This window comes from Bacteroidales bacterium (genome assembly GCA_035299085.1).
Classification (GTDB): Bacteria; Bacteroidota; Bacteroidia; order Bacteroidales; family UBA10428; genus UBA5072.
This window is the reverse complement of record DATGXG010000036.1, coordinates 57,672-115,342: the sequence shown is the minus strand read 5'-3', so window position 1 is coordinate 115,342 and position 57,671 is coordinate 57,672. Positions and strand designations below refer to the sequence as shown.

Here is a 57,671-nt window from a genome sequence, read left to right as displayed (position 1 = left end):
GGCATAGTGGCTATCAGTTTTTGGCTCGGCATCAGTTATTTCATACTGGTTTCACTGTTTCACAATAACATCCCTTATATCGAATTTCTCAGAAACTCCGTTCCGTGGCGTGCAGGTATAGGTCTTCTTTATTATGAAGTAATGATTCTTGTGTATTTCCTGATGATCTATTACAGGAATAACAAGGAAAACCAATTGAAAGAAGCTGAACTTAAAGCACTTGTCAAGGAATCAGAGCTGAAATCGCTTAAATCACAGATAAATCCTCATTTCCTCTTTAACAGTCTCAATTCGATCAGCTCCCTTACAATGATTGAACCATCCAAAGCCCAGGAAATGATTATCAAACTTTCAGAATTCCTCAGGTACACCACCTCTCATAAAGAGGAAAAACTGACAACACTCGATGAGGAAATCGGAAATATAAACCGCTACCTGGATATTGAAAAAATCCGTTTTGGCAAACGCCTCTCCGTTAAGCAGCACGTTGAATCGGCATGCAGGAGTATGAAATTGCCAGGACTTATCCTGCAGCCTCTTCTTGAAAACGCTGTGAAGTATGGTGTTCATGAAAGCACCGATGAATCGGTTATTGAAATGAACTGCAGCTGCAATTCTTCGGCATTGAGCGTTATAATCCGGAATCAATGGGATCCGGACTTCATGTCGAACAGGGGTGAAGGAATCGGTCTTAAAAATATCCGGAGCCGCCTGAGGCTCCTGTATAACCGTGATGACCTTTTTGTAGTGAGAAAGGACAATAACAGTTTTGAAGTAAGTATTGTATTTCCTCAAATCTAATATATATGGAACCCATTAAGGCTCTTATAATTGATGATGAACAACTGGCCAGGGAACTGATCAAGAATTACCTGAAAAATAACCAGGACATAGAAATTATCGGAGAATGTGAAAACGGTTTTGAAGGCGCACTTCAGATTTCAGATTGCAAGCCCGACCTTGTCTTTCTCGATATCCAGATGCCAAAGTTAAATGGTTTTGAGATGCTTGAACTTATTGAGGATCCTCCTGAAATCATATTTATTACAGCTCACAATGACTTTGCCATCCGCGCCTTTGAGATGAATGCGGTGGATTACCTGTTGAAGCCTTATTCGCAGGAAAGGCTGCTTACAGCCATTCAGAAAGCAACCGAAAGGATCCGGTCAGGTAAAACCTCCGAGGAGAAAATAACACAACTCGTCCATCAGCCTCTTACTGAAAAGCTTGAGAGAATTGTGGTTAAGTCAGGTACAAAAATCAAGGTGATCCCTGTCGACAAGATAATTTACCTTGAAGCACAGGATGATTATATCATGATCTATACCGATGAGGGGAAACACCTGAAACAAGGCACAATGAAATACTATGAAGACCACCTGGATGAATCGAAATTTATCCGCGTCCACCGGTCATACATTGTCCGTATGGACCAGGTAGTTCAGCTCGAACCTTATGCAAAGGATAACTACATAATCAAACTGAAAAACGGAAGTTCTCTGAAAATCAGCCGGAACGGACTGAAGAACCTTAAGGAAAAATTTGATTTCTGATTATCGCTTGATTAATCCGGCCAATTTCAGGCCGAGATCCAGGAAAATAATCTTTCCGTTGCCGTTCCTTTCAATGTCATGAACAGCCCGGCTTAATTCCTTATTGAAACCCGAAATGTTTAACCCGGTTATGAATGGAGCGAATCGGGGAGTGAATTCCATTTCACGGTTCTGGATATGGACAATTTCAGGTTCATTGAAATGAAGGGCAAGGCTTTCCCGCACTGTTCCCAGGCCGTATTCAAGAAATGATTTTTGTTTTTCCCTGTTCAGTGCGGATAACTCTTCAGCATGACCAATGATCTCGGGAATACTGTTTTTCAGGCAGCTTCGCATCAGATCGCGGAATTTTAAAAAATTGAAGTTGATTTCATCCGGATCTCCGGCCATTTCAATAGCCTTAAGATAATTGCCCTCAGCCAGCCGTGCCACTTCAACTGCACTGCCCTGTTCAATTCCAAATCGCTCACGGAGAGCGGCAATCATATCAGAATCGGTGATACGGGGTATTTTAACCGGAATGCAGCGTGACCGGATGGTTGTCAGCAACATATCCGGATTCTCGGCAACTAGCATAAATATTGTTTGTGCAGGAGGCTCTTCAAGGAGTTTCAGGATCTTATTCGATGCCTGGTCATTCATTTTTTCGGGATGCCAGATGATCACAATCTTGTAATCGGACTCAAAGGATTTCAACATCAGTTTGGAAGTCAGCCGTTTGCTCTCATCCGTACTGATGATCCCCTGCTTGTTATCAAGGTCAATATGATTGTACCATTGTGTAAGCCTGCCATAAGGATTTTCGGAAATAAACGATCTCCAGTACGATATGAAATCATCACTGCCAACTGAATCCGAATCCACTTCTCGCGTTTTGTTTACAGGGAAAACAAAATGCATATCAGGATGGATATATTTCTGGGTCTTCCTGCAACTGGCGCAGGTGCCACATGCATCATCCTCAAGGCGGTTTGTACATAATATATACGAAGCAAAAGCAAGAGCAATAGGCAATGAGCCGGTCCCCTCCTCCCCGAACATAAGCCATGCATGACTTACGCGATTTTCCTTAACCGTGTTTATGAACCGGCTTAACAGGTTTTTCTGGCCGATTATATCTTTGAAAAACATATATATAAATCGTGGTAATGCTTTTAAAAATAAGCGTTTGCCAAAGGTAAATAAAAAACTTTTTTATCTTTGTTCAATTATTAACTCAACACAATCAAACATGCAAACAATAGATAAATTTAACTTTAAAGACAAAAAAGCTATTGTTAGGGTTGATTTTAATGTTCCCCTTGATAAAAAAACATTTGAAGTAACTGACGACACCCGTATCCGCGGTGCTCTGCCTACGATCAATAAAATTCTGAACGACGGCGGCTCGGCTATTTTAATGTCACATCTCGGACGACCCGATGGCTTACCTCAGGACAAGTACTCCCTGAAGCATGTAATTCCTGCCTTGCAGAAATTGCTTGGAAAAAATGTAAAGTTTGCCGATGACTGTGTTGGCGCATCGGCTGTTGCACTTTCTTCGGAACTGAAACCCGGTGAAGTGCTTCTTCTTGAAAACCTCCGCTTCTACCTTGAGGAAGAAGGCAAACCCAAACTTCCTGAAACAGTCTCTGACGAAGAAAAAAAAGCTGCAAAGGACGCGCTCAAAAAGAAACAGAAGGAATTTACAGCTAAACTGGCTTCATACGCTGACTGCTATGTAAACGATGCTTTCGGAACTGCCCACAGGGCACACGCTTCCACAGCTCTGATCGCTGATTTGTTCCCCGATGATAAAAAGATGTTCGGATACCTGATCGTTGCCGAACTAGATGCAATGGACAAGGTGCTGAAATCCTCACAGAAACCATTCACCGCCATTATGGGAGGGGCCAAGGTTTCCGATAAAATTCTCGTTATTGAAAACCTGCTTCCCAGGATCGATAACTTGATCATTGGCGGGGGAATGACCTATACTTTCATAAAAGCCAAAGGCGGTAAAATTGGAAATTCATTATGCGAGGAAGATAAGCTCGAACTGGCTTTAAGTATACTGGAAAAGGCAAAAGCAAATAATGTAAAGGTTTACCTTCCTGTAGACGCCGTAAACGCTGATAAATTTGATGCCGAAGCAACAACTTCACTTTCAAAAATTGATCAGACTCCTGACGGCTGGATGGGACTTGATATTGGTGAGGAAACAATTAAAATTTTCAGCGAAGTCATTAAGCAGTCAAAAACCATTCTGTGGAACGGACCCATGGGCGTTTTTGAAATGCCTAAATTTGCCGCCGGAACATCCTCCATCGCAAAGGCAATTGCCGATGCCACAGCCAAGGGTGCTTTCAGCCTCATCGGTGGTGGTGACTCTGTAGCCGCTATCAATAAAAACAAACTGGCCGACAAGGTAAGTTATGTTTCGACAGGCGGTGGTGCAATGCTCGAATATATCGAAGGAAAAGAACTTCCCGGCATCAAGGCCATCAGGAAGTAATATTTTCGATTGTAACATATTTTATGCCCGATATGACCGTGGGTCATTTCGGGCATTTGTTTATAGTCAAATAACATCTGTTTTATGAAAAACATGAAAATCGCCATACTGGGTGGTGGTAACCTGGGTACATCCCTGGCCAAAGGCCTTATCCATTCGAAATATGTGACATACGATGATCTGATCATCACAGAAAAAAGGGAATCGCGCCTTGCATACCTGCGCGAAATGGGATTTCATGTTTCATCCGATAACATTGAGGCTGTAAAAAAATCGACAGTTGTTGTCACGTCCGTAAAACCCCAGCAATTCTCTTCTCTTGCCGGAGAAATAAAAGAGTACCTGACACCGCAGCATATCCTGGTATCAACGGTTACAGGGGTTACTTTTAAGGAAATCGAAGAAGCTGCCGGCAAATTACCAATGCTCCGGATCATGCCCAACACAGCCCTCGAAATTTGCGAATCGATGACCTGCATAGCCTTTAAAAATACAATTCCTGAACAGGAAGAACTGATGAACGGTATGTTTGCCCGGATGGGAAAAACGCTGGTTATTCCCGAGGATATGATGGATGCTGCAACGGTTGTGGGGGCCTGCGGAATTGCTTTCGCACTGCGCTTTATGAGAGCCATGTCGCAGGGAGGCATCGAGATCGGTTTCAACTCCGAAATGTCACAGCTGATAACGGCGCAGACAGTCAAAGGAGCCGCTCAGCTTATTGTTGAAACAAGCAATCATCCCGAAAGAGAAATCGACAAGGTGACCACACCGCAGGGAATTACAATTTCCGGTCTCAATGAAATGGAGCACCAGGGGCTTAGTTCGGCTGTGATCAGGGGCCTCATCACTTCATATAACAAACTGGCGAACTTCAATCCGAAATCGCCTAAGATCAGCAAGGATTAAAAATGATTTTGGTGTAATTTTACAGATTGATATTCACACATTATGAGCAATCTTGAAAATTTTCCCACCTATCTTTTCAAACAATACAATAACTTCAGGAAAGAGGTGCCTTCAATGACAAAGGCACATCAGTTCACCGACAACCTGATCTATTTTCTCTTCCCTTTCAAGATTGATAAACGATGCACTCTTCCTCTTATTGAGCTGAACCTGGCCCAGCTTCAACTTGATTTTAAAGATCTTCTCGATCCGATCGAAAATTTGCTCAATCGGAAGATCAGTGAATTGTGTGATGATTTTTTCAATGCAATTCCCCATATTTATGAAAGCCTGATTAAGGATGCACAACTGTTTGTCGATTTCGATCCTGCAGCCAGGTCACGTGAAAGTGTGATCCTATACTATCCCGGCTTTTATGCGATTTCAGTATACCGCTTGTCTCATAAACTCTACCAGCTTGAGATACCCTTCCTTCCCCGTATGATTTCAGAATATGCCCATAGTAAAACTGGCATTGATATTCACCCGGGCGCACAAATCGCCGAACATTTCTTTATTGATCACGGAACGGGAGTGGTAATCGGGCAAACCACAGTAATTGGTAAAAATGTAAAACTTTACCAGGGTGTGACCCTTGGAGCCGCAATTGTTGATAAAAGCATGAAAGATAAAAAGCGCCACCCCACCCTTGAGGATAATGTCATTGTGTATTCGGGTAGCACCATCCTGGGAGGTGAAACGATAATTGGACATGATACCGTGATTGGTGGTAATGTGTGGCTTACAAAAAGCGTCCCTCCCTATTCAATGGTATACCACGAAAGTAAAGTAATTATAAGAGATAAGAAAACATATGTGCCGCCGGATAATTTTGTGATCTGATGATTGACTGAACCCATAAAAGAGAATAAAATGAAAGCAAACTCAATACTCGAAACGATAGGAAATACGCCACATGTTAGAATAAACCGGTTATTCGGTGATCAGTATGAAGTGTGGTATAAGCTTGAAAAGTCAAATCCCGGCGGAAGCATAAAGGACCGTATAGCCCTTGCCATGATTGAGGATGCTGAGAAAAGGGGAATCCTTAAACCCGGTTCTGTAATTGTTGAGCCTACCTCGGGGAATACGGGTATTGGTCTTGCCATGGTTGCAGCAGTTAAAAAATACCGGCTCATTCTTGTAATGCCTGAGTCTTTTTCTATTGAGCGAAGGAAAATTATGGCCTCCTACGGAGCCGAATTTGAACTTACCGCCCGTGAAAAAGGAATGCAGGGTGCAATTGATAAAGCAAATGAAATAGTAGCCTCCAATCCGGATGCGTGGATGCCCATGCAATTTGAAAATGAAGCCAACATTAAAATACATCGTGAAACCACAACTCAGGAAATAATCCGTGATTTCCCCGGTGGGCTTGATGTCGTTATCGGCGGTGTTGGCACCGGCGGCCATATTACCGCTGCCGGTTATGAGCTTAAAAAGAAATTTCCGGGTATTAAGATCTTTGCTTTCGAACCCGAATTATCTCCCATAATAAGCGGAGGAAAACCCGGTCCCCATCCCTTGCAGGGCATCGGTGCCAACTTTATCCCGAAAAACCTGCACAGAGATGTCCTTGACGGAGTTTTGACCATATCCAAAGATGAAGCTTTTGAATATGCCCGAAAAGCAGCTAAGGAAGAAGGAATCTTCGTGGGTATTTCATCAGGCGCTGCACTGGCAGCCGTGGCTAAAAAGATTCCGGACCTGCCCGCCGGAAGCCGCATTCTTACCTTTAACTACGATACCGGGGAACGATATCTCTCCGTTGAGGGGCTGTTTTAATTAACTCTGATTTAACAACATCCGGGTTAACCTGTTTCTAAGTAAGCTGTTTTAATGCTATACATTAATCGTATGATTTCAGGAATAGCATTAATTATTGGCTTATTTGCAGGTTTTCATTCACCCATTTCAGCACAGCATAAGGCTGTGCCTGAAGTAAATTTTGCCTCTTTCCAAAACCAGCTGAAGCATAACACTGATACGGTATATGTCATTAACTTCTGGGCCACCTGGTGTGCACCGTGCCGTAAAGAATTGCCCTTGTTTGAAAAAATACACAATGATTATTCAGGTAAAAAAGTAAGCGTTCTGCTAGTAAGCCTTGATTTTCCAAAACAGGCACAAAAGTCACTGAGCAATTTTATTGAAGACAATAAAATCACCGCACCGGTTATTTTGCTAAATGAACCTGATGCCAACACTTGGATTGACAAAGTGGATGTGTCATGGTCCGGTGCAATTCCTGCCACACTGATTTATAAGAAAACGAACAGGAAATTTTTTGAAAAGGAACTTACCTATGATGAGATAAGCAATTCCATTTCATTTCTGAATAAACTTTAAACCGATAATTTATGAAAACAATTCTGTCATTTGTTCTGGTCCTTGTATCAATGGCTTCAATGGCCGGCGAAGGATATAAAGTAGGAGATAAGGCTATTGATTTTAAATTGAAAAATACAGACGGTAAATATGTAAGCCTGGCTGATTATCGCGATGCAAAGGGTTTTATCATCGTTTTTACCTGCAATAACTGTCCTTATGCGAAAGCATACCAGGACAGGATTATGGCACTCGACAAAAAGTACAAGTCCAAAGGATATCCTGTAATCGCAATCAATCCCAACGATCCGGAAGTTGAGCCTGCCGATTCATATGAAAACATGGTAAAACGTGCCCGGGAAAAGAATTATTCATTCCCGTACCTGTATGATGAAAAACATGAAATATACAAAGAGTACGGCGCTACCAACACACCTCATGTATATGTGCTTCAAAAGGACAATTCTGGCAACCTGCTTGTAAAGTATATAGGAACAGTTGATGACAACTACCAGGATGCTACTGAAGTGCAAAAACCGTACATCGAAAATGCAGTGGATGCGCTGCTTAATAACAAACAACCGAATCCCGACTTTACTAAAGCAATAGGATGCCGGGTAAAGACAAAATCTACCTGAAATACCTGTTGAAATCTTCAACCGAAACCAGCATGATAGATACAACCTGCTTCGAAGTCAGGGTTCCGAAGAAACCTTTGGTAAGCATATCATCCTGCATTTTGGGCAGTGTTGTATTTATAAGCATTAAAGCTTTTAATTCGTTCATCTTTACAGAATCTGTAAGGTAGGTTACCCTGCAGGAATCGCCTTTTAATTCATATTTTACCTTGCGTTCCTGAACTTTCCTGCTTAATTTTTCACCATGGCCTTTTGCACCAATAACGTAAATAAGACTGTCTCCTTCCAGCAACGTGTAAGTGTCACCTTTGTGATACTTACCGCATGAGGCTAGTAAAATAAAAAATACAGTTAAGACCGATATCCCTTTTCGCATATCCGTTTATTGAATTCTGCTTTCTGTTTCCTTCATTATTCGGACAGCCGTTTCTTCATTATTCGTATTAAGAACACCGATCAGATAATCGGCTTTCTGTTTCAGGAAGACGGTGCCGTTAAACATATCGTTAACAATAATATAACTGTCCTTTTTCTGAACTTTATCTTCTTTCATGATCTGTACATACTGGTCAACCATCTGTTGTATTGCTTCCGGTGTAAGTTTGATGATGAAGACCTGGAAATCGGATGGCTGATTATACTTAACTGAGAAAGCATGATGAAAACAGGAATATCCCAAAAAGTTCTGGGCAATGTAGGTGTCGCTTAGGGGAACCTGCCCTTCAGGGGGAAAATACTTCAATGCTGAAGGTAGTCCGACTGGCTGAGCCAGTGTGGCATTTACTTTTTCAGCTACCATGGCTATAGTCTGCTCATCCACGGCATCCACCCCTGCTGACATGACTTTCACATAGTAATTTCCTGCAAGAAAATTAAGGATACCCTCACTTTTATACCCCTGCGATCCAATAGGCAACTGGGTGTAATCAGGCATTCTTTCTGAAGTGTATATTCCATAAGTATCATCAGCGGTTTTATGCCTGTAAAGTTCAACCCTGATCATCTGGTTTTTCTTTGAATATTCTGCGATATGAAGATCCTCAAAATAATAGCTCAGAAAAATATCGGCTGCTCCGTCTATCAGTTCCCATAAATCGCCTGAATTATAAACATGGTCATTTATTTTCATCTTCCATCCCTGTATTTCAGGAAACAGTTTAGTGCCGGCAGCCCGGCCATGAATTGTGAACAAAGCAACCACTAAGAGTAACAAGAGTTTTTTCATGTATTCAATATTGATATTTTAAACTAGTTTCAGGAGAAAACAATAATAAGAAATTTAGGCAATTATTAAATGCTGTCAGTAAGCTATCTCTGTTTTAACATTTTTAACAATTTTTTTCATTTAATTTTGTATACTAAGCAAAAAGTAATGTCGTTTCTTTGTTGCTTTGTGTTTTCATAACTTTTTTGGGTGTGACAACGTAAATATGTAAAAGTTCTGCATAAAAATGGAACGATTTGTAAGAATGTTAATAACTTTTGTTGTTGGTGTATGATTGGGAAAAACGTTGTTTGGGGATTTATTATCGTTGCCGTTTTCAGCCTTTCGGTTCTTGACCTTGGTTCGGTGAGTGATGGTTCATATGAAATTAAAAGTTCTTCTGTTGTCAGAAGTCCCAAACCAGCTGCTTTAGACAGTCTTGTTGCTTCATATGATGAATATCTTGAAAATGCTGTGGACAGTTTTAAAAGTCCCGGCGCTGCAATTGCTCTTGTATATAAAGGAGAAATCATTCTTCTCAAAGGATATGGTGTGAAAAAAATAGGAACCACTGATTCCGTTGATAACCATACCGCCTTCCGGCTTGGCTCCGTTTCCAAAGGATTTGCTTCCGTACTTACAGGAATAATGGTCACTGAAGGTTATCTTAACTGGGATGATAAAGTCTGCTCCTACGTGAAAGATTTCAGAATGCTGGATACGGTTTGCGGAAATAACCTTACAGTCAGACATATTCTTAGCCAGACAACAGGCCTTCCCGAGCATACATTTACTGATATGCTCGATAATGGGGTTGATTATGCCACCATCCGGCCTACACTGGCCAATGTGCATTCAATCGCCAAACCAGGCCAGATATATACATACCAGAATGTGATATACAGCGTCATAGGAGATGTTCTGCAAAGTGTTTCAGGAGAAGACTATAACAATCTGCTCCAGGATAAAATTTTCAGACCGCTCAATATGCGCGATGCATCTACTGATTATACCTCGTTTTACTATAATCCGAATACCGCAATGCCGCATTTGAGAGCCGGATCATCATGGAAGGCCAAACCGAAAAACAGCAGGTATTATTCGGTGTCTCCGGCATCCGGAGTTAATGCAAGCGCCTCGGATATGGCAAAATGGCTTCTGGCACTTACCGGATATTATCCTGAAGTACTTACTGATCAGACTGTTCATGCCATTGCTCAGCATACGATTGAAACTCCAAGAAAATCAGCCTATCGCAGAAACTGGAAATCACTTGAAAAAACATACTACGGTATGGGCTGGCGTATTTTCGATGTTAAAGGACATGATGTCATCTATCACGGTGGATATGTGGAAGGATTCCGGACTGAAATTGCTTTTGATCCTGAAACCAAGCTTGGGATAGCTGTTATGTTTAACAGCAATACACCCGTAGCCTCAGAGTGTGTTCCCCGCTTTATCAATTCCTTTCTTGAAACCTGTTGTTCTGTCGATCAAAATACATTATTTGCACACCGACAATAATGGACAAAACACCATATCGCTTCTTTGATATCCTGGTTGCCCTCTTTGTAGCAGTTCTTCTGATATCAAACATTGCTTCCACAAAAATTCTTACACTTTGGAAATTCACATTTGACGGTGGTACAATCCTCTTCCCATTAAGTTACATCTTTGGTGACGTATTAACAGAGGTTTACGGATTCAGACGTTCCAGGAGGGCGATTTGGCTGGGTTTCTTTTCTGCCCTGCTGATGTCACTCGTTTTTTACATTGTTCAGCTTCTGCCTGCGGCACCTGACTGGCCCAATCAGCAGGCATTCGAGGCCATTCTCGGATTTGTACCACGGATTGTTATGGCTAGCCTTATTGCATATTTCGCCGGAGAATTCTCAAATTCCATTACGCTTTCGGTAATGAAGATCAAAACAAAAGGCCGGTTTTTATGGATGCGGACAATCTTCTCAACCATTATAGGCGAAGGAATCGATACAATCATATTCTGTATGATTGCCTTTTATGGAACCATGCCGGGAAATGTACTTTGGGCTGTCATCATCTCAAACTACATATTTAAATGCTCGGTTGAAATCTTATTTACACCTCTTACTTACAAAATCGTAAATTACCTCAAAAAAGAAGAAAAAACGGATGTATATGACTACGGTGTCAGATACAATCCCTTTGAGATATAACACAATTGCCGCTTAACATGCGCGTCCTGTTAATCATAGCATTTCTTTCTGCTGTTAAAATTTGTACCGGACAGGAAATTTCCGAAAAAGTGGTTACGCTTAACGATCTGTTGAATACGGCGTACAGGAATCTGTCGGTTACAAGCACAGACAGTATAATACGAAATAATCAGCAGCAAATCAAGTCAACCTGGCATTCGTTACTTTACCTGATCATCAGGCATAATGAACTGGAGAATTATTGTAATGAATTTTCAGACATCGGACGGGTTGCCGAACTACGGTATAAGGCAGGAGAATCCGATTTTCAGGAAAGCATGGACCAGTTGGCTATGGTAGCCGGATACAACACCGAGAAAGATATTACGGCAAATGAAATATCAATTTGCCGTAACCTGCTCAGACAACAGGCCGGAACGGATTATACCATGATTCCTGCCGACACGGCATTGAATCTTTATGAAATAGACAAATCACATGGTTCTGCAAAGATCCTTCCGGACAGCAATGATGTCTTTTCCGCCCTTACACTCGAAAACATGAGCCTTCAGCTCGATAACCTGTTCATTAAGCTGAATTATTACACAGGATTCGGGCTTGATTATGCAGAATCCATTTCACGAACCGCCCATGCACGGTTTCATCAGGAAGATATCGATTTATACGCCTTTTTAAAGGCAATTACGGAAAGCCTTAAGATTAAACTGCAGTATCTTGAATGTCTGAATAATTATAACCAGTCTGCCATTCAACTTGAATATTATGCTTACTGAAAAACTCATCCTGGTATTGATGGCTGTCCTGACCCTGTTTTCAGCGTGCAGGAATAATAACCATGCTTCAGACAGTAAAGTCATGAATTCTTTAAAATGCCGGGGCTTTGTAGTATCCGAATTCAAAAACAAAAGATATATCCATTCTCCTGTCAGCGGAAAACTTATATGGCTGACCGGTCAAAAATCACTGAACAAAGGCTCTGGCCTATGTGTAATTAAAAGCAGTGAAATCCTGTCAATCCAGCAAAATTTCCTTGAAGCTAAAAATTTGTATGAATTCACCCGTAAGGAATATTTGCGACAGGGTGACCTTGCCGTTGAAAATGCCACTTCGGTTAAAAAAATGGAAAATGCAGGGAAAGAATACCTGGCAGCTGAAATTACAATGAAAGCAATGGCAAAACAATTAACCATGCTGGGTTTCAACCCTGACAGTGTCAGGTCAGATAACCTGTCAGACCGTGTGGTATTGTATTCCCCGGATAAATGTTACATAAACAGTATTCTTGCAAATACCGGTGATTTTTTGAGTGCGGGTACCAATATCGTGTTGTTATCAGATAAAGAAATCCGCCTGATTAAATTTGAAGTACCTGAAGAGTACTATTATAAAACCACCACCGGAATTAAAGTAATTTATAAGGCTGCATTCGACAGTACAATCCGGGGAAAGACAATTCTTCGCAATGTGGTGCCCCGGGTTGATACACTCACCGGTACCTTTACAGGGTATGCCACGATTGAGGAAGATACCTTACTGGTACCCGGAATGACGGTTCAGGCTGAATTATTCCTTAATCCCTGAACACATTTTGAATTATGAAACTTTTGCTTTCAACAACATAGCTAATGCACACTTTATAGAGTTGCTGAGAAAAATTAACGGTTCGCAATATTTATTCGATACAGTTGTTTTATATTTGTTAAAATTTTTATTGTAACAAATTATTATGGAAACTACAACCAACACGTATCAAAAGCAGCCGGAAAATAAACCATCAACATTTTTGGTAGTTCTGGTAGTAATACTTTCATTGGCCGTTATATTTTTCGGATATAAATTCTTTACTAAAACCACACAGCTTACTCAAACCACTGAGGAAAAAGCTATCCTTGAAGATGTGAAAAGTGATCTTGAAAAACAGCTCCGGGATATGATCGTCGAATACGATTCTTTGAAAACGAATAATGACAGTGTGAATGGGCTGCTGGATAAAGAACAGGATAAAATTAAAAACCTGTTAAGAATGCAGGCTACAGATGCGGAAAAAATCAGAAAATACCAGGGTGAACTCGAAACACTGCGTAAAGTTATGCGCAGCTATATCGTTCAGATCGATTCACTGAATACAAGAAACCGTCAGCTGACTGATGAAAATATTCAGGTTAAAGAAAAACTTACATCTACTGAAAACCAGTACACTGAGCTTTCAAAGAAAAATGAAATAAACGAAACTCAACTCCAGCTGGCCAAGGTGCTTTCAGCTAAAAATATTACGGTAAGCCCGCAGAATAAATCAGATCGTGAGAATTTCAAAGTAAGCAAAGTAGCTAAAGTGAAAGTTTGCTTTACAGTGCGTGAAAATGCCGTAGCAGAAGCCGGAACAAAAGACGTATATGTTAGAATAATCAGGCCGGATGAAGTTGTGCTCCCTTCAGGAAGCGGAGAAACATTTACTTTCAATGGCGAACAGGTTATCTATTCGGCAAAACGCCAGTTGGAATACGAGAATAAAGACATTGACATGTGTATTTACTGGGATAAAAACGCTGATCTGATCGCCGGTAATTATACAGTTGTATTGTATGCCGAAAATTATGAAATTGGCTCAACTACTTTCACCTTGAAATAACCGGCTACTTTTAAAAGAATAAAGAACCCTCCCCGACACGGGAGGGTTTTTTTATGCGTGCATCAGTGATGACATGATATAATCTGAAATCAACCATCCTGATGGTGTCATTCTGAAAAAATTTTCTTCCTGGAAAATATGTCCGGTATGCAACCATCTTTTTATCCGGTTCAGGAAATGATCTTTTTTTTCAACTCCAAAGTCCCTTTCAATCTTAACTGCATCGGCACCCCACAATGTACGCAACGAAAGCATAACATACTCATTAAATTTTTCCTCTTCTCCCAGAATTTCCTTTTCAGAATAGTTTTCGCCATTATTCAACGCCTGGATATATTGCTGCAGATTACTTATATTCCATTGCCGTGAATCCAGGTCAAAGGAATGTGCAGATGGTCCCAACCCCAGGTACTCCTTTTGTTTCCAGTAATTTGTATTATGTCTTGAAAAGTATCCGGGCTTTGCCAGGTTTGAAATTTCATAATGAATCAGGCCTCTTTTATCAGCCTCCTCACGAAGCATATTAAACTGATCCGTACTTTCATTTTCATCAATGACGGATATCAGCCCTTTCGATTGCTGTCTTGAAAGCAATGTTCCGGGTTCAATGGTGAGATGATAAGCTGATATGTGCTCAACTTCAGGAAGTATTTCCAGGTTGCGTTTCCATGAATTTGTTTGAGGAATACCATAAATCAGGTCAATACTGATATTTCTGAAACCAGCCATCCTTGCATTCTTCACTGATTCAAGAGCCTGCTTTGAATTATGCCGACGGTTCAGTCTTTTAAGATCATCATCATTAAATGATTGTATACCAATGCTTAACCTGTTCACAGAAGTATCATTATAAAGTGCCTGAAGGTATTCCGGCTTAAGATCATCGGGATTCGCCTCAAGGGTAATCTCATAAACCTCTGCCAGTTTGTAATCTGAATTTATTTTTTCAATCAGGTCCTGAATCTCTGATGGTTTTAACAATGTTGGTGTACCTCCGCCAAAATAAACGGTTTCGGCCACCGGGTCATGCAGGTAGTTTTTTCTTTGCTCCAGCTCTTTATTTATCGCGGTTAAGTAATCCGGAATGAGAGTTACAAGTGTGGATTTGTAAAAATCACAATAACTGCAGATTTTTCTGCAAAACGGAATATGAACATAAATTCCTGCCATCAGATTCTGTTGAAAGGCAAAGATAGACAAGAAAGAATGGCCGATCCTACAGGGTAATCATATTAATACATATCTTTATCATTCCTCATTAACTTATTGCACTGTAATGGCACTGAAGAAAAGCCTGAAACATGAGAATGATCTGCTGGCGGAAAATACCAGGAGAATCGAGGAAATCAAATCGTTAAATGAAAAACTTACACTGATCAATGAAGAACTTATTATAACAAACGAAGAACTTAAATCCTACAAGAATAAGCTGGAGGATTTAGTTTCCATACGCACATCGGAACTACAGAAAAAAGAGGAATATCTTAAATATAAAAATGACATTGAGCGTTTTTTATCTGGTATTTCAACCCAGTTTTTCAACCTTTCCCCTGACAGTGTCGATACCTATATAAATCATTCCCTGGGAGAGATTTGCAGGTTTTTTCATGCCGAAGCAGCTTTTCTGGGTGAAATCCTTTATTCCGAAAACGCTTATGCAGTAACCCATGTATGGAATACTACCGAAATAAAATATAACTCACAGTATTTCAAAAAAGCCCCTTTATCGGATATTATCTGGTGGCTGGATAAAATAAACAGCCAGGATGTTTTTACAGTCGATTATAAAAACAATACCGGCAATTCGTATTCTCTTCAAAACACTCAGCATTTATCAGGAACCGGAATTATCAATTTCATCCCGATCATATTCCAGGGAAATATTGTGGGCTTCATTGGATTAAGCTCTTATTCCGTGTACAGGTGGACCGAGGATGAAACCATACTGCTTCACCAGCTTGGAGAAGTTTTTTTTAACGCCCTGAAACGAAAGGAGTCTGAAAAATACCTCATAGTCAACGAACGAAATTACCGCGAAATTTTTAATGCCACCAATGAAGCCATTATTATTTATGATTACCATAATAGTCAAATCATTGATATTAACCAGGCTGCAGTTAAGCTGTTCGACCTCACCTATGAAGAAGCCTTTGAGGGAAAAATTGACAATCTGAGTAATACCGATCTGGGTTTTAATCGCGAAAAGTTGATGATCCAGATCGAAAAAACTATACGTGATGGACCGGTTGTTTTTGAATGGCAAATTAAAAGAAAAAACGGTCATCTGATCTGGACTGAAGTTTCGCTTAAAAACACTGAAATTGCAGGCGACTTGCGAATTATAGCTGTTGTTCGTGATATTTCTGACAGGAAGCAATCGCAGGAAATGATCATGCAAAGCGAAGAACGTTTCCGATCAATCATTCAATTTCTTACAGATATTATTTTTATTATAAAGGAAGATCTTACAATCTCCTATGAATCCCCTTCGTGCGCAAAGGTTTTGGGCTTTCCTGCTCAATCACTTATTGGTATGCGAAGTTTGGATTTGATTCATCCTGAAGATAAAAATCTTGTTTTGCACGATCTTCAGGAAGTTTTTGAGAACAGAAATGATTTCAAACCCACCGAATTCAGGGTTAAAAGTTTTGACAGGGATTGGATATCGCTTGAGGTTATAGCAAATAACATGCTTCACCATCCGGCAATTCAGGGGATTATTGTTACCGGTCGCGACGTAACCGAAAGAAGGAAGGTTGAAAAGGCACTTAATATCAGCGAAACCAAATTCCGCAATATTTTCAACAACACCAGTGACCCTATTGTAATTATAAGCAACAAATATGATTTTCTGGAGGTAAATGAAGTTTTTCTGAATGCCACAAACTACACCCAGGCAGAAATGAAAAACATGAAATTCACTGAGATCATTACAGATCCCTATCTGCCTCAAATGGTTGATAACCTTGTACATATTTTCAGGAATGATCATCAGCCGGCACTCGAATGTGAAATTAAATGCAGGGGAAAACGGACATTTCCTGCTGAAATCAATAGCAAGCTCATTGAATTTGAAGGAGAACACGCCCTGATATCAGTAATCCGCAACATAACCGAAAGAAAGCAGATGGAAAGCAGGATACTCGATACAATAATCTCAACAGAGGAAAGGGAAAGGGAAAAATTTGCCAGAAACCTGCATGATGATTTAGGTCCATTGCTTTCAAGCATTAAAATGTATGTGAACTCGTTGTCTTCATCTATTGATAAAACAAAGCACGACTTCGTTACCTCACAGCTTAAAATAATACTTAAGGAAGTAATTCAGAGTACCAAAGAACTTTCAAATGACCTGAGTCCGCACGTACTTACAAATTATGGACTTATAGCAGCACTTGAATGGTACATAAACCAGCTTAAACCGTATATCTCAATCAGTTTTGAAACCAATCTCAGGGAAGAAAGATTTCCCACTTCACTTGAATTATCAGTTTACCGAATTATAAAAGAACTGATGAACAATACGATAAAACATGCGAAGGCAAACAAAATCACTATACGTCTTCACCTCATCCTTAAATCGCTCCATCTGCACTACCATGATAACGGAATAGGATTCAATAACTGGCAGGATGGCTATGAATTTATGGGCATGGGTATGTCCAATATTATCAGCAGATGCCGGTCAATTAACGCGACAAACAAGTTTTTTAACAATGCCCCTAATGGAATGGCCTTCGAAATGGTAGTCCCCGTTGAGGAACAAAAAGCTACCGTATGAAACAAAACGGTATTATATTGCTTGATGATCACCGGTTGTTCCGAAGTGGCCTGAAATACCTGCTTCAGGCCACAGGAAAATATGAGATTGTGGCCGAAGCATCTGATGTCGGAGAACTTTTGGGCTTTCTTCCGTCAATGAAACCCCACCTGATCATTATGACTGTTAATAATCCACAGTTTAATGAAATAGAGGGAATCAGAATTATTCTCAAAAAACATCCCGACCTCAAAATTCTGGTGATTTCTGCAAGTGGTGAAAAAGGCTTTTACAACGCCCTGCTTGATTTTGGAATTAAAGGTTTTATACTGAAAGAAACAGACAGCGATGAACTGCTAATGGCTATTAACCGGATTCTGGCAGGTGAAACGTATTTTGCACAGGATTTACTAATGACCCTCATAAAAGGAGATTCCGAGGATCCTGTACTCAAAATAACCGAACGTGAAAAGGAAATACTTCGACTGATTTGCGGGGGTCTTTCCAATCAGGAAATCGCTTCTCATTTCAATATCAGTCAAAGAACAGTAGAAAGACACAGAACAAACCTGCTTGAAAAAACCGGATCCAAAAACTCTATCCGGTTGGTCTTGTTTGCCTTGAAAAACAATTTGGTAACCATTTAGTAAAAAACACTTTTTTATAATGGCGGCAAATACCTATATTTGAATGAGTATAATTGCAGGAATTTTAAGTAATTTTTCCCTTATTCTCAATTGCCTGAGATTATATATTTGTAATGTGATAATCGAAATGACTTTGCGACAACAGCAAAATAAAAATATTTAAGATAGGGTTTGGTTGGATTTAGGTAGGAAAGCGGGGAGTTGGTTTTACTGACTTCCCGCTGGATTTTTATACCGGTACATACTTCTTTTAAAATCTGGTATTATTAAAGAATTTGTTATTATATTTCGAATCGAAGTGTGTGAGATTTTAAAAGGAGATTTTCAACTAAAATGAAAAAACTAAAAGTATTGATTGTTGATGATAATCCTCATTTTGTCAATGCTCTTAAATTCATGTTACTGGATTATTTTGAGGATCGGATTGAATCCATTTCCACCGCTGTTGACGGGCAAGATTGCCTGACGCAACTCAAAAGCAAAGTTTGTGATTTCGTTTTCATGGATATTAATATGCCTAACATGAATGGCATTGAGGCCACACGCCAGGCAACCATTCTATACAGAAATCTCATTGTGATCGCGGTTTCATTTCATTCAGAAATGAAGTATGTGGTTCAGATGATTGAAGCCGGAGCCCGAAGCTATATTATTAAGGATGAAATCAGCCGGGAATCACTTGAAAAAGCCCTGGCTATAGAATATACTTTCTGAAATACTTTTGACGGTCTCTTAACGTTATCCATAAAAAGTTAATCTTATGCTACGCAAACTGTTCGTTTTTTTTGCAATTGTTTCAACTGCCTTAACAACTTTAGCGCAGAATCCCGTAATCCGTAATCTTTCTCCTTTCACTAAAATTGAGGCAGGCGACAGAATCATTGTCCGCCTTGTTAAATCCGATAAAGAATCAGCCGCCATCCAGGTTCAGGGAATTGATGCTTCTGCTGTTAAAACGGATGTGAAAGACGGCGTGCTTCAGTTAAGCGTTTATGGCGAACCTTTTACTAAGAAAAAAGTAATGGTAACCGTAAATTTTAAAACTCTTACTTCGATTACATCTACAGGCGGTGCCGATATTTCAACAACTGGCCTATTCAAAGCCCCTGAATTGAATGTTGATCTTAAAAGCGGTGGCATGCTTTACATTGATGCCGATCTTGGCAAGCTCACCGGAAAACTGGTTGAAGGCTCACTGCTTACTGCAGAAGGGTATGCCGATAATATGGATATCTCCGTTTCAACAACTGCAACCTTATCTGCATTTGAACTCGAATGTGAAAAAGTTACAGTAAGAGCAGGTACAGGCGGAAAAGCAAAGATTAATGTCGAATCGGAACTGAATGCCGAGGCAACTTCAAAAGGCTATATTTCATATAAGGGAAATCCGCAGAAAATAAATAAAAATGCCCAGTCGGGCGGAACAATTACATCTGCTCAGCCCTGACGCATTGACCTGAGAAATGCTTCAGCCACTACAAGATCCTTGGCAAAAGTTATTTTTATGTTCTCAGGATTACCTTCAACCAATTGAATAGTGTGACCGATTTTTTCAATTACACCGGCATCATCCGTGAATTGTTTATTATAAGTCTGCCTGTAACCTTCCATCAGAATATTTCCGGCAAATACCTGCGGAGTTTGAATTAACCGGTAAAGGCCCCGGTCCACCTGCCGGGTTCCGGTATTCTCAGTTTTCCTCATTGTTTCCGGTATTTCAATGCAGGGTACTGCATTTCCGTGAATTGAGGCAGTGGCAAAACACCGCTCAATCGTTGCAAGGCTTACAAGCGGCCTCACTCCATCATGTATAGCTACTAAAGAGTTCTCAGTCACATCCGAAAGGTTACGCTGAACCGAGTGAAACCTGGTTTCGCCCCCAGAACCGATATCATGCCTGATGGTGAAATGATATTCACTACATAGCTCTTTCCACAATTGAATATGTTCTCCGGGTAATACTACCCTTATCCGGATGCCTGGCAGATATTCGTTAAACCGTTCTATGGTATGCATCAGTACCGGTTTCCCTGCAAGTTTCATAAATTGCTTGGGAATTTCTGAATTCATCCGTGATCCTGAACCACCTGCCACTATAATGACTGATTTCTCCACGCAGTAAAAATTTGTTTTTTATGTTTTAAATTTACAAAATCCTTCTCCTGATAATTAAATAAACTTTATTATGATTTCACCAGCAACATTTCAATTTTTAAAAGAACTTAAAACCAATAACAACAAAGAATGGTTTGATGCCAACAGGTCAAGTTACGCTGGTATTAAGAAAGAATTGGAATCGTTTATCGAAACAATAATTGCCGAAATCGCGCTGTTCGATAAACAGTCTGCACAAACAGATGCGAAGTCGTGTATTTTCAGAATTAACAGGGATATCCGGTTTTCAAACGACAAAATGCCCTATAAAACAAATCTTGGGGCTTTTATCGCCCGGGGTGGCAGAAAAAGCGCTTTTGCCGGGTATTATATTCATATTGAACCCGGTTCCTGTTTTCTATCGGGCGGCATTTATATGCCATCAGCACCGGTATTAAAAGCAATCCGAACAGAAATAGCCGAAAACTTTGACGAATTTAAACGAATAATTAAAAATCCCTCTTTTGTAAAGCATTTTGGCAACGATCTGTGGGGTGAAAAACTTAAATCGGCTCCAAGAGGATTCTCTGCTGATTTCGAAGGTATTGACTACCTGAAATATAAGCATTACACTGTTTTAAAGGATGAACCGGATTCCATGTATACAAAAGCAGCGTTTATTAATGAAGCAAGGGATGTATTCCGGTCCCTGTCCGACTTTAATCGTTTTTTGAATGCGGCTGTCGAAAATGCGGAATGAAAAATCAGACTAATTTTCTGATCTCTGCCACTTTAAGTATAATGTGTACGATTTCTTCAATTGAAAATGCCATGCAATTGATGCTCAGATCGAACCGGGTATAATCTGTGTCTTTACCCTGGAAATATTCCCTGAATTCTTTTCTTTTTTTATCCACCTCGAGTGCTGATTTCTTAGCTTCCTCAAAGGTTAATTTATAGTTTTCCGCAACCCTCAGGGCCCGCCAGTCGAGCGGGGCTTCAAGCAAAATATGAAGTGACCGGGGTATATCGTGAGTAATGGCGACGCCACCTCTTCCGACAATAATTACATTTCCTTCGCCGGCCATATTCCGGATGACTTTGGCCACCGTGTTCAGGATTTTTCGTTCGCTTTTATAGTATTTATTAAACTGGGCAGAAATAATTTCATCAACCATTCCTTTCTGCTCGTATTGAAATACATGCCTTATTTTTTCAGGTTCAATCTCAAGGGCTTTGGCAGATTCGGCCATAATTTCCTTTGTAATAAATCGCCATTTGCCTTCCCTTCCTTTCACAAAGAGTTTGCGGGTAAGCTCTTCCGCTAAACGTCCGGCGATTATTTTTGCAGGACATCCGTATTCCCTTGAAATTGTAATGACAGGTCCCGGTTCTTTTCCTTTTCCGCCTTCATCATGTAGGCGGTCAGAAACATACTTCAATAAATCAATATTCATTGCGTTTCGGGCTTTTCAATATAAATATAGTCAATTTTTTGCATAAAGTAAAGTCATTTGACAGTTATTGTATTTTGCGAAGTATCCCAACAAAACTTCTATTTTTGTATAAAACTTTCAACATATGGACAGCTCAGTTCTTGCCGGTATTCGCGAATCCATTCGCAATGTTCCTGATTTTCCGATTAAAGGCATACAATTCAAAGATATAACAACAGCCATTAAACATCCGGTAATCTTCAATCATATTACCGATATCCTTGCAGAACATTACTCGGGAAAAGGAATTACCAAGGTGGTGGCCATAGAATCAAGAGGTTTCATCATTGGCGGTGCTCTCGCGTATAAACTGAATGCAGGTTTTGTACCTGTGAGAAAACCCGGAAAGCTTCCTGCTGTTACTTATTCTGTAACTTATGATCTCGAATATGGAAAAGATTCTTTGCAGATGCACCAGGATGCTTTACACCCGGATGACATCGTCCTGCTTCATGATGATTTACTCGCCACCGGTGGAACGGCTTTGGCAACTCTCAATCTTATCCGGAAATTCAATGTAAAAAAGGCTTATGTTTGCTTTATAGCTGAACTGGATTTCCTGAAAGGAAGAAACCGCCTTTCACCTCCCTATGAGGTTTTTTCATTGGCACATTTCAACGAGTAAACTTAATCGAAACGATATGCAGATTCAGGCTAATATGAAAATGGCAGAAATCGTTCATTTGAACTACCATCTGCTTCAAATCATTTCCCGGTTTGGCATTAAGCTTGGATTTGGAGACAAAACAATCAGGCAGGTTTGCCAGGATTACAACATAAATGTCGATTTTTTTCTTGAACTGATAAGAACCTACCATTTCCCGAATTATTTTCCTGAAAAACATTTACAACAGTTTCCGGCAGGAATGATTGTCGATTACCTCAGGAAATCGCATCAATATTATATGAAGGTTAAAGTGCCTGAAATAGCGTTCCTGCTTAACAAACTAGTAGCCGCACAAAATGCGGTACCATCAGAATCATTGAAACTGATCGACCGCTTTTTCGACGGATACAAAACCGAATTGGAACACCATATTTTACGCGAAGAGGAAAAAGTTTATCCTTATGTTTTTGATATTGAAAAAGCATTCCTAAGCAAAAAGCCGGGTAAAGAAATCGTGGAGCAAATAAGAAAGTACAGCATCGGCCAATATGAGATTGAGCATGAAAATGTGGAAGACAAGTTGCTCGATCTTAAGAATCTTTTAATCAAATACATATCCATTCCTGCTGAATCCGATCTGTGCCAGATTATTCTTTTTGAATTATTCAGGCTCGAAAGAGATCTCAGGGATCATGCCCGCCTTGAGGATAAAATCCTGGTTCCGAAAATCAGTGGTATGGAAAAGTGGATCCTTGATCATTATAAGTCCTGAATGCATGGAAGCCATTCCGGTTATAATAGCTGATCGATCACAGCTGGTCAGAATGGGTCTTACCGGTATACTCTATCAAACAGGGTTTACAATAAACATACGTGAAGTTTACGATCCGCTCAAACTGAATGCGCTTTTACTGAAAGAAAAGGATTTTCTTCTTATTGGGGGAAAGGGATTTCTCGCCGGCTGCCCTGACGAACTGAAAAGCACATTAAACAACCGGTCAAAACGGTTCCTGTTTATATATATCAATGATATTCCGCAATCCATTAATGATGTGGTGTTTGATGAAATAATTGAATACGCCGATAATGAAAAAATTCTTTATCATAAATTGGAAAGGACGCTGCAGAAGCTTGTGAAGCCGCATTTTTCATTAAGGACAAATGAGGATATCAGCCAACGGGAAAAGGAAGTGCTTCGACTGGTGGCATTGGGAATGACGAACAGGGAAATTGCTGACAGGCTCTATATAAGCGCACACACTGTAATTACACACAGGAAAAATATTACTGCAAAGCTTGGCATTAAAACCATTGCGGGTCTCACTGTTTATGCGGTCATTAACAAACTGATAAGTGCTGAAGAATTATGATCGATAAAGCTACAATCGACAGGATATTTAATGCCGCCGATATTGTCGAGGTTATCGGTGAATTTGTCAGCCTTAAAAAAGCAGGTCAAAATTTCAGGGGACTGAGCCCGTTTAAGAATGAAAAAACACCCTCGTTTTTTGTTAGCCCTTCAAAAGGTATATTTAAGTGCTTCAGTACAGGTAAAGGAGGTAACGTAGTTACTTTTCTGATGGAAAATGACAAGCTTACCTACCCCGAAGCGCTGAAATACCTGGCAAAAAAGTACAACATTGAAATTGTTGAAAAAGAAGAGAGCATTGAGGAAATTCAATTAAAAAATGAAAGGGAAAGCCTTCTTGCCATTAATGAATTTGCATGTAAGTACTTTGCTGAAACTTTACATACGGCTGAAGGGAAAGCTATCGGACTAAGTTATTTTACTGAAAGGGGTTTTCGTGAAGATACCATTCGCAAGTTTCAGCTCGGCTATTCAAGAGACGAAAGAAATGCATTCACACGAAAGGCGATCGAAGCGTCTTTTAAATTGGAATTCCTTGTAAAAACGGGGCTCAGTATTGAAAAAGATAATCGAAGCTATGACCGGTTTCACGGAAGGGTAATGTTTCCCATTCATGGGCTGACCGGACAGGTGCTTGGCTTTGGCGGCCGCGTAATGAAAACCGATGAAAAGACGGCCAAGTATATCAACTCACCGGAATCAGAAATCTATCATAAAAGTGATATTCTATATGGCCTTTATTTTGCCAGGCAGGCCATCCTGAAAAGCGATAAGTGCTATCTTGTTGAAGGATATACCGATGTAATCTCCATGCACCAGGCTGGTATTGAAAATGTGGTAGCTTCATCCGGAACCTCTTTGACACAGAACCAGATCAGGCTGGTAAAAAGATTCACACATAATATTACCGTTTTATATGATGGAGATGAAGCCGGAATAAAAGCATCGCTCAGAGGAATTGACCTTTTGCTTGAAGAAGGCCTGAATGTGAGGGTGGTTTTGCTTCCCTTCGGAGAAGACCCTGACTCCTTTGCCCGAAAAAACAATGCTGCCGGCTTTACGGATTTTATTACAACCAATGAGACGGATTTTATTTCATTTAAGACCAACCTGCTCAGGAAAGATGCCGAAAAGGATCCGCTTAAAAAGGCAAGCCTTATTACCGAAATTGTCCGCACTATCTCTGTCATACCTGAAAGTATTGTGCGTTCGGTTTATATCAGGGAATGCAGTAAACTTTTAGATGTCGAAGAAAAAATTCTGTATACTGAAACCGCCCGCCTAAGAAAAAATCGGTTTGATCAAAAAACAAAACAGACTGATTTCAGGGAATTGCCAGCTACAATTGATACTACTGTTCTAAAAAGTCAGCCGGAGGCTTTGAAATACCCGGCTGAAAAAGAAGTTCTGCGTTTGATGCTACTTTATGCCGGTGAAGAAATTGAACTTACACCCGACAAGCCTGTTAGAGTGGCTGATTACCTGATAACTGAGATTCAACAGGATGAACTTGAATTTCATCATCCTGTATACAATGTGATTTATACTGAAATGCTTTCGATGAAAGAAAAAAATGAAAACATTAGCGACCAGCATTTCATAAAACATCCTGATGAAGTTGTGTCAAAATCAGTCATCGATATGATAACTTCTGCGTATGATCTGAGTAAAATCTGGAAACGCTATGAAAATTTCTTTGAAACCGAAGAAATGCGCTTAAAAGAGATCGTACCCGAAGCACTGATGGCTTTTAAAAATGAAAAGGTCATGAAAATGATTCATGAAACCGAAGAAGAATTAAATCATGCTCAGAATCAGCATAATGATGAGAGAATTCAATCGCTGATGGTTAAATTTATGGTTTTAAATAATCTGAAAATCAATTTGTCGCGTGACCTGGGCGACCGCATAATTGTTAACTGAGATTCACACCATGTACACTTTTCCATTCGTTCCTTTCCGCTATAGTAAAACAGCAACCGTAGGCATGCTTATTATCATTCTGTGCCTTATTCCCTCATCAGAATTCGCTAAACTGGGAGTCAGGATAACATTCGGTGATGTTATCGTTCATTTCTTTATGTTCCTTGGATTCTCCTCTGCATTGTTTTTTGATATGTCTTCCAGGAGGAAAAATGTTAAAAAGCTTCGGATTATCAGCCTGACTTTTTTGTTAAGTATAGGACTGGGTATCACAACCGAACTTCTTCAGCATTTTATAACATCACTTCACCGTACAGGCAGTATTGTTGATTTAATGTTTGATGTTCTCGGAACTCTGGCGGGTATTGGCTTTATGTCAACTATAGGGCGTAGATTTGTTCCTGCGCCTTGATGTCATTTGACAGGTCACCTAAATTTTGATTCTGAAACAGTTCCTTAAATTCATTCCGGATCCCCTCATATTTTTTATGAATAGGACAGGGAACATTTTCTTCATTGCAAGTACGAAGGGAAATCAGGCATTTATTGAACATATCACTGCCATCCATGACAGTGACAATCTCATAGAGTGAAATTTTATGAGGATCCTTTGCCAGGGTAAAGCCACCATTCGGACCTTTGGCAGATAATAACAACTTATGTTTTGCAAGCGTCTGTAAAATTTTGGCCAAAAAGGGTCCCGGAATATCGAGTTCATCAGCGATTTTCCTTAATCCGGTTTTTGAGTCCTCTTTGCCGATGGCAAGATAAATCATCGCCCTGATAGCATATTTGCTTGTATTGGATAACATTACACAGGTATTTTCTCAATCCTCCGCAAATGCCTTCCTCCGTCAAAATCGGTTGTCAGAAATACGTCCACCATCTTTTTTGCCTCCTCGGTTGTAATAAACCTGGCAGGAATTGCGCATATATTGGCATCATTGTGCTTTCTGGCCAGCTCGGCAATTTCGGAATCCCAGCAAAGCGCCGACCTGATCATAGGGTGCTTATTGGCAGTCATATTTATTCCATTACCTGTACCGCATAATGAAATTCCCAATTCAGACTTGTTTTCGGTAATATGATTGGCCAGAATATGGCCATACTCAGGATAATCAGTGGATTCTTCCGAATAACATCCAAGGTCCGTTATTTCATACCCTTTGTTTGTGAGGTACGATATAAGGATCAGTTTCAGATTGTAACCTGCATGGTCGCAGGCAAACGCAACTTTCATAACTTTAAATTATTATTCTTTACAAAGATATCAATTTTAAAAGGCAATTAAAGTACCTTGAAGCTAATCTAAAACAAGATGAACAGTGTTGAAAAAACTGTCAGAAATTGTTTGAAAAATATTTATGACTGATGAAAACGGCAGACTTTTTGAGAATCGTCATTAAAGAATGAATGTAAACGCTTTTTTTCAAAGAGAATTTAACAATTATCAAACATGTTGCGGTGTCTTAAATTCTCAGTAATTTTGTACAGCTGGTTTTATTAACTATTGTTAATAAATGCACAACATGCTAAGAAACAAGTGCAAATTATGAGCAAAGGTTGTTATTTACTGTTAATAAAAAGGTATTCCTGAAAAAATCAATCAAAACAGGGTCTTTTTTTTAACACAATTAACAGCCAATTATCATCATTAAAAATTGATTTTATAAATGAATACTATTATTAAGAATAATATATTGTTAATAAAAGGTTATGTCGAATCTGAAATTAACCCTGGCATCAATTTAAGGGAAGAAATTGACAGAATGCGGAAGGAAAAAAATGCTGTTATTCTGGCCCATTATTACCAGGATGGCAGGATTCAGGATATAGCCGATTTTATTGGAGACAGTCTGTATCTTTCACAACAGGCTGCCAAAACGGAAGCGGATATAATTGTTTTTTGCGGGGTTCATTTTATGGCTGAAACCGCAAAGATTTTGTCACCTTCAAAAAAGGTATTGTTACCGGATCTAAATGCTGGTTGTTCACTTGCTGATTCATGTAAAGCTGAAGATTTCAGTGAATTTTTGAAGAGATATCCGGGCCATACTGTTATTAGTTATGTTAACACAACAGCTGAAATAAAAGCACTGTCTGATATAATCTGTACTTCATCCAATGCTGTTCAGATTGTTCAAAGTGTTCCTGAGAATGAACCTATTGTTTTTGCACCGGATAAGAACCTCGGAAACTATATTGAAAGTCTTACTGGCAGGAAAATGGTAATATGGGATGGTGCCTGTCATGTTCATGAACAGTTTTCACTTGAAAGAATACTTGAATTGAAAAGGCAGCATCCTGAAGCTAAAATTATTGCACATCCGGAATGCGAAAAGCCTTTATTGATAGTAGCTGATTTTATCGGATCTACATCCGCTTTACTTAAATATACTCAGAAAGACAAGAACAATAAATATATTGTCGCTACGGAATCTGGAATATTGCATCAAATGATTAGGGCAAATCCATCAAAAATTTTTATTCCTGCTCCACCCAAAGATGTCACTTGCGGATGTAACGATTGCATGTATATGAAATTAAATACAATGCAGAAACTTTATAATTGTATTAAATTTGAGATGCCCGAAATTGAGGTTGAAGAGACTTTAAGAGTAAAAGCAGAATCATCAATAAAAAGAATGTTGGAAATTTCTGAAAAACTAGGCCTGTAAAATGGAAACTATCAGGTGGATATGTCTGACTTTTGTTTTCCTTATTCCGGTTGTTAGAGGCTTTTCTCAGCAGGAAATACAGGAAAACGGATACAATAAGATCTATTATCCGAACGGTAAAATTTCAAGTGAAGGTTATATGCGTAACGGAAAACCAGATGGATACTGGAAAACATATTATCCTTCAGGAGTAATGAAGAGCGAAGGCAACCGCACTAATTTTCTGCTTGATAGTGTTTGGGTTTTCTATAATGAATCAGGAGACACAACGGAAAAAGTAAGTTATGTTCTTGGAAAACGGAATGGTTACACCATTACATTTAATACTTCGGAAGGGAAGGACCCGATGCAGAGAGGGCGTATTGTATCCAGAGAATTGTATGTTAATGATAACAAAGAAGGAAAGTCATATACGTATTATCCCGATGGTAGAATAAAGGAAGAATCTTTATACACCAATAATAAGAGAAACGGTATAACAAATGAATACGATCAAAATGGAATACTTATTACCGTAATGACTTATAAAAATGGTTTTCTTACCGATAGGGAAAAGCTTAACAGGAAAGATGATAAAGGACTGAAGCAGGGCATCTGGCGAACCTATTATGAAAATGGAAAAGTTAAATCAGAGGGATATTACGTGAATGATCTGTTATCCGGACAATATAAGGAATTTGATGAGAGCGGAAACATAAAGGTCAAACTGGATTACGCAAAAGGTATAATACTTGAAGAAAAGGATACTAGTGCCCTTGAAGTTCAGATCAAAAATAAGTACGATCAGAAGGGAAATATTATATATTCAGGTTCATATCGGGATTCCATTCCTGTTGGAATTCATCGTATGTATGATTCCACCGGTAAGGTAATAAATGGATATCTCTTCGATAATAATGGCATAAAGCTTGGCGAAGGAATTATAACAAACGAAGGCAGGAAAGAAGGAAAATGGAAATATTATTTTACAGACGGTTCTGTGCAATCTGCAGGATTATATTCAAATAACCAGCAAAGCGGTAAATGGGATTACTTTTATAGGGATGGAAAAAAGGAACAAACTGGCGTATTTAAACAGGGAAAGACGGATGGTTTGTGGCAATGGTATTATCCCGACGGTACAATTAAGAGAGAAGAAGAGTATTATGAGGGTAAGGCCGAAGGAATATATACTGAATACGATTCCATAGGTCAGATTATAGTTAGCGGTAAATATTTCGACGGTCAAAAAGAAGATGAATGGTTTTACAAGGTGGGTGATTATAGTGAAAAAGGTAAATACGTTGCTGATTTAAAGGACGGAAAATGGCAGGCATTTTATGCTGACGGTACATTAATGTATGAAGGCACTTACGTACAGGGAAATCCTGACGGAGAGCATGATTTTTACTATCCGAACGGCAAACTGAAAGAAACCAATTATTATGTAATGGGTATTTCTGAGAAAAATTGGCGCAAATATGATGAAAATGGTAACCTGGTACTTACGATAACCTATAAGGATAACAGGGAATACAGAATAAATGGTGAGAAAGTTGAATTCGCGGATAATGATATCAAACTAATTCAGTGATCTGCCGATGGACAATGATTTCAACCTGCGAAACACTTTCGTTTCAGAAGAAGATCGTGAACTTGAAAAAAGTATCAGGCCGAAACTTTTCGATGATTTCAATGGGCAGGATAAACTTGTAGAAAACCTAAAAGTTTTTGTTACTGCGGCAAAAATAAGAAATGAAGCTCTTGACCATGTTATTCTCGCCGGTCCCCCGGGTTTAGGAAAGACAACCCTGGCTAATATTATTTCGAATGAGTTAAAGAGTAATATCCGGGTAACTTCCGGACCAGTTCTTGAGAAAGCTGGTGACCTGGCAGGAATTCTTACAAACCTTGAGAAACACGATGTTCTGTTTATTGATGAAATTCACCGTTTAAACGCTACCGTCGAGGAATTCCTTTATTCAGCGATGGAAGATTATAAAATTGATCTAATCATAGATAAAGGACCTGGTGCAAGATCAATACAGTTAAATTTAAACCCTTTTACTCTGATTGGTGCAACAACCAGGGCCGGATTACTTTCTTCTCCGCTCAGGGCCAGGTTTGGAATTAATCTCCATCTGGAATACTATGATTCTGTTATCCTTGAGAGAATACTTAAACGGTCTGCAAAACTTTTGAATGTGCTGATTTCTGATAAAGCTGCCAAAGAAATAGCCTTCAGGTCGCGCGGCACTCCTCGCATCGCAAATGCTCTGCTCCGAAGGGTAAGGGATTTTTCACAGGTTAAGCAATTGGATGAAATCAATCTTGAAATTACTGAGTACGCTCTCGATGCCCTGAATATTGACAAAAGTGGTCTTGATGAAATGGATAATCGCATTCTGAACATTATTGTGGAGAAGTTCAATGGTGGTCCCGTGGGTTTGGGAACCATTGCAACGGCGGTTGGTGAAGATGCGGGGACAATAGAAGAAGTATATGAACCCTTTTTAATTAAGGAAGGATTTATAAAGAGAACCCCCCGGGGACGAGAAGCAACCCCAAAAACATACAAACATATGGGGAAGAACCACCCGGGATCTATGCCACTTTTATTCGAATAAATCAGTACGAACTCCGGAATTGGTTTATAAAACGGACATCATTTTCAAAATACAGGCGAAGATCGTTAACCTGGTATTTCAACATAGCTATTCGTTCAAGTCCCATTCCAAAGGCGAAACCCGTATACTTATTGCTGTCAATATTTGAAGATTCAAGTACATTGGGGTCTACCATTCCGCAACCCAGAATTTCCAGCCAGCCGGTATGTTTACAAACATTGCAGCCTGAACCTCCACAAATGGTGCACGAAACATCCATTTCGGCAGAAGGTTCTGTAAAAGGGAAAAATGAAGGCCTTAAGCGTATCTGGGTTTTTTCTCCGAACATCTCACGTGCAAAGAACATAAGTGTCTGTTTAAGATCGGCAAAAGAAACATGTGTGTCTATATACAAACCTTCTATCTGGTGAAAAATGCAATGAGCACGAGCAGAAATAGCTTCGTTCCTGAAAACCCTGCCAGGAAATATTTTACGGATCGGGGGCTGTGATACCTCCATTACTCTTATCTGGACCGAAGAAGTATGAGTTCTGAGAACGATATCAGGATTTTTTTCTATAAAAAAGGTATCCTGCATATCACGGGCTGGGTGATCCGGCGGAAAATTCAAACCTGAAAAGACATGCCAGTCATCTTCAACTTCCGGACCTTCCGATACAGTAAAACCTATCTTTGAAAATACGGAAACTATTTCATTACGGATAAGAGAAACAGGATGCCTTGAACCTAGAGAAACGGCATCAGAAGGAAGTGTAAGATCACCTAAAAAGGAAGTTTCTGTATGTTCTATGGAATCTCTGGATACATCGAACTTCTCAGTGGCTAGATTTTTAAGAATATTAAGTTTCTCACCGGTTTGCTTCTTTAATTCAACAGGTACAGATTTAAATGAGGCAAACAGATCTGAAATAAGACCCTTCTTACTTAGATAAGTTAGCCTGAATTTCTCGAGATCTTCAGCATTTTTTATTTCAAATGCCTCAATCTCTGTTTTATATTTTTCAATTAGTTTGATCATGTTATTGTTCAAGATATACTTTGATAATTCGGATGTCATTCAAAGGTCTGTTTCTCTGATCGGTTTCAGCTGCAGCAATTTTATCGAGAACATCAAGACCTTCAATGACTTCACCAAATACCGTATAATTCTGATCCAGATGAGGAGTGCCTCCTATTGTAGTATAAGCCGATTTCTCCGCATCAGTGAAAGGAAGATGTTTATTTGCTTTGACAAATGCATCCAGTTGAGTCTCAGTTAATATCTGACCCTGAACGATATAAAATTGTGAACCCGAAGATTCTTTTCTTGGATTAACCTGGTCACCCTGGCGTGCAGCAGCAAGAGCACCTTTTTTATGAAAAAGAGTTGGAACAAATTCAGCCGGAATGGTATAACCGGGTCCACCATCGCCCAGAGACTGGCCTGCTTTTGCATTTTTAGAATTGGGATCACCGGTTTGGACCATGAAATTTTCAATTACCCGGTGAAAGAGTACTCCGTCATAATATCCCTCATTTACAAGTTTAATGAAATTATCCCTGTGCAAAGGCGTTTCATTATAGAGTTTGATACGAATTTCTCCTTCAGTGGTGTTTATAACCACAATGGGTTGAGTCTGGCTCATTACTTTACAATAAGTTAATAAAATGAATAATAAAACAAGTAAAACTGGTCTGGCTGTATTCATACTTGCCGCTTTTTTCGGGTATCTTTACACTTTTTATGTGGTGAAATTATAAATATCTAGATTATTATCCAATATTAATTTTACAGTGTCCAATCCATACAAAAGTTTAGGTAGTCAATCTTTGATATATGGCCTTGGAAACATTATACCAAGGTTTCTGAATTACGCAGTTCTTACTGTGTATTACACACGGAGGTTTGCTCCGGGTACCTACGGAGTTATAACAGAGCTTTACGCCTATGTTGCCATATTAATGGTCATTCTCACTTATGGTATGGAAACCGGACTCTTCAAGTTTTCAATTAACAACAATAATCGGGGTATCGCCTATAGTTCAATACTTATTTCAGTCATTTCTACTTCGGTTCTTTTTATGGTTATCGTGGTACTTCTGAAATTTCCGATAGCTCATTTGATCGGATATCAAAATAATCCCGAATATATTGTGTTTTTAGCCTTGATTCTGGCTATTGATGCCGTTTCGGCCATAATCTTTGCAAAATTAAGAATTGAAAACAAAGCCCGGCGCTTTGCCATTATAAAAATAGTCAATGTACTGAGCACTATTTTCTTTGTCTTTCTATTCCTTGAAATACTACCCCGTTTTTTTTCGGAAAATTTATTTTATAAAGAACATTTGCAGCATATTGAAGTGGGTTATGTATTTATAGCTAATTTATTATCAAGCATTTTAGTTCTTATCATGTTAACAAAAGATATTTATGGTATAAGATTTAGGCTTGATTTTCGTTTGTTAACCCAAATTTTAAGTTATTCAGTTCCCTTACTGGTTGCAGGTTTAGCCGGGATATTCAATGAAACAATCGACAGAATTCTTCTGAAAAATTTAACCCCTGATAAAGAAAATGCCCTTTATGAATTAGGAATTTATGGTGCAAATTACAGAATTGCTGTTTTATTGACGATTTTTGTTCAAATGTTCAGATACGCTGCTGAGCCATTCTTCTTTAATTACTACGGCCATCAGGATTCCAAGAAAATTTATGCTAACGTGCTGAAGTACTTCACCATATTTTTAATGATCTTGTTTCTGGGTGTGGGATTATGCCTCGATCTGTTTAAATTGTTCATTCATAGTTCCTATCATGAGGGCCTTGCGATTGTTCCGGTTGTTCTATTTGCCAATGTTCTTGTTGGACTTCTTTTCAATGTAAACATGTGGTACAAGCTTTCAGGTAATACTATTTACGGGGTATATATTACCGGTTTAGGTGCTGTTCTTACGATTGTATTGAATTTTATTTTTATACCGCTCTTTGGTTATTATGCGTGTGCCTGGATTCATGTTTTAGCAAACGGTGTAATGTTAATAATTACATACTATACTGGACAAAAGCATTATAAAATTCAATATGATGTGAAATCTATTGGTATATATTTGTTATTCGGAATTGTGTTATATATCATTGGAAGATTATTACAGACAAGCCATGGTTGGCTAAATGTGTTGACAGGTCTTGCAATGGTTTCAATTTTTGTATTATATGTAAATAAGAGAGACGATTTATTCAAAATATTTCTTACAAGTAATGAAGGTTAAAATTGTAAATAAATCCAAACATAAATTACCGGCATACAGTACGTTATTGTCTGCCGGAATGGATATTTGTGCTAACCTTGAAAGTCCTGTTGAGATTAAACCATTAAAGCGTGCCTTAATTAAAACGGGTTTATTTCTAGAATTACCAGGAGGCTTTGAAGCCCAAATAAGACCAAGAAGCGGTTTAGCTATAAAAAGCGGAATTTCTGTTCTAAATACTCCGGGTACGATCGATGCAGATTACAGGGGAGAGGTGGGCATTATTCTTGTGAATCTATCAGATGAAACATTCATTGTAAATGATGGTGACAGGATTTGTCAGATGATTATTTCAAAATATGAAGCCATCGAATGGGATGAAGTAGATGAATTGGGCGCAACAGACAGAGGATCAGGAGGTTTTGGTCATACAGGGAAATAAGGAATTGATTTATGATGAAATATATTTTAAAGGCTGGTTTATTTTTGTTACTATTTTCGTTACCGGAAATTAGCACATTAGGACAAAAATCAGATTATAGTAATATTACTGATCAGGAGTATCTTTACGCTTTTACGGAAGCTACACGTTTCTATCTGTTTGGAAATTATGTTCAGGCTGTTACATTATATAAGGAATGTTTAAAGATCAGACCCCAAAGCAGTGCAGCAAGATATCAGTTATCAAAAGTTTATCTGAGTGCTGGTAATATTTCCCTGGCAAGGGAAAATGCAAAAATAGCATGCCGTCTTTCCGTTGATAATAAATGGTATTACCAGCAACTTGGTGATATCTTTCAAATGGAACAAAAGTATGATAGCGCATTGATTGTGTATACTCATATTTTGACTATTAATCCGGGTGATCCTAACATAATGTTCATGCTGGCTAATCTGGATGAAAAGTTAAAAAAATTTGATGATGCGTTAACATATCTCGACCTCATTGAAAAACAGGAAGGCATTAGTAAGGAAGTTACATTGCTTAAATATCGAATATACGAGAATAATAACCAACCGGATTTAGCTATTCGTACACTTAAATTGGCTTCTGGTATATCCGGGGATGATTTTTCAGTTAGCGGTATGATAGCTGAATATTACAGGAGGCATAATCAAATAGATTCAGCTTCTTTTTATTATAGTAAGATTTACCCGGAATATAAAAGTGAACCTGTTGTGGTTTTTTCTTATGCCGATTTTTTACTGGATCGCGGTTTAAAGGACAGTGCGAGAAACGTACTTGTTCATATAATCAGTGATTCATCAGTTAATTTAATGACTAAAGCAAGCTTTTTCTATTCGGTTTTACGGGATCAGGATCAGTTAATTAAGAATATGCCCATTCTGGATTCAGTTACTGAGACTTTATATTCCCTGTATAAAAGCGATGTACGGGTTCTTTCAATATATTCGGATGTCCAGATAAGATTAAGAAATTTTGAAAAGGCATCAAAGGCTTTAAGCATTGTAACCAGGCAGGATCCGTCAAACTATGCGGCCATTGAACAATTGGTATACGCTTTTAATGCTATGGGCAAAACTGACAGTGTATTGCTATATACAGGTAAAGCTCTTCAGCAGTTTAAAGAGAGACCTCTGTTATACCTTTTTAACGGGTCGGCTCAATACCAAAAGGGTGCATGGGAAAATGCCGTAAATTCTTTAAAAAATGGTTTGGCGTATGCACAGGATAGTACTCTTAAAATTGAGTTTTTCAGTCTTCTTGCTGAATGTTATCAGAATCTTGGGAGGTTTTCAGAATCTGAAGAAGCATTTAACAATGCTTTAAAATTGGACCCGGATAATTCAGGAATACTTAATAACTATGCTTATTATTTATCATTAAGGGAGAAAGATCTTAAAGAAGCGGAAAAGATGAGCCGGCGTACAATTTCTGAAGAACCGGATAACTCTACTTATCTTGATACCTATGCATGGATTCTGTTCAAAATGGGAAAAAACAGGAAAGCTCTTAAGTATATAAATAATGCTGTTGTAAAAAGTAACGGTAAGAATGAGGAGATTCTAAAACACAGTGCTGAAATTCATATAAAGCTTCATATGTATGCCGAGGCAGTTCAATATCTAAAAGAGATACTTAAAAGCTCGGATCCTGAGGAGAGTATTAAAATACAAGCACAAATTTCTCAGATTGAAAACAGAAAGTAAACAAAAATGAGATTTGGATTTGCAATATTTTTATTCTCACTTTCATTTACACTTTTCGCTCAACAGGGAAAGGATAAAATAAAAAGTTCGCAAGAAAAGACTCAGCGTGAAATTGAATATGCCAATAAGTTACTTGAGGAAACAAGGGGAAAGGCAAAAGCCTCGATTAATGAGATCAATATAATAAACCACAGACTGAATAAGCGTAAAGAGTTGTTGACTGGTCTTGAAGTTGAAGTAAGCACACTTTCGCAGTCTATTGAAAAGAACCAACTAGAAGTAGCAAAAGTCGAAAAAGAAATAGATAAAGTTAAGCAGGCCTATGCCCTGATGATTACGAACCTTTATAAAAACCGTATTACTGAATATGCAGCCATGTATATACTTGCTTCAGAAAATCTGAATCAGTTATATAAGCGTATACATACAGTGAAGTTATATAATACTTTTTTGAAAACAGAAAAGTACCGTCTCGATACACTGAAACAAAGTTTGGTTAAGAAGAACACTGAACTGGCTTCAATGAGGCAGGAAAAGGATAATATCGTAAATAAGACAAAAAAGGAAACAGTAACTATCCAGCAGGAAGCGAACGAAAAGCAGAAATTAGTTCAGCAACTTTCCAGGAAACAGAAAGAAATAGAAGAAGATATAAGGGAGAAACAGAAAACTGCAAAAAGATTGGAAGCGGAATTACGTCGGATGATTGAGGAGGAGAGAGCAAAAAGTAAAGCCAAACCGACCAAAGAAATGGTAACTCCTGAAGAAAAACTCATGTCCACAGATTTTGAGAAAAACACAGGTAAATTACCCTGGCCAACTCAAAAAGGTATTGTCAGCGGAAAATACGGAGAACATCAACATCCCGATTACAAAAATGTTACTATAAGAAATGATGGAATCTATATTTCCACCACGTCAGGGGAAAATGCAAGGGCAATTTTTAAAGGAATGGTAGCAAGAGTATTCCAATTGGCTGGACAAAATTATACTGTTATGATAAAGCACGGAAGATATTTTACATTGTATCATAATCTGATAAATGTAAAAGTTAAACCTGGCCAGAATGTAGATACAAAGCAAATTATTGGTACTGTCGCAACCGACAGTGCTTCAGGCGAAAGTATATTGTATTTTCAGGTTTGGAAAGACACGGAGAGGAGCGATCCCGAAATTTGGCTGACACCTTTATAAATGAAAATCTTTTTGATAATTTAGCATAAAACTTGATTAAAAGGGAAACAAAAGCAGATTATTTGAGTATATTAAGCAGAACAGAAATTCAATCTATAATGGAAAAGACACTTAAAATTAACTCAAAGATCGAGAATTTAAGAAAAGTCGAGAAACTGGTCGATGAATTATCATCTGAATACAATATAAGTGCAGATATTTATGGAAATATTTTAATTGCTGCACTGGAAGCCGCCAATAACGCTATTTTACATGGAAATAAGCTTGACGAAAATAAACTGGTTAATATTAATGTCAGGATAGATTCGGAGAAGCTTAAGATAAAAATCGATGACGAAGGAAATGGCTTTGACTATAAGAACGTTCCTGACCCCACAGCACCTGAGAATATAGAAAACGTAAATGGAAGGGGAATATTCTTAATGGAAAAACTCTCTGATCACATTGAATTTACACGAAATGGTGCTACAGTTGAGCTTGAGTTTAATATTCGTTAAATGATAAGCTTTGAATATCTGAATATTTTAGAGAATTTAACGATCCACAACCCTGCCAAAGAGTACCTTTCTAAAATTATATTAAAAGAGCACAAATCACCGGGTACCATTTGTATTATATTCACTGATAATAACTCCTTGTTGGATATAAATACCCGGTTTCTTCAACATGAGTATTTTACAGATGTAATTACGTTTTCTGAAAGGAAGAAGAAACTTATCTCAGGCGATATTTTTATTAGTATAGACCAGGTTAGGCTTAATGCAATTGAAAATAGGATCGATTTCCAAAGTGAGATTTGCAGGGTAATTATTCATGGTGTCCTTCATATGATTGGCTATAATGACTCTACTCCTTCTGAAAAAAAGATTATGAGAGAAAAAGAAGATGAGTATCTTTGCCAGTTCAACTGGAAAGATGTTATTATAGATTGTGAAACTCGAATATGATATTATAGTTGTAGGAGCCGGACACGCCGGATGCGAGGCTGCTCTTTCTGCTGCCCGGATGGGTAGCAGAGTACTTTTGATTACGATGGACATGACAAAGATCGCTCAAATGTCATGTAATCCGGCTATGGGGGGCATTGCAAAAGGTCAGATCGTCAGGGAAATTGATGCCCTTGGAGGAGGTTCAGGCATTGTGACGGATAAAAGTATGATCCAGTTCAGGATGTTGAACCGGTCAAAAGGCCCTGCTGTATGGAGTCCCAGAGCACAGTGTGACCGTATGATTTTTGGACTGGAGTGGAGAAAGCTGATAGAAAGTACGGAAAATATTGATTTATGGCAGGATAGTGTTAGTGAGTTGTTGATCAGCGGTAGTGTGGTTAAAGGAGTAAAAACAAGAATGAATGTCGATTTTCTGTCAAAATGTGTCGTGCTTACAATTGGTACTTTTGAGAACGGAATTATTTATGTAGGTAATGTGCGCCTTGGAGGAGGAAGAATATCAGAAGCATCTTCACATGGAATTACAGCCCAATTAAACAATTATGGTATTTCATCAGGGCGGCTTAAAACTGGTACACCTGCCCGTATAGATGGACGAAGTATCGATTTCGAAGTTCTTGAGGAACAAAAGGGTGATTCTGATCTGAGAGGGTTCTCATTTATACCACAAGAACTACCGTCGAAGCAATTAAGTTGCTATATAACCTATACAAATCCAAGAGTTCATGAAATTCTGAAAACTGGATTTAATGATTCACCTCTTTATAACGGGACTATACAGGGAGTCGGACCAAGATACTGTCCCAGCATTGAGTCGAAGATAGTAACATTTGAAAAGAAAGAAAGCCACCAGCTTTTCCTTGAACCGGAAGGGTGGGAGACCAATGAGTTTTATTTGAATGGTTTTTCTTCATCACTTCCTTTAGATATACAATATGAAGCTATCCGGAATGTAAAAGGACTCGAAAATGCCAGGCTTTATAGACCCGGTTATGCAATTGAATATGATTTTTTCCAGCCAACACAGCTAAAATTTAGCCTGGAAACAAAGGCACTTGATGGTTTGTTTTTTGCCGGACAAATTAATGGCACAACAGGCTATGAGGAAGCTGCTGCTCAGGGCATAATTGCCGGCATTAATGCTGTAAAAAAGTTAAGAAATGAAGAACCGCTTGTATTAAAGAGAGACGAAGCTTATATTGGTGTTTTGATAGATGACCTCGTCACTAAAGGCGTAGATGAACCCTATAGAATGTTTACTTCCAGAGCAGAATACAGGGTGCTTTTAAGGCAGGACAATGCTGATGAAAGGCTTACAGATAAAGCTATTGAATTGGGTCTCGCCTCAAATGAAAGGATCGAAGTATTTAACAAACGCAAACAGAAAAAGGTTAAGATCAAAGATTTTCTTAGATCGGAGACTCTTATCCCGGAAAGCATTAATCCTTTCTTAATAGCTCGTGGAACACGGGAAATCAATCAAAAAGTTAAAGCGGTTGACCTATTACTCAGACCTGAGATTGATATTTTTGATTTATTGAAACAAATAGAGTATCCGTTTACAATAGAAGAAGCATTTGAACGTACCATTCTGGAGAGTACAGAGATTGAATTAAAATACGATGGATACATACAAAGGGAACGATTATTAGCTGATAAGATAAAGCGTCTTGACCATATTAAGATTGATAAAAATATTGATATTGATTCGCTTTTATCCATCTCTACAGAAGGACGTTTCAAATTAAAAAAATATGAACCTGAAACAATTGGTCAGGCAGCTCGGATTTCCGGCATTTCACCGAGTGATATTAACGTATTATTACTATATATGGGTAGATAAGATTCATTTTTAGTGCCTTAAAAATGTTCCACGTGGAACATTTTGTTTTTTAGGGAATTTTTATGAAGGAACAAGATACCATTATTTCAGAAATAACTAAAAAATTGCCTCAAAAACCTGGAGTATACCAGTTTTTTGATGCCCAGGGTATCATAATTTATGTAGGCAAGGCAAAAAATTTGCGTAAAAGAGTTGTATCTTACTTTACACGCTCAGATGCTCATAGCTATAAACATTCGGCTCTTGTTTCAAAAATTTGTGATATTAAATATGTTCTTGTAGAGAATGAATCGGATGCTCTTTTGCTCGAGAATAACCTGATCAAGGAGTATCAACCCAGATACAATATTTTGCTTAAAGATGATAAAACGTTTCCCTGGATATGTATTAAGAAAGAGCGATTTCCGCGTGTAATGGCCACAAGAAACAGGGTAGAGGATGGTTCGGAATACTATGGACCGTATACATCAGCCCTAATGGTAAAAACATTATTGGAACTTATACGACAATTATATAAGCTTAGAACTTGTAATCTGTTGCTTTGCGAGGAGTATATTACAAAACAAAAGTATCACCGATGCCTTGAATTTCAACTTGGAAATTGTCTTGCTCCATGTGAAGGTTTGCAAAATGAAGAAGACTATAATGAGAATGTGCAACAGATTCGTGAGATTCTTAAAGGCAACTTGCATACTGTAATTCGACATCTATACGAGATAATGGGTGATTTTTCTAAGAAGATGCATTTTGAGCAGGCCGAAATAATTAAAAATAAAATCACCATATTGGAGAAGTTTAGAGGAAAATCAACGATTGTTAATCCAAAAATAACCCAGGTCGATGTTTTCGGAATAGTTGATAACACTGATTTTGCCTACGTGAATTTTCTAAAAGTTGTGCAGGGCGCTATTGTGCAATCGCATAATATAGAAGTTGTAAAAAGAACCGATGAGGTTGTTGGTGAAATTCTACTGTCAGTCATATATGATTTAAGGAGCCGTTTTGATAACAATGCCTGTGAAATCATTGTCCAATTCAAACCAGAAATAGCCCTTGAAGGTGTAAAATTCTCCGTACCACAGCGAGGGGATAAATTGAAGTTACTAGAGCTTTCGTTACGAAATGCAAACTCTTACAAGATTGACCGCGAAGCCTCTCGAACTACAGAAAAAAAAGTTGATTATGAAGACAAGGTTTTAAATCAAATGAAAATCGATTTACGACTTAAATCTTTACCGGTTATTATTGAATGTTTTGATAATTCAAATATTCAGGGTTCTGATCCTGTTGCTTCATGTGTTGTATTTAAATCCGGGAAACCATTTAAATCCGGATACCGTCATTTTAATGTTAAAACTGTGACTGGTCCGAACGATTTCGCGTCCATGGAAGAAATAGTTTACCGGAGGTATAAAAGGATAATGGAAGAACAGGGAGAAATTCCGGATCTTATTATTATTGATGGAGGTAAAGGACAGTTAAGTGCTGCGACGAAAAGCCTTAAAGAAATTGGCTTATACGGTAAGGTATCTGTAATAGGCATAGCAAAAAAGCTTGAAGAAATTTATGTTCCTGAAGATCCGATACCGTTGTATATTAACAAAAACTCATCTACATTACGCCTCATTCAAAGAATCAGGGATGAAGCACACCGTTTCGGTATTACATTTCACAGGCTTAAGAGGAGCAATTCACAACTCGAATCAGTATTTGACACAATCCCGGGGATCGGCGAAAAGATGAGGAATAAAATACTAAAATTAGAAAGCGATATAAGTAAACTGAAATTATTAAGTGAGCCGGAACTTATAAAACTTATCGGTAAAAGGGAGGCAGCTGCTTTAATAAAATTCTTCAACCAGGCAAACTAGCTTTTACTTATTTCTAAGAATTGCATAATCGATGAATTCATTTAAGTCCTGCCTGCTTGACTCAGTTCCATATACAGAGAGTTTTTCTTTGGCGAGTGCGGCAAATTCTTTCATTTTATTTTCAGCATAAGAGATGCCCTGGTGATTATTTATAAAAGTAAGAACCTCATTAAACTTAGATTTACTTTTTGATGAACTATTCATAATATGCAAAATATGGTCCCGTTCTGAATGAGAAGCTTGATTCAGGGCATGAATCAAAGGAAGGGTGAGTTTTTTCTCCTGAATATCATTGCCTGCAGGCTTTCCGGTTAGGTTATTGACCTGATAATCAAGCAAGTCATCCTTTATTTGAAAAGCAATACCTAACATTTCGCCGAAATCATTCATGTTTTTAACAGTTTCAGCATCAGCACCTACTGATTTCGCCCCACAGGAGCTACAAACAGATATGAGAGTGGCAGTCTTTTTCCTGATAATTTCAAAATAGCTGCTTTCCGATATTTTCAACTTACGGGTATTCCGTATCTGCATTAATTCGCCTTCACTCATTTCTTTCACGGCATTAGAAACAAGATCAAGAATTTCGTATTGCTTGTTGCCAACAGCCAGAAGCAATCCTTTGGCAAGAAGATAGTCACCGACAAGCACTGCTATTTTGGATCTCCATAGAGCATTTATCGAAAAGAAACCTCTTCTCTCATTGGATTCATCCACCACATCATCATGAATCAGGGTCGCGGTGTGGAGGATTTCGATTAAGGCTGCAGCAGTATAGGTTGCATCCCCGGGAGTTCCATGAAGTTTTGCCGACAAGAAAACCAATACCGGACGCATCTGCTTACCTTTTTTTCTTAATATGTATCTCATGACCAGGTTAAGCAGGGGAATGTCAGTTTTCATAACGTTATTAAAATAACTGTCAAACGTTTTTAATTCTGTTGATATATGCTGCTTAATTTGATCAAATGAAGAAGGCATGCTCAATAATTTTTGTCTCAAAGTTAACAATTATATTGTAGTGTTTTAGAATATGCTGTTTACAAGGCGGTGCTGACCCTACGTTGTTGATTTTTATACGGCTCAACTAATACGGCAGATATTTGTATATATTTGCATGTTTTACTATTTACATAACAAATTACAAGAAAATGAAATTCGAAGGCCTTACTGTAGAGCAACTTGAAAAGGCTGCCAATTTTCTTAAAGCTATCGCGCATCCAATGCGAATTGCCATTCTACAATATCTTGACGGGGGTAAACAAGTAAATGTTACTGAAATACATGAATATCTTAAAATCGAACAATCTACTACTTCCCATCATTTAGGTATACTCAAAGACAAAGGTGTTCTTGGATCAAAGCGCGAAGGAAAAAATACCTATTACTACATCAAGAACGATCATTTGAGCAATATTCTTGAGTGTATCAATAAATGTGCTTGTTAATCTTTACGGTAATAAAAAGCCGGTGGCGAAATAGTCGACCGGTTTTTAAATATAAGCTATGGAAACTAAACCCCGTTTATTCCTGTTTGACGCCTATGCGTTAATATTCCGATCATATTATGCCTTCGTTAATCGACCGATGATTAATTCAAAAGGACTTAATACCTCTGCAATTTACGGATTCACAACCACCATATTAGATATTTTTAACCGCGAAAAGCCTGATTACGCTGCTGTTGTATTTGATCCTCCTGATCCTACATTCAGAAATGAGCTATATGACCAGTATAAGGCTAACCGCATGTCGACACCCGAGGAGATCAAAAAATCGGTGCCTTTTATCAAGCAGGTTCTTGAAGGGTTCAACATACCTGTAATTGAAATACCCGGATACGAGGCTGATGATGTAATCGGAACTCTTGCTAAAACAGCTGAACTTGAAGGTTTTATGACTTATATGGTTACCCCTGATAAAGATTTTATGCAACTTGTCACTGACCGTATAAAAATGCTTAAGCCGGGAAGATCGGGTGGGGAATATGAAACACTTGGAATAGAACAGGTTAATGAATTTTTTGGAGTCGATGATCCCTGCAAGGTCATTGATATTCTCGCATTATGGGGAGATTCTTCGGATAATGTGCCGGGAGCTCCAGGAATAGGAGAAAAAACAGCAAGAGACCTGATCCGGCAATATAATTCGCTGGAGAACCTTCTTGATCATGTTTCTGAACTTAAACCCAAGCAGCGTCAAAGCCTTGAAGAGAACAGGGAACTAGTTCTTTTGTCGCATAAGCTGGTAACGATTCATACACACGTGCCAGTGAACGTTGAACTCCAAAGTCTCAGACTAAAAGCAAAAAACGAGCATAAACTCAGAGAATTGTTTCAATTCTTAGAATTCAGAACCTTAACAACAAGGGTTTTTAAAAATGAGCAGGCCCCGGCGCAGGGAACTCTTTTTGAACTTGCCACACAGGAAGTAACCGCTCCGCCTCAGCATAATCTTAAGTCAATACTTACAGTTGCACATCAATATCATGTTTTGCAAACTGAAACAGATATCGATAATTTTATTGTCCGGTTATCAGGCCTTACTGAGTTTTGTTTTGATACTGAAACAACCGGAATCAATTGCAGGGAAGCAGAATTAGTCGGCATGTCTTTTTGTTTCAGAAATTTTGAGGCCTATTATATCCCTGTGCCTGCTGATACCCATGAGGCGAACCGGCTTGTATGGAAATTCAAAGATGTTTTTGAAAACAAGGGCATCAGAAAAATCGGCCAAAATATCAAATATGATATTCAGATTCTTTTGAACTACCAGGTTAATGTAGAGGGTGAGGTATTTGATACCATGATAGCACATTACCTTATTCAGCCTGATTTGCGTCATAGCCTGGAGTACCTGGCCGAAATTCATTTAGGGTATAAAATGGTACCTATCGAAGATCTTATCGGCAAAAAGGGCCCTTCACAAAAAAACATGCGTGATGTAGCCATTGAAACCATTAAGGAATATGCATGTGAGGATGCTGATATCACCTGGCAGCTTTACCCGATTCTTAAGAATGAAATAGAGAGGCAAAAACTATCTGACCTGGCATATAAAATTGAAATGCCTCTGATCAGGGTTTTAGCAGAAATGGAAAATGCCGGTTTTAAAATAAGCCAGGAAAATCTTAGCGCCTATTCTGCCATATTGAAAACAGATATTGATGAAATTGAAAATGCCATCTATTCCCTGGCGGGTGGAAAATTCAATCTTAATTCTCCACGGCAATTAGGGGAAATCTTGTTTGAAAAACTTCAGATCGCAGAGGGCACTCAAAAAACAAAAACAAAACAATATTCAACGGGCGAAGAAGTTTTGGCCAAACTGGCCGATAAACATCCCATAGTTACCAAGATATTGGATTACAGAGCGCTACAAAAGCTGCTCAGTACATATGTTGATGCGCTTCCGAAACTTATTGATAAAAAGACAGTTAAGATCCATACCTCCTTTGATCAGGCCTGGGTAAGCACAGGAAGATTAAGCTCAAGGAATCCGAATCTACAGAATATTCCCATCCGTGATGAAAGAGGGAAAGAGATCCGCAAAGCCTTTATTCCCTGCAGCAGCAATAACGTTCTTCTATCTGCTGACTATTCACAGATTGAACTGCGTCTTATGGCCCATCTGAGCCAGGATGAAAATATGATTGATGCATTTGCCCATAATGCGGATATACATGTTTCAACTGCTGCAAAAATCTTCAGAGTACCGGAAGAGGAAGTGACGTCTTCAATGCGGAGCAAGGCTAAAACAGCGAATTTTGGAATTATTTACGGCATTTCAGCTTTCGGCTTGTCTCAGCGACTCAATATCAGCCGTTCTGAAGCAAGCGCTTTAATCCAGGGCTATTTCAGCTCGTTTCCCAAAGTTAAGTTGTATATGGAAAACGCAATCAGGAAAGCCCAGGAAAAAGGATATGTTGAAACCATTATGGGCAGGCGGAGATTCCTTCCTGATATCCACTCTGCAAACGCTGTTGTAAGAGGTTTTGCTGAACGAAATGCTATTAATGCGCCAATCCAGGGTTCTGCAGCTGATATTATAAAACTTGCCATGGTTAACCTTCAGAAACGGTTAAGGCATGACTGCAGATCCTATCTTGTATTACAGGTACATGACGAATTAATACTTGATGTGGATACAACCGAAATCGATAAGATTAAGGATATTGTGACCTTTGAGATGGAAAACGTGATGAGTCTGAGCGTTCCGCTGGTTGTCGACATCGGTATCGGAAACAACTGGCTGGAAGCCCATTGATCAGCAGTCAAATATCAGATGTTTGATTTAAAAAATACAATTCCTGTTTAAGCAAACCATTTTATCAGAAGGTTCCGGATAACCTCGGTTCTGACCGGTTTAACTATATAATCGTTCATCCCGGATGAAATGGCTTTCGACTTACTTTTCGAATTCGCCGTAGCAGTCATGGCCACAATAGGCATCTGGTAACCAAGGCCCCTTATTTCAACAGTGGCCTGGATTCCATCTTTTTCAGGCATAACCAGATCCATGAAAATAATATCGTAGTTTTGTGTTTTCACCTTTTCTGCTGCCTCTGACCCGTTTTTTGCCACGTCAATCGTGTATCCTAAATTGCTGAATATCGTTTGTGCAACCCGGATGTTGATTTCGTTGTCTTCAGCCACCAGTATATTTAAAACTGACTTTACTTTCCTCACGGAATCACGCTGTAAGCTTTTTGCATACGGAAATGATTCCGTCAGGCTCTTAAGGAAATCATTCTGTTCTAAAGGTTCAAAAAAGTAGTAATCAACACCAAAACGGCGCGATTGAATGAAATTATCCACTTTGTGATTCTTACTGAAAAGAATAATAACAAACTGATCCGCCAGCTTCGAATCCTTAAGATATTTGGCAACGGATAAACCGCTCATTCCGGGTTCATCCAGAATGATAAGCATATGATAACCGGGGGCATTTATTCGCAGCGTCTCCTCAAGCGATGAAGCCGTTTCAGGTCTGTATTCAATTACATCATAACCTATCTTTTCAAAATCGAGCATCTTAAGGAATTGTTGATTGCCCTGAGCTCCAATGATAAGTGCATGTATTTCTGAAAATGAAAGAATTTTCTCATGATGCAAGGGCTTTAACAACTTCTCATTGGAGTAAACTTCAATTGTAAAACTGAAGCGTGAACCGGGATACACCTGATTTGTCGAAATCGGCGAAGGACTCTGAACCCAGATTTCACCATGCATAAGAGTGACAAGCTGCTTGGCAATTGTAGTTCCCAATCCTGATCCTCCGTATTTACGGGAGGTGGATTCTTCAGCCTGTGTAAATGAATTGAAAATGGTTTCAATTTTATTCCTTGCTATTCCAACTCCTGTATCATCCACATAAAACAGGAGAGTGATATTGTTATTATATTCTTCTTCAAGTTCAATACCTACAGCTATTTCACCTTCATGGGTAAACTTTACCGCATTGCTTATGAGGTTCGATAAAACCTGGCGTAACCGGAAGGGATCCCCGATAATATTTTCGGGTACTTCGGGATTGATTTTAAGCGAAAATCCGAGCTTTTTTTCCTCGATAATAGGTTTGAACAGGTCAACGGACAATTTGACTTCCTCGCGAAGTTTAAAGGGTATTTCCTCAAGCTGCATTTTGCCTGCTTCTATCTTTGAAAAATCGAGGATATCATCAATAAGAGTTAGCAATACATCTGCAGACCGCTTAACAATCTGTACATATTCCTTTTGATTCTGAGTAAGATTTTCCTGGTCAAGCGCTTCAGTCATGCCAATTATTCCGTTCATGGGAGTTCTTATCTCATGGCTCATTTTCGCCAGGAATTCAGATTTAGCCGTATTTGAAGCAGCTTCATATTTTCTGGCCTTTTCAATCGGAGTCACATCAACGAAAGCACTTAATATATGCTCTTCATTATTCACAACAAAAGGAAGATCTTTTTTATAAACAGCTACTTCTTCACCTTCGTGCCTGTATAAAACAAACTGGCTGCTGTCAAATGATGTGTCTTCAGATGCATCGTAATAATCTCTTGAAAGCATAAACCGGTCTGTCAGGTTTTTTCCCTGAATTGAATCTTCCTTGTTCAGAAGCAACATTTCACGGGCTGTCTGATTGATTATTTTTACCTGGTGATCCTGGTCGAGAACCATAATTCCTACAGGCAGATTGTCAAATATCGACTGCAAACCGGCCAGCTCGTTATCCGATTTTTGCTTTAATGAAAGATTTCTTCCCAGTTTCCCCATTAAAATGAGAAGAAAAAGAATCATGATAAGGGTACTGAAAACACCGGCAATGATTACTTTGTTTAAAACAAGGTCAAAAACAAACGATTTCCGCATTGAATAAACAACACAGAATTTATCATTAAGCAGGGTTACCGGACTGTAAGCGGAGTAAAATGATTCCTTTTTACCACGAAAGATCATCTTGTGCTTCAGAAATCCTGATTCCTGTCGCAGGGCCTGATCTTTTAACAAAAGACTGTCTGTCAGGCTAAAGCTGCTGTCGGTATTGCTGAAAATTATTTTGCCATCACTGTTGACAACCCATTGTGAAAAGGCATTATCATGGAAATTCTTATTCAGTTCCGATGCAAAAAAGCTGGAAAGATCCAATTCAAAAACAATGTTCGAAACCAGTTCATTGCCTTTGAAAACGGGAAATTTTCTTTCGTAATAATTACCGGCACGCTTAATGGATTCCTTTTCAGCCAGATCGAAGGTATGCTGAGTAACATAGGGGTCGATCAGTAACTTATTCCGCTTGTTGTATGTAAGATTCAATACATTGTTGTTCCTGTCGTATATATGGATTTCCCTTATCAGTCCGTTATTATTTGAAAACAACATTTCAAGGCTTCTGATCCCGTCCTGGTTAATGTCATCACTTGTCATATTGACACTTAAAATGACATTGGAAAATAATAAAGCGTTGACTTCATTGTCGAATTTCATCAGGGCTTTGTCAATTTCCGCCGTACTGGCTGCAGATTGTCCTAATAAGATACTCCGCTGGAATGAAATCTGGTTAAAATATATCGTAAGACTGAAGTATATATTTAACAAGATGATTACCAGCGTTGTAATAATGAAATAGAGGGTGTACTTTTTCATCATCCGGGTGTGAAAATAAGTCAATCAAAGTATGAAATATTCCTGATGTTACATCAGCCAAATAGAAAATTCTTTAAACACCATTACCCTAACCTGTATTTTTCATCCGTGTCGTTGAAAATATTAAAATAGCTTCTGTATCTTGATTCATTAAGAATTCCTTTCTCCAGGGCTTCCAGGACTGCGCAGTTAGGTTCATGAATGTGCGTGCAGTTATAGAACTGGCAGTTGCGTGATAATCGGAAAATATCGGTGAAATATAAACCGATTTCATTACGGTCAAGGTCCGTTATTCCGAATCCCCGAAGGCCTGGCGTATCAATAAGATAAGATTCAGGCCATATTTCAATCATTTCAGGATAGGTTGTTGTATGCTTGCCTGCCTGGTGATACCATGAAATGTCATTGGTTTTCAGGCTGAGGCCAGGAACCAGCAGATTAATCAGGCTTGTTTTCCCTATTCCTGAATTACCTGAAAGAAGGCTTACTTTTTCTTTCAACAAAAGTGATGTTTCCTGAATATTAATCTGCTCTGTGACTGACATTGCGATAACTCTGTAACCGGCGTATTCATAGATTTTCCTTACCTGAGAAAGCCTGTTTTGCTTTTCTTCGTCATACAGATCAATTTTATTTATCAGAAGAACCGCGGGAATATGATATGCCTCAGCAGCCACAAGAAACCGGTCAACGAATTCAAGCGGAGTTTCAGGAAAATCAAGGGTAAACATCAGCATTAACTGGTCGAGATTGGCGGCTATAATCTGCGTTTCCCTTGAAAGGTTGGTCGACTTCCTGATAATATAGTTTTTCCTGGGTTTAATTTCGCTTATTACAGCAGTATGCCTGTCGCTTTCATCAACTATTACATGGTCACCAACTGCGACAGGATTTGTATTTTTCATATTTTTGGCCCGGAATGAACCTTTCAGCTTACATTTCATGTATCCGATATCCGTTTTCACCGTATACCAGCTGCCGGTTGATTTTATTACAAGCCCTGTTTTCACTGAATATCCGAAAATTTAATTATCGCAATAGCTAAAATAATCAAGAGATTTGTAATTTTATTATATAATTGCGATTATTAATGTGAAGTTAAACCCGGTGTTATACACAATAATTACATAAGCTATTATCCGCATTAAATCAATTATATAACTGTGTTTTTTTAGTTTATGAAGACAATCAGACAACATTATTTAGTTAATGCTTCGCCTGAAGAAGTGTTTGCAGCTATCACTAATCCGTTTACAATTGAATTATGGAGCGGTTACCCGGCACAGATGGAAGCAAAGGAAGGAACTGAATTTTCCATTTTTGACGGAGACATAGCCGGACGGAATCTGAAAATTGTTGAAAACCAGCAATTGGTGCAGGAATGGTATTTTGGTGACAGTCCCGAACAATCCCTTGTGACAATTGATTTGAAAGCTCATAAGGAAGGTACAAGAGTTCTTCTTGAGCACACGAATGTACCAGATGAAGAGTTCGACGATTTTCTTGAAGGGTGGAATGATTACTACTGGGGAGCGATAAAAGAGTTCTTCAAGTAAGGTTAAAAATTTTAAAGTTGACAGGTAATTTAACAAGAAAAGAGATTGACCTGATGGTCCCGGTTGGTTCATTTGAATCGCTTACGGCCGCTATTGAATCAGGTGCAGATTCAGTGTATTTCGGTCTGGGTAAGCTGAATATGAGGGCAAGATCCTCAATCAATTTTACTGCAGATGACCTTAAAAAGATTATGCGCATATGCCATGCATTCGGAAAGAAGGCATACCTGACACTGAATATCGTTTTTTATGACCGCGATCTTGAGGAAATGAAAATAATGGTGGACCAGGCATATGATAACGGGGTAAGCGCGATCATTGCCGCGGACCAGGCTGCCATTAACTATGCATTTAAAAAAGGAATGGAAGTTCACCTTTCCACCCAGGTTAACATCAGCAATATCGAATCACTTCAGTTTTATTCACATTTTGCTGATGTTGCCGTACTGGCAAGAGAACTTAACCTTGAACAGGTAAAAGCCATTTCAGAACAGATTCAGATTGATAATATTACCGGTCCCTCAGGTAACCCTATACGGCTGGAAATGTTTGCACACGGTGCTTTATGTATGGCGATTTCTGGCAAATGTTACCTGAGCCTTCACAATCATAATCATTCTGCCAACCGTGGTGAGTGCCTGCAGGATTGCAGAAGAAGTTACAGGGTTAGTGATATGGAAACCGGCTTTGAAATGGAAATCGACAATGAGTATATCATGTCCCCCAAAGACCTCTGCACAATCCATTTCATTAACAAAATACTTGATGCAGGAGTGAAAGTACTTAAAATCGAAGGTCGTGCGCGCTCTCCAGAATATGTAAAAATAGTTACGGAATGTTATAATCAGGCTATAAACAGTATAATTGACAATACCTATTCAGAAGAAAAAATAGCTGTATGGCAGGAACGACTTTCAGGAGTCTTTAACCGTGGCTTCTGGGATGGTTATTACCTGGGGCAACGATTGGGTTCCTGGAGCCATGTTTATGGCTCAAGGGCTACATCAAAAAAAGTGTACACTGCCAAGTGCGTGAATTATTTCCCGAAAATCGGGGTGGCCGAATTTCTTTGTGAATCAGGTACAATAAAAACAGGGGACAGTATATTTATTACAGGACCAACTACAGGTGTTATAGAACAGGATGTAGGGGAAATCAGGGGGGATAACGGAACGATCAGTGAAGCTAAGGCAGGAGAGAAATTTTCTTTACAGGTTAAGCGCAAAGCAAGGCGAGCCGACAAATTGTACAGGATGGTGGCTGTAAACCATTAATTGCTTGTTAATTCGAGATTTTTCAAACCATAAACCTGTCTTATGAAAATGCTGAATGCTCTTTTCAATTTCAGCAAAATTATTTTGCTGAGCATTATTGTTTTGTCCCTGTCACAATGTAAAAAAGCGGAAAAAGGATTTAATCCTGCTTTCACTGAAAAAATCAGTGCTTTTACTTCAGGCACAATTTCATGTGAATCAGTTGTTCGCGTCGTACTGGCCGAAGACAATGTTCATGCAGGCGAGGCAAACTCTCCGGCAGACAATGATTTATTTAAATTTAGCCCTGGTATAAAGGGCCAGGTTGTCTGGGTGGATAAAAGAACTCTCGAATTCAGGCCTTCAGAAAAGCTGATATCCGGAACAAAATATGAAGCCCGGTTTGATCTTGGAAGCCTTGTGAAGGTTGAAAGAAAACTTAAAACATTCACATTTTCATTTACGGTAGTTAAGCAAGATTGGACAGTTTCCGAAGAAGGGTATCAGACAATGAACGAAAACGACCTGGTCTGGAACCGGATTAAAGGTATAGTTAATACCGCTGATGTTATAGATAAAGAGAATATTATAAAATATTTTACTGTAAAGCAGGATAAACAAAAACTCAATTTAAAGTGGGAACAATCCGATGATCGCAGATCTTTCATTTTTTCAGTTGACAGTGTCAGGAGGACGGAAAATAAGGGATCGGTAATCATCAGCTGGGATGCATCAGGTGATTTTAAAGATCTTAAAGGACAGCTTGAGATTGAAATACCCGCCCTGGGCGATTATAAAGTAATGGATGTTAAAGTAATCCAGCAGCCTGAGCAATATATTGAGATCATGTTCAGCGATCCGATTAAGAAAAATCAGAATTTCCAGGGTCTTGTTTTTCTTGAAAACGGAACATCTCTTGAATATTCGGTTACCGGCAATATTCTGAGAGCCTACCCGGTTTCCCGTGTCAGCGGAGACACAAAAATCACTATCAGTGAAGGCCTTGTAAATATCCTGGGATATCCCCTGAAGGAGTCTTTTACCGGCGACCTGACGTTTGAAGTTGCTAAACCAGCCATCAGAATTACCGGAAAAGGAGTCATTCTGCCTTCATCAAAGGGAATGATATTCCCGTTTGAAGCCGTTAACCTGTCTGCTGTTGATGTTAAAATCATCAAGATTTTTGAAAATAATATAGGCCAGTTCCTGCAGGTAAATAAGCTTGATGGTCAATATGAACTTAAACGTGCCGGTAGGTTAGTCCATAAAGAGAAGGTTGTCCTAAGCAACACCCCGGTCAACCTGGGAAAATGGAACCGGTTTTTTATCGATCTTGCAAAATTGGTAGAGCCGGATCAGGGCGCCATCTATCGCGTTGAAATATCTTTCAAAAAAGCTTATTCCCTGTATCCTTGCGAGGGAGCTGAGCAGGAAGATCAAACTGCCACAAATGAAGAAGAGGAAGATTACGGGCCTGAAGCAGAACTTTCATACTGGGATTCATATGAGGAAAACTATGATGAATATTATGATTATGAGGATTATGACTATGAGGAAAGAAATGATCCCTGTAAGCAGTCATACTATTCTTTTGGCAAAACCGTAGCAAGAAATATCCTGGCGTCTGACCTGGGAATTATTGTTAAAACTGGCACTGACCATAATCTATTCTGTGCGGTTACAAACCTGGTTTCTTCATCTCCTATCAGCGATGTAAACATAACCGTGCTTGATTACCAGCAACAGGTTATTGGCACCGGAACAACAGATAAGGATGGCTTTGTTATAATTCCGTTTAAGGAAAAACCCTACCTGGTTATCGCCAAAAAAGACAATCAGCGTGGATACCTTCGTGTAGATGATGGTTCTTCTCTTTCACTCGGAGCTTTTGATGTGTCCGGGAAAACTATTCCTAAAGGTCTTAAAGCTTTTCTTTTTGGTGAACGGGGAGTATGGCGTCCGGGTGATACGTTATTTCTTACATGCATCCTGGAAGACAAGCAGAAAACGTTGCCTCCGAACCATCCTGTAATTTTTGAAATCAGCAATCCTAAAGGACAGCTGTATGCACGGGCCACACGAACTACCGGTGTAAACGGCTTTTATACATGGCAGGTACCCACAACAGCAGATGCATTGACAGGGAATTATAATCTGACAGTGAAGATTGGCGGTACGGAGTTCAATAAGAACCTGAAAATTGAAACCATTAAACCAAACCGGTTAAAAATTAACCTGCAGTTTGATACGGATAAACTATCCTTCTCAAAGCCTGATGTTAAAGGTACTCTTAGTGTTTTATGGTTACATGGTGCAGTAGCACAGAATTTGAAAACCACCGTTTCCGTTACATTGACAAATGCCAGCACAACTTTTGCAAAATATGATGCCTACCAGTTTACCGATCCGTCACGGAACTTCTCGTCAGAGGAGCAAACTGTCTTTGATGGCTCAATTGATGCCGAGGGAAAAGCAACCATACCGGGACATTTTTCTGTTGAAGGTGAAGCACCCGGTTTACTGAATGCTAATTTCACTACACGTGTTTTTGAGAAAAGCGGTGATTTCAGTATTGATCACTTTACAATGCCCTATTCACCCTATGAAGCTTATATAGGTATTAAAACGCCGCAGGGAGACAAAAGAGGTATGTTGCTCACCGACACGACACACTGGGTTGACGTGGTGCTGATAAATGATAACGGACAGCCGGTCTCACGAACTAATCTTGAAGCTTACGTATATAAACTGGATTGGCGGAACTGGTGGGAGTCGTCGGATAACGATCTGGCCGATTTTATTGGGAATACCTATAACAGTCCGATTGTTTCAAGGAATTTTTCTGTTGTAAATGGCAAAGGAAGATTTTCTTTCAGGGTGAATCATCCTGAGTGGGGTCGGTTCTATGTTCGCGTGGTGGATCCGGAAAGCGGACACTCAGCAGGAAAAATTATATATCTCGATTGGCCCGGCTGGGCAGGACGTCCTTTGAGAGAAAACGCCGAAGCCGCAAGCATGCTTACATTTAATACGGATAAGCAAAAATACAAAGTAGGCGAAACTGCGGAAGTGATCATACCCGCCGGAGGCAGCGGCAATGCACTCATCTGCATTGAATCGGGTTCAAGGATACTTTCGTACCAATGGCTTCCTGTGGATTCAAAGGAAATCCGGCATAAATTCACAGTTACCAAAGACATGACACCTAATGTGTATATTCATGTCAGCCTGGTTCAGCCCCACGCAAGTTCACAAAATGATATGCCAATGAGGCTTTACGGTGTATTACCCCTATTTGTTGAAGATGACGAAACCAAACTGGAACCGGTAATTAAAATGCCGGAAACCATGGAACCCTTAAACGCTTACAACATACAGGTGGGAGAAAAGAGAAATCATCCAATGACTTATACACTCGCAATTGTCGAGGACGGATTGCTTGACCTGACCCGGTTTAAAACACCTGATCCATGGAATGAGTTTTATGCGCGGGAAGCACTGGGTGTTAAAACATGGGATTTATATGATATGGTTATCGGTGCTTACGGGGGAAAACTCGAAAGCGTTCTCGGAATCGGGGGAGATGAAGATAAAGCCAATCCCCAGGCAGGAGAAAAAGCAAACCGGTTCAAACCTGTTGTCAGATTCATGGGGCCATTCGAACTAAAAGCCGGAAAAACGAATAATCATAAGGTGGCGCTTCCCAATTATATCGGATCGGTGCGGGTAATGGTTGTAGCCGGACAGGAAGGAGCCTATGGTTTCGCTGAAAAAACGGTACCCGTTAAAAAGCCTCTGATGGTTTTAGGAACTCTGCCAAGGGTGCTGGGACCGGGTGAAACAGTGAAACTGCCGGTAACTGTGTTTGCAATGGATAAGAATATAAAGGATGTTTCGGTAAACCTGAAAGTTAATAATCTTATAATTCCGATAGACGACAAAACGCAAACAGTGCATTTTGACAAACCCGGAGAAAAAATCGTTGTATTTACACTGCAAATAGCTAAAGCCACAGGTATAGGAAAAGTTCAGATAAATGCAACAAGTGGCAAAAATACATCAGGTTATGATTTAGAATTAGATGTTCGTAATGCGAATCCTTCAGTAACAACTTTTGCCGCAGGAACTGTAGCCCCGGCGGCAACTGCTCCCGTCGCTTACACCTTACCGGGTATGCCGGGCACAAACAAAGTCACTCTGGAGGTATCATCCATACCCCCCATGGATCTTAACCGCAGGCTTAAATACCTGATCCAGTATCCTCATGGATGTGTGGAACAGACGACATCTTCTGTTTTTCCGCAATTATACCTTTCTGATTTAATGACTCTGGACGAGGCTACTAAGTCTGCTATAGATGGTAATATAAAAGCAGGTATAAAAAGATTACTTGCATTTCAGCAGTCCGGCGGAGGATTCTCTTACTGGCCGGGAAGCACGGATTTTAGTGCATGGGCAAGTTCATATGCCGGAAATTTCCTGCTTGAGGCTGAAAAGAAAGGCTATTCTTTACCGGCTGGAATGAAAACGGCCTGGCTTAAGTCGCAAAAACAACTGGCAAGACAGTGGAAAGGAGATCTTCCGGGAAATAATTATTATCAAAGTGACCTGGAACAGGCTTACAGGCTTTATACTCTTGCATTGGCAGGTGAGGCGGATATGAGCGCAATGAACAGGCTGAAGGAAATTAAAACAATAAGTCTTCAGGCAAAATTCCGTTTGGCTGCAGCCTATGCGCTCAGCGGTCAAACTGCCATCGCGTCTGAATTAATTTCAAGAGAGACTACAGATATAGAACCATATAGAGGCTTTTATTCAAGTTATGGTTCACGTGAACGCGACTGGGCGATGTTTCTTGAAACGATGGTTATTCTGAAAGACCATACAAAGGCTGCGGGACTCATGAAGAAAATTTCGGAAGCCCTGTCCTCTTCGGAATGGATGAGCACACAAAGTACAGCCTATTGCCTTATGGCGGCTTCAAGATTTGCTACTGTTGGCAGTACTTCAACGGGAGTGTCCTTTTCTTATTCTTCGGGAGGAAAACAATTGAATGTTCAAAGTGACAAGCCGGTTTCCACAGTTGCTTATAAAATCAGTCAATCGCAGCAAAACGGATCAGTTTCATTTACCAACCATGGAAAAGGGACAATTTTTGTAAGGGTTATCATGGAGGGTATTCCTGAAGCAGGAAACGAAACTGCTTTTGAAAGTAACCTGAAACTGGGCGTTCAGTATTTTACCCGTGACGGTGATGCCATCGATGTATCGAAAATATCACAGGGAACTGATTTTATGGCAAAGGTTA

General features: G+C 39.2%; 52 protein-coding genes (2 of these 52 cut by a window edge). 39 read left to right on the top strand and 13 right to left on the bottom strand.

The genetic code is table 11. The features are described 5' to 3' along the window. Window positions 1–801, top strand: the 3' portion of a protein-coding gene (locus VK179_11635) for a histidine kinase (protein ID HLO59386.1). Its footprint begins 249 nt before the window's first position; only the last 801 of its 1,050 coding nucleotides appear in the window; its start codon lies beyond the left edge, outside the window; the stop codon is at window positions 799–801. A gap of 5 nt (window positions 802–806) precedes the next feature. Beyond that, window positions 807–1,553: a LytTR family transcriptional regulator DNA-binding domain-containing protein gene (locus VK179_11630; protein HLO59385.1), complete on the top strand. Its 747-nt coding sequence runs from the start codon at window positions 807–809 to the stop codon at window positions 1,551–1,553. Here VK179_11630 and VK179_11625 read toward each other — a convergent pair whose 3' ends face one another. Next, window positions 1,554–2,684, bottom strand: a complete 1,131-nt coding sequence (locus VK179_11625; GenBank protein ID HLO59384.1) for a DNA polymerase III subunit — start codon at window positions 2,682–2,684, stop codon at window positions 1,554–1,556. It abuts the gene before it with no gap. Window positions 2,685–2,784: 100 nt separating this feature from the next. Between VK179_11625 and VK179_11620 the strand changes: the two genes are divergently transcribed. From VK179_11620 to VK179_11595, 6 genes are all read left to right on the top strand, one after another. Continuing rightward, window positions 2,785–4,047, top strand: a complete 1,263-nt coding sequence (locus VK179_11620) for a phosphoglycerate kinase (protein HLO59383.1) — start codon at window positions 2,785–2,787, stop codon at window positions 4,045–4,047. An 84-nt stretch (window positions 4,048–4,131) separates the two neighbouring features. Then, window positions 4,132–4,956 carry a pyrroline-5-carboxylate reductase gene (gene proC / locus VK179_11615; GenBank protein HLO59382.1) on the top strand — a complete coding sequence of 275 codons (825 nt, stop codon included), beginning with the start codon at window positions 4,132–4,134 and terminating at the stop codon, window positions 4,954–4,956. Window positions 4,957–4,998: 42 nt separating this feature from the next. After that, on the top strand, window positions 4,999–5,838 hold the full coding sequence (epsC, locus tag VK179_11610; protein ID HLO59381.1) for a serine O-acetyltransferase EpsC: 840 nt from the start codon (window positions 4,999–5,001) through the stop codon (window positions 5,836–5,838). Window positions 5,839–5,868: 30 nt separating this feature from the next. Further along, window positions 5,869–6,780 (top strand): cysteine synthase A, encoded by a 912-nt coding sequence (gene cysK / locus VK179_11605; GenBank protein ID HLO59380.1) that lies wholly within the window; start codon window positions 5,869–5,871, stop codon window positions 6,778–6,780. Between the two features lie 72 nt (window positions 6,781–6,852). Next, window positions 6,853–7,344 (top strand): TlpA disulfide reductase family protein, encoded by a 492-nt coding sequence (locus VK179_11600; GenBank protein HLO59379.1) that lies wholly within the window; start codon window positions 6,853–6,855, stop codon window positions 7,342–7,344. Between the two features lie 11 nt (window positions 7,345–7,355). Further along, window positions 7,356–7,961: a thioredoxin family protein gene (locus VK179_11595; GenBank protein ID HLO59378.1), complete on the top strand. Its 606-nt coding sequence runs from the start codon at window positions 7,356–7,358 to the stop codon at window positions 7,959–7,961. Here the strand turns inward: VK179_11595 and VK179_11590 are convergent. Together VK179_11590 and VK179_11585 are read right to left on the bottom strand one after the other, a co-directional pair. After that, the gene (locus tag VK179_11590; protein HLO59377.1) at window positions 7,954–8,337 is read right to left on the bottom strand and encodes a hypothetical protein; all 384 of its coding nucleotides are present in this window, start codon (window positions 8,335–8,337) and stop codon (window positions 7,954–7,956) included. The two genes, VK179_11595 and VK179_11590, sit on opposite strands and share 8 nt — an antisense overlap. Before the next feature lie 6 nt (window positions 8,338–8,343). Beyond that, window positions 8,344–9,186 (bottom strand): DUF6599 family protein, encoded by an 843-nt coding sequence (locus VK179_11585; GenBank protein ID HLO59376.1) that lies wholly within the window; start codon window positions 9,184–9,186, stop codon window positions 8,344–8,346. A 270-nt stretch (window positions 9,187–9,456) separates the two neighbouring features. On the opposite strand from VK179_11585, the gene VK179_11580 reads away from it, so the two are divergent. The 5 genes from VK179_11580 to VK179_11560 all read left to right on the top strand — a co-directional run bounded on the left by VK179_11580 (window position 9,457) and on the right by VK179_11560 (window position 13,989). Continuing rightward, window positions 9,457–10,689 (top strand): serine hydrolase domain-containing protein, encoded by a 1,233-nt coding sequence (locus tag VK179_11580; protein HLO59375.1) that lies wholly within the window; start codon window positions 9,457–9,459, stop codon window positions 10,687–10,689. Next, a complete protein-coding gene (locus VK179_11575) occupies window positions 10,689–11,360 on the top strand; it encodes a queuosine precursor transporter (GenBank protein HLO59374.1) in 672 nt (223 codons plus the stop codon). The genes VK179_11580 and VK179_11575 overlap by 1 nt, the downstream gene beginning before the upstream one ends. A 17-nt stretch (window positions 11,361–11,377) precedes the next feature. Then, window positions 11,378–12,133, top strand: a complete 756-nt coding sequence (locus tag VK179_11570; protein HLO59373.1) for a hypothetical protein — start codon at window positions 11,378–11,380, stop codon at window positions 12,131–12,133. Next, entirely contained in the window at window positions 12,123–12,941 is an 819-nt protein-coding gene (locus VK179_11565; GenBank protein ID HLO59372.1) for an efflux RND transporter periplasmic adaptor subunit, read from the top strand. The genes VK179_11570 and VK179_11565 overlap by 11 nt, the downstream gene beginning before the upstream one ends. A gap of 145 nt (window positions 12,942–13,086) precedes the next feature. Next, a complete protein-coding gene (locus tag VK179_11560; protein ID HLO59371.1) occupies window positions 13,087–13,989 on the top strand; it encodes a hypothetical protein in 903 nt (300 codons plus the stop codon). A gap of 51 nt (window positions 13,990–14,040) precedes the next feature. Here VK179_11560 and hemW read toward each other — a convergent pair whose 3' ends face one another. Further along, window positions 14,041–15,159 carry a radical SAM family heme chaperone HemW gene (gene hemW / locus VK179_11555; GenBank protein HLO59370.1) on the bottom strand — a complete coding sequence of 373 codons (1,119 nt, stop codon included), beginning with the start codon at window positions 15,157–15,159 and terminating at the stop codon, window positions 14,041–14,043. 106 nt (window positions 15,160–15,265) lie between these two features. Here hemW and VK179_11550 point away from each other — a divergent pair, with 106 nt between their 5' ends. From VK179_11550 to VK179_11535, 4 genes are all read left to right on the top strand, one after another. Beyond that, window positions 15,266–17,770: a PAS domain S-box protein gene (locus tag VK179_11550; protein HLO59369.1), complete on the top strand. Its 2,505-nt coding sequence runs from the start codon at window positions 15,266–15,268 to the stop codon at window positions 17,768–17,770. Further along, the gene (locus tag VK179_11545) at window positions 17,767–18,396 is read left to right on the top strand and encodes a response regulator transcription factor (protein ID HLO59368.1); all 630 of its coding nucleotides are present in this window, start codon (window positions 17,767–17,769) and stop codon (window positions 18,394–18,396) included. Before VK179_11550 ends, VK179_11545 begins: the two co-directional genes overlap by 4 nt. A 333-nt stretch (window positions 18,397–18,729) precedes the next feature. Further along, complete coding sequence (locus VK179_11540; protein ID HLO59367.1) at window positions 18,730–19,110, top strand: response regulator transcription factor; 381 nt, start codon at window positions 18,730–18,732, stop codon at window positions 19,108–19,110. 46 nt (window positions 19,111–19,156) lie between these two features. Further along, window positions 19,157–19,843, top strand: coding sequence for a head GIN domain-containing protein (locus VK179_11535; GenBank protein ID HLO59366.1), 687 nt, complete (start codon window positions 19,157–19,159; stop codon window positions 19,841–19,843). Here the strand turns inward: VK179_11535 and VK179_11530 are convergent. Beyond that, entirely contained in the window at window positions 19,834–20,511 is a 678-nt protein-coding gene (locus tag VK179_11530; protein HLO59365.1) for a 2-C-methyl-D-erythritol 4-phosphate cytidylyltransferase, read from the bottom strand. The two genes, VK179_11535 and VK179_11530, sit on opposite strands and share 10 nt — an antisense overlap. Window positions 20,512–20,581: 70 nt before the next feature. Between VK179_11530 and VK179_11525 the strand changes: the two genes are divergently transcribed. After that, complete coding sequence (locus VK179_11525; protein ID HLO59364.1) at window positions 20,582–21,250, top strand: DUF2461 domain-containing protein; 669 nt, start codon at window positions 20,582–20,584, stop codon at window positions 21,248–21,250. Window positions 21,251–21,254: 4 nt separating this feature from the next. Here VK179_11525 and VK179_11520 read toward each other — a convergent pair whose 3' ends face one another. Beyond that, window positions 21,255–21,947 carry a cytidylate kinase-like family protein gene (locus tag VK179_11520; protein ID HLO59363.1) on the bottom strand — a complete coding sequence of 231 codons (693 nt, stop codon included), beginning with the start codon at window positions 21,945–21,947 and terminating at the stop codon, window positions 21,255–21,257. Window positions 21,948–22,071: 124 nt separating this feature from the next. Here VK179_11520 and VK179_11515 point away from each other — a divergent pair, with 124 nt between their 5' ends. From VK179_11515 to VK179_11495, 5 genes are read left to right on the top strand one after another with little or no spacing between them, the layout of a single operon-like run. Next, entirely contained in the window at window positions 22,072–22,611 is a 540-nt protein-coding gene (locus VK179_11515; protein ID HLO59362.1) for an adenine phosphoribosyltransferase, read from the top strand. Between the two features lie 16 nt (window positions 22,612–22,627). Then, window positions 22,628–23,365 carry a hemerythrin domain-containing protein gene (locus tag VK179_11510; GenBank protein ID HLO59361.1) on the top strand — a complete coding sequence of 246 codons (738 nt, stop codon included), beginning with the start codon at window positions 22,628–22,630 and terminating at the stop codon, window positions 23,363–23,365. A gap of 4 nt (window positions 23,366–23,369) precedes the next feature. Next, entirely contained in the window at window positions 23,370–23,963 is a 594-nt protein-coding gene (locus VK179_11505; GenBank protein ID HLO59360.1) for a LuxR C-terminal-related transcriptional regulator, read from the top strand. Then, a complete protein-coding gene (gene dnaG, locus VK179_11500) occupies window positions 23,960–25,885 on the top strand; it encodes a DNA primase (GenBank protein ID HLO59359.1) in 1,926 nt (641 codons plus the stop codon). The genes VK179_11505 and dnaG overlap by 4 nt, the downstream gene beginning before the upstream one ends. A gap of 10 nt (window positions 25,886–25,895) precedes the next feature. Beyond that, a complete protein-coding gene (locus VK179_11495; GenBank protein ID HLO59358.1) occupies window positions 25,896–26,297 on the top strand; it encodes a VanZ family protein in 402 nt (133 codons plus the stop codon). Here the strand turns inward: VK179_11495 and VK179_11490 are convergent. Next, window positions 26,266–26,697: an Rrf2 family transcriptional regulator gene (locus tag VK179_11490; GenBank protein ID HLO59357.1), complete on the bottom strand. Its 432-nt coding sequence runs from the start codon at window positions 26,695–26,697 to the stop codon at window positions 26,266–26,268. The two genes, VK179_11495 and VK179_11490, sit on opposite strands and share 32 nt — an antisense overlap. Then, window positions 26,697–27,125, bottom strand: a complete 429-nt coding sequence (rpiB, locus tag VK179_11485) for a ribose 5-phosphate isomerase B (protein HLO59356.1) — start codon at window positions 27,123–27,125, stop codon at window positions 26,697–26,699. Before rpiB ends, VK179_11490 begins: the two co-directional genes overlap by 1 nt. A gap of 433 nt (window positions 27,126–27,558) precedes the next feature. On the opposite strand from rpiB, the gene nadA reads away from it, so the two are divergent. From nadA to ruvB, 3 genes are read left to right on the top strand one after another with little or no spacing between them, the layout of a single operon-like run. Beyond that, complete coding sequence (nadA, locus tag VK179_11480) at window positions 27,559–28,563, top strand: quinolinate synthase NadA (GenBank protein ID HLO59355.1); 1,005 nt, start codon at window positions 27,559–27,561, stop codon at window positions 28,561–28,563. Window position 28,564: 1 nt separating this feature from the next. Further along, a complete protein-coding gene (locus VK179_11475) occupies window positions 28,565–30,136 on the top strand; it encodes a toxin-antitoxin system YwqK family antitoxin (protein ID HLO59354.1) in 1,572 nt (523 codons plus the stop codon). Between the two features lie 7 nt (window positions 30,137–30,143). Next, window positions 30,144–31,169, top strand: a complete 1,026-nt coding sequence (gene ruvB, locus VK179_11470; protein ID HLO59353.1) for a Holliday junction branch migration DNA helicase RuvB — start codon at window positions 30,144–30,146, stop codon at window positions 31,167–31,169. A gap of 1 nt (window position 31,170) precedes the next feature. Here ruvB and pheS read toward each other — a convergent pair whose 3' ends face one another. Then, window positions 31,171–32,187, bottom strand: coding sequence for a phenylalanine--tRNA ligase subunit alpha (gene pheS / locus VK179_11465; GenBank protein ID HLO59352.1), 1,017 nt, complete (start codon window positions 32,185–32,187; stop codon window positions 31,171–31,173). A gap of 1 nt (window position 32,188) precedes the next feature. After that, window positions 32,189–32,857 (bottom strand): peptidylprolyl isomerase, encoded by a 669-nt coding sequence (locus VK179_11460; protein ID HLO59351.1) that lies wholly within the window; start codon window positions 32,855–32,857, stop codon window positions 32,189–32,191. 85 nt (window positions 32,858–32,942) lie between these two features. Between VK179_11460 and VK179_11455 the strand changes: the two genes are divergently transcribed. From VK179_11455 to uvrC, 8 genes are all read left to right on the top strand, one after another. Further along, complete coding sequence (locus VK179_11455; GenBank protein ID HLO59350.1) at window positions 32,943–34,418, top strand: oligosaccharide flippase family protein; 1,476 nt, start codon at window positions 32,943–32,945, stop codon at window positions 34,416–34,418. Continuing rightward, window positions 34,408–34,839, top strand: a complete 432-nt coding sequence (dut, locus tag VK179_11450; GenBank protein ID HLO59349.1) for a dUTP diphosphatase — start codon at window positions 34,408–34,410, stop codon at window positions 34,837–34,839. Before VK179_11455 ends, dut begins: the two co-directional genes overlap by 11 nt. 11 nt (window positions 34,840–34,850) lie before the next feature. After that, a complete protein-coding gene (locus VK179_11445; protein HLO59348.1) occupies window positions 34,851–36,569 on the top strand; it encodes a tetratricopeptide repeat protein in 1,719 nt (572 codons plus the stop codon). A gap of 6 nt (window positions 36,570–36,575) precedes the next feature. Beyond that, on the top strand, window positions 36,576–37,763 hold the full coding sequence (locus tag VK179_11440; GenBank protein HLO59347.1) for a peptidoglycan DD-metalloendopeptidase family protein: 1,188 nt from the start codon (window positions 36,576–36,578) through the stop codon (window positions 37,761–37,763). A 98-nt stretch (window positions 37,764–37,861) separates the two neighbouring features. Next, window positions 37,862–38,260: an ATP-binding protein gene (locus tag VK179_11435; protein ID HLO59346.1), complete on the top strand. Its 399-nt coding sequence runs from the start codon at window positions 37,862–37,864 to the stop codon at window positions 38,258–38,260. Next, window positions 38,261–38,710: an rRNA maturation RNase YbeY gene (gene ybeY, locus VK179_11430; protein HLO59345.1), complete on the top strand. Its 450-nt coding sequence runs from the start codon at window positions 38,261–38,263 to the stop codon at window positions 38,708–38,710. Then, window positions 38,694–40,556 (top strand): tRNA uridine-5-carboxymethylaminomethyl(34) synthesis enzyme MnmG, encoded by a 1,863-nt coding sequence (gene mnmG, locus VK179_11425; protein ID HLO59344.1) that lies wholly within the window; start codon window positions 38,694–38,696, stop codon window positions 40,554–40,556. The genes ybeY and mnmG overlap by 17 nt, the downstream gene beginning before the upstream one ends. A gap of 62 nt (window positions 40,557–40,618) precedes the next feature. Next, the gene (gene uvrC, locus VK179_11420; GenBank protein ID HLO59343.1) at window positions 40,619–42,427 is read left to right on the top strand and encodes an excinuclease ABC subunit UvrC; all 1,809 of its coding nucleotides are present in this window, start codon (window positions 40,619–40,621) and stop codon (window positions 42,425–42,427) included. 3 nt (window positions 42,428–42,430) lie between these two features. On the opposite strand, the gene VK179_11415 is transcribed toward uvrC, so the two are convergent. After that, a complete protein-coding gene (locus tag VK179_11415; GenBank protein HLO59342.1) occupies window positions 42,431–43,330 on the bottom strand; it encodes a polyprenyl synthetase family protein in 900 nt (299 codons plus the stop codon). A gap of 248 nt (window positions 43,331–43,578) precedes the next feature. Here VK179_11415 and VK179_11410 point away from each other — a divergent pair, with 248 nt between their 5' ends. Together VK179_11410 and polA are read left to right on the top strand one after the other, a co-directional pair. Further along, complete coding sequence (locus VK179_11410) at window positions 43,579–43,875, top strand: metalloregulator ArsR/SmtB family transcription factor (protein ID HLO59341.1); 297 nt, start codon at window positions 43,579–43,581, stop codon at window positions 43,873–43,875. Between the two features lie 58 nt (window positions 43,876–43,933). Next, window positions 43,934–46,693 (top strand): DNA polymerase I, encoded by a 2,760-nt coding sequence (polA, locus tag VK179_11405; GenBank protein ID HLO59340.1) that lies wholly within the window; start codon window positions 43,934–43,936, stop codon window positions 46,691–46,693. 47 nt (window positions 46,694–46,740) lie between these two features. Here polA and VK179_11400 read toward each other — a convergent pair whose 3' ends face one another. Then, a complete protein-coding gene (locus VK179_11400) occupies window positions 46,741–49,557 on the bottom strand; it encodes a response regulator (GenBank protein ID HLO59339.1) in 2,817 nt (938 codons plus the stop codon). An 80-nt stretch (window positions 49,558–49,637) separates the two neighbouring features. After that, window positions 49,638–50,564: a ribosome small subunit-dependent GTPase A gene (gene rsgA, locus VK179_11395; GenBank protein ID HLO59338.1), complete on the bottom strand. Its 927-nt coding sequence runs from the start codon at window positions 50,562–50,564 to the stop codon at window positions 49,638–49,640. Window positions 50,565–50,732: 168 nt separating this feature from the next. On the opposite strand from rsgA, the gene VK179_11390 reads away from it, so the two are divergent. The 3 genes in view from VK179_11390 to VK179_11380 are tightly spaced (at most 42 nt apart) and all read left to right on the top strand, a layout consistent with a single transcriptional unit that may run on beyond the window. Next, window positions 50,733–51,110, top strand: coding sequence for an SRPBCC domain-containing protein (locus VK179_11390; protein ID HLO59337.1), 378 nt, complete (start codon window positions 50,733–50,735; stop codon window positions 51,108–51,110). A gap of 17 nt (window positions 51,111–51,127) precedes the next feature. Continuing rightward, window positions 51,128–52,384 (top strand): peptidase U32 family protein, encoded by a 1,257-nt coding sequence (locus VK179_11385; protein HLO59336.1) that lies wholly within the window; start codon window positions 51,128–51,130, stop codon window positions 52,382–52,384. A gap of 42 nt (window positions 52,385–52,426) precedes the next feature. Beyond that, window positions 52,427–57,671, top strand: the 5' portion of a protein-coding gene (locus VK179_11380) for an MG2 domain-containing protein (GenBank protein ID HLO59335.1). 329 nt of this gene lie beyond the right edge of the window; 5,245 of the gene's 5,574 nt are visible here — the first part of the coding sequence; it begins with the start codon at window positions 52,427–52,429; the stop codon falls past the right edge of the window.

What these genes read in the sequence shown, in the direction of transcription:
- VK179_11435 (HLO59346.1), top strand. Translation starts at nt 37,862, where the DNA reads ATGGAAAAGACACTTAAAATTAACTCAAAGATCGAGAATTTAAGAAAA.
- VK179_11600 (HLO59379.1), top strand. Translation starts at nt 6,853, where the DNA reads ATGATTTCAGGAATAGCATTAATTATTGGCTTATTTGCAGGTTTTCAT.
- VK179_11575 (HLO59374.1), top strand. Translation starts at nt 10,689, where the DNA reads ATGGACAAAACACCATATCGCTTCTTTGATATCCTGGTTGCCCTCTTT.
- VK179_11460 (HLO59351.1), bottom strand. Translation starts at nt 32,857, where the DNA reads ATGAATACAGCCAGACCAGTTTTACTTGTTTTATTATTCATTTTATTA.
- VK179_11475 (HLO59354.1), top strand. Translation starts at nt 28,565, where the DNA reads ATGGAAACTATCAGGTGGATATGTCTGACTTTTGTTTTCCTTATTCCG.
- VK179_11515 (HLO59362.1), top strand. Translation starts at nt 22,072, where the DNA reads ATGGACAGCTCAGTTCTTGCCGGTATTCGCGAATCCATTCGCAATGTT.
- uvrC (HLO59343.1), top strand. Translation starts at nt 40,619, where the DNA reads ATGAAGGAACAAGATACCATTATTTCAGAAATAACTAAAAAATTGCCT.
- hemW (HLO59370.1), bottom strand. Translation starts at nt 15,159, where the DNA reads ATGGCAGGAATTTATGTTCATATTCCGTTTTGCAGAAAAATCTGCAGT.
- nadA (HLO59355.1), top strand. Translation starts at nt 27,559, where the DNA reads ATGAATACTATTATTAAGAATAATATATTGTTAATAAAAGGTTATGTC.
- cysK (HLO59380.1), top strand. Translation starts at nt 5,869, where the DNA reads ATGAAAGCAAACTCAATACTCGAAACGATAGGAAATACGCCACATGTT.
- VK179_11445 (HLO59348.1), top strand. Translation starts at nt 34,851, where the DNA reads ATGATGAAATATATTTTAAAGGCTGGTTTATTTTTGTTACTATTTTCG.
- VK179_11400 (HLO59339.1), bottom strand. Translation starts at nt 49,557, where the DNA reads ATGATGAAAAAGTACACCCTCTATTTCATTATTACAACGCTGGTAATC.
- VK179_11510 (HLO59361.1), top strand. Translation starts at nt 22,628, where the DNA reads ATGCAGATTCAGGCTAATATGAAAATGGCAGAAATCGTTCATTTGAAC.
- VK179_11525 (HLO59364.1), top strand. Translation starts at nt 20,582, where the DNA reads ATGATTTCACCAGCAACATTTCAATTTTTAAAAGAACTTAAAACCAAT.
- VK179_11595 (HLO59378.1), top strand. Translation starts at nt 7,356, where the DNA reads ATGAAAACAATTCTGTCATTTGTTCTGGTCCTTGTATCAATGGCTTCA.
- VK179_11505 (HLO59360.1), top strand. Translation starts at nt 23,370, where the DNA reads ATGGAAGCCATTCCGGTTATAATAGCTGATCGATCACAGCTGGTCAGA.
- VK179_11415 (HLO59342.1), bottom strand. Translation starts at nt 43,330, where the DNA reads ATGAAAACTGACATTCCCCTGCTTAACCTGGTCATGAGATACATATTA.
- VK179_11625 (HLO59384.1), bottom strand. Translation starts at nt 2,684, where the DNA reads ATGTTTTTCAAAGATATAATCGGCCAGAAAAACCTGTTAAGCCGGTTC.
- VK179_11560 (HLO59371.1), top strand. Translation starts at nt 13,087, where the DNA reads ATGGAAACTACAACCAACACGTATCAAAAGCAGCCGGAAAATAAACCA.
- VK179_11410 (HLO59341.1), top strand. Translation starts at nt 43,579, where the DNA reads ATGAAATTCGAAGGCCTTACTGTAGAGCAACTTGAAAAGGCTGCCAAT.
- pheS (HLO59352.1), bottom strand. Translation starts at nt 32,187, where the DNA reads ATGATCAAACTAATTGAAAAATATAAAACAGAGATTGAGGCATTTGAA.
- VK179_11585 (HLO59376.1), bottom strand. Translation starts at nt 9,186, where the DNA reads ATGAAAAAACTCTTGTTACTCTTAGTGGTTGCTTTGTTCACAATTCAT.
- VK179_11630 (HLO59385.1), top strand. Translation starts at nt 807, where the DNA reads ATGGAACCCATTAAGGCTCTTATAATTGATGATGAACAACTGGCCAGG.
- epsC (HLO59381.1), top strand. Translation starts at nt 4,999, where the DNA reads ATGAGCAATCTTGAAAATTTTCCCACCTATCTTTTCAAACAATACAAT.
- VK179_11390 (HLO59337.1), top strand. Translation starts at nt 50,733, where the DNA reads ATGAAGACAATCAGACAACATTATTTAGTTAATGCTTCGCCTGAAGAA.
- ruvB (HLO59353.1), top strand. Translation starts at nt 30,144, where the DNA reads ATGGACAATGATTTCAACCTGCGAAACACTTTCGTTTCAGAAGAAGAT.
- polA (HLO59340.1), top strand. Translation starts at nt 43,934, where the DNA reads ATGGAAACTAAACCCCGTTTATTCCTGTTTGACGCCTATGCGTTAATA.
- VK179_11520 (HLO59363.1), bottom strand. Translation starts at nt 21,947, where the DNA reads ATGAATATTGATTTATTGAAGTATGTTTCTGACCGCCTACATGATGAA.
- VK179_11620 (HLO59383.1), top strand. Translation starts at nt 2,785, where the DNA reads ATGCAAACAATAGATAAATTTAACTTTAAAGACAAAAAAGCTATTGTT.
- dnaG (HLO59359.1), top strand. Translation starts at nt 23,960, where the DNA reads ATGATCGATAAAGCTACAATCGACAGGATATTTAATGCCGCCGATATT.
- VK179_11490 (HLO59357.1), bottom strand. Translation starts at nt 26,697, where the DNA reads ATGTTATCCAATACAAGCAAATATGCTATCAGGGCGATGATTTATCTT.
- VK179_11550 (HLO59369.1), top strand. Translation starts at nt 15,266, where the DNA reads ATGGCACTGAAGAAAAGCCTGAAACATGAGAATGATCTGCTGGCGGAA.
- VK179_11580 (HLO59375.1), top strand. Translation starts at nt 9,457, where the DNA reads ATGATTGGGAAAAACGTTGTTTGGGGATTTATTATCGTTGCCGTTTTC.
- VK179_11540 (HLO59367.1), top strand. Translation starts at nt 18,730, where the DNA reads ATGAAAAAACTAAAAGTATTGATTGTTGATGATAATCCTCATTTTGTC.
- VK179_11565 (HLO59372.1), top strand. Translation starts at nt 12,123, where the DNA reads ATGCTTACTGAAAAACTCATCCTGGTATTGATGGCTGTCCTGACCCTG.
- VK179_11535 (HLO59366.1), top strand. Translation starts at nt 19,157, where the DNA reads ATGCTACGCAAACTGTTCGTTTTTTTTGCAATTGTTTCAACTGCCTTA.
- rpiB (HLO59356.1), bottom strand. Translation starts at nt 27,125, where the DNA reads ATGAAAGTTGCGTTTGCCTGCGACCATGCAGGTTACAATCTGAAACTG.
- VK179_11440 (HLO59347.1), top strand. Translation starts at nt 36,576, where the DNA reads ATGAGATTTGGATTTGCAATATTTTTATTCTCACTTTCATTTACACTT.
- dut (HLO59349.1), top strand. Translation starts at nt 34,408, where the DNA reads ATGAAGGTTAAAATTGTAAATAAATCCAAACATAAATTACCGGCATAC.
- ybeY (HLO59345.1), top strand. Translation starts at nt 38,261, where the DNA reads ATGATAAGCTTTGAATATCTGAATATTTTAGAGAATTTAACGATCCAC.
- VK179_11570 (HLO59373.1), top strand. Translation starts at nt 11,378, where the DNA reads ATGCGCGTCCTGTTAATCATAGCATTTCTTTCTGCTGTTAAAATTTGT.
- VK179_11545 (HLO59368.1), top strand. Translation starts at nt 17,767, where the DNA reads ATGAAACAAAACGGTATTATATTGCTTGATGATCACCGGTTGTTCCGA.
- VK179_11495 (HLO59358.1), top strand. Translation starts at nt 25,896, where the DNA reads ATGTACACTTTTCCATTCGTTCCTTTCCGCTATAGTAAAACAGCAACC.
- VK179_11590 (HLO59377.1), bottom strand. Translation starts at nt 8,337, where the DNA reads ATGCGAAAAGGGATATCGGTCTTAACTGTATTTTTTATTTTACTAGCC.
- proC (HLO59382.1), top strand. Translation starts at nt 4,132, where the DNA reads ATGAAAAACATGAAAATCGCCATACTGGGTGGTGGTAACCTGGGTACA.